Below are 46,090 nucleotides of genomic sequence, written 5' to 3' on the forward strand. Positions count from 1 at the left end.
AGACAGTGACGGACAGCCGGGTATGGGCGCCGGCGCAGCGGTCGCAGCGCTCGTCGCCGCGCTCGCGCTCGCTGGCCGACGGTGAAAGCACTGACGGCCGTCACTCGCCGACCGATCTCTACCTCGCGGCCCGGCGAATCCGTCGACGCGGTTACGGCCGACAGAAAGGTTGTTAACGGCGGCGCGCGGAACCGGAACGTATGGTCGAAAACGTCATCTGGCCCGCCTATCTCGACGCCGAGAAGACGCGGACGGAGGGCAGACGGGTACCGACGGACATCGCGGTGCCCGACCCCACGGTCGACGAGATAGCGGAAGCGGCGGGACAGGTCGGATACGACGCCGTCATAGAGCGAGACGTGGCCTACTCCCGAGAGGGCCACGAGGAGCGGGGGCGCGTCCTGATCAAGGACGCGGACGACTCCTCGAAAAACGACATCGTCCAGGCGGTCGCCGCGTACGTCGCCGCCCTCCGAGAGTGATGGAGCGACTCGGCGAGGTCGTCCGGACGGCACAGGGGCTGTTGATTCTCCGAGCGGCGGGCGAAGACGCACCCGACATCGGGCGGACCGCGGTCGACGAATCGCTGAACGACGTGGGGCGCGTCGTCGACGTTTTCGGCCCGGTTTCGCGGCCGTACGTCGCGGTCTCGCCCGACGGCGACGAACCGCTCGCGACGATGCTCGGGGAGAAACTGTACGCGCGATAGCGGGCCAGACACTCGGGAACGCAACTGCCATACCGCAGGCACTCTAACCGGCGAGCACATGGAACAGCGACATCGCGCGTACGCCGCGGTCGCGGCGACGGTCGGCATCTTCCTGCTGGTACAACTCGGGGCGCTCGCACTCGTGGAACCGTTCCAGTCCGCGGGCTACCAGGCGGTCGAGAACCCCGACGATCCGACGAACAGTTTCGCCTACTTCGGCGCGATCCTCATCGCGACGGGCGTGATGCTCGCCGCCATCAAGTTCGACGTTCGCTGGTTCATCCGCGGGATCCTGGTGTTCACGAGCGGTCTGTTGACGTGGTACGTCCTGAACGTCGTCGTCCCGCCGCTCGTCTCCGTCTCCGTCGGCGGCGTCGGGGTGAACGTCCTCGCACTCGCCGGCGCTGCGGCCGTCATCGTCGGCCTGCTCGTCCACCCGGAGTGGTACGTCATCGACGCCACCGGGATAGTAATGGGTGCGGGGGCGGCGGGCATCTTCGGGATCAGTTTCGGTCTCCTGCCCGCTATTATCCTGCTCGTGGTTCTCGCGGTGTACGACGCGATCAGCGTCTACGGGACCGAGCACATGCTCGACCTCGCGGAGGGCGTGATGGACCTGAACGTACCCATCATGTTCGTCGTGCCGACGACGCTTCCGTACTCGTTCCTCGCGGCGCAACGCGAGGCGACGGACGGAGCGGACGCGACCGGTTCCGAGGAAGTCTCTGAACCCGACGCGGCGACCGACGACGGGGGAGCGTCCGACGACCGAGCCACAGACCCTGACGGGAGCGCGGGCGACGCCGTCACCGACGAGGGGCCGCTTGAACGGGATGCGCTGTTTATCGGCCTCGGAGACGCCGTGATGCCGACCATCATCGTCGCCAGCGCCGCGTTCTTCATCGACGAGGGACTCATTCAGGTGCCCGGAATCGCTCTCAACCTGGCGTCGCTGTCGGCGATGGTCGGGACGATGGTCGGTCTGGTCGTGCTCATGACGATGGTGTTGAAAGGTCGCGCCCACGCCGGCCTTCCGCTGCTCAACGGGGGCGCTATCGGCGGCTATCTGGCCGGCGCGCTCGCGAGCGGGCTGACGCTCACACAGGCGCTGGGTCTCTGATAGGGATTGTTGTAACTGTGTACCGGTATTCGCCGACCCCGCGTCGGCGAAATACCGAATTGAATTACAACAGTCCCTATGAAGCTGACGTCTTTCGTGTCTCCGATCACTCTCCAGTCAGCGCCTCGCTCGCGGGCGCGAAGTTGATCTCGGAGCCGAGGTCTTCCTCAACCGCCCTGTCGTAGAGCAGTTTCGCCGCCGCGACGGTCTCGATACCGGTACCGCCGCTGTCGAATACGGTTATCTCGTCGGGCGTCTCCCGGCCGGGCGCCTCGCCGGCGACGATGTCGCCGAGTTCGGCGTGGACGTGGTCCTCGGTGACGACGCCCTCTTCCACAGCGTGGATGAACGACCCCGCGTCCTGCATGACCCGCGCTCGGAGGTCGGGCACGTATTTCGAGCGCTCGATGGCGGTCGTATCGAGTTCCCGCTTCTCGGGGTGGTACTGGCCCATCGCCGTGACGTGTGCGCCGTCCGCGAGCAGGTCCCCGTCGAACACCGGGTCGCTCGCCGACGTCGCGGTGATGACGATATCAGCGTTCTCGACCGCCGCGGAACTGCTGGCGACGGCCGCGACGGCGGCGTCGAGTCGCTCGTTCATCTCGGCGGCGAACGACTCCCGACTCTCTTTCGTCGGCGAGTACACGTCGACAGTCTCGACGTCACGGACTGTCACGGTCGCCCGTAACTGGCCGCGCGCCTGCGAACCGGCCCCGATCAGGGCGACCGAGGTCGCGTCGGGTCTGGCGAGCGCGTCGACCCCCACTGCGCCTGCCGCCCCGGTTTTGAAGGGGTTCATGCTCGCGCCGTCCAGAAGTGCGAGCGGTTCGCCGCTCTCGGCGTCGAAAAGCGGCGTCACGAACCAGGCGTCTTCGGCCCCGAAGCCAGCGGCGTACATGTATCCGCCCATCGCACCGGTGTCGGGAAGGACCGCCGAGTAGCCGGTCAACATCCCCGGCGGATCGGCGTTGGGTAGTTTCGTCCGCGGTTCGGCGGGGGCGCCCTCACCCCGTTGGCGGTACCCGTCCCGAACGGTCTCGACGTACTCTCGCGGCGACGCCAGGCCCGAAACATCATCGCTCGTCAGGAACCGTGCGGTCGTCATGCTGAAACGATCGGTGACCGGCGTAAAAAGGGTTGGTAGAAACGGATAGCGGCGGCGGAGTCGGAAAGAGAGTAGAGAATTGAACGGAGAAGAACCCGAAATCAGCGGTAGAGAGACGTATCAGAGATCAGTCGGCGTTGACGGGGGCGACCTGCGACCGGGAGGACTGCTGGGGCGTTTCCGTGCTGTCGACGGGCCCGTTCACGAACATCGCGTGACCGATGAGCGCGACGGAGACGCTGGCCGCAAGCGGAACCGCTGTAGTCAGACCGAGACCCGCAGTAGTGAGAAGAGCAGTGAGACCGAGCAGTGCGACGGGAATGAGGCCGAGGACGATGTCGTAGTAGTTAGTCATAATGTCTATCACATACTATGAGGCATATGCATATAAGTGTTCCCCATAGGCACCAGGTATTTCACCTATATTGTTCCAGTATCGACCGGATTGGATTTCCATAAGTTATCGATTGCATCCCACAGCTGAACCGGGACTCAGTCGGGCGGTTTTCGGACGGAGACGCCGACGTCCATCTGTGACAGATAAACAGCAAACCGTTCGCTCGTTCGACGATCTGGCATTATTTGGGGCTACAAATGGGTATTAGTGACCATATATCATACGATAACTCGCACGCACAGTCGATCCGACTTCGTCTCCGAAACGGATCGCCGAGCGCGTGCCGGACCTGCGACGGGCCGTTCTGTCATCCCACCCTTTCGACGGGTTCAAACCCGAGACTGTCGTACTATCCCTGAGAGTGAACGCCAACGACAAGTCGATCACGGGACTCGTGATGGTCGGCCACTCGCTGGTCCACACGTACGAACTTTCGATCCCCATTCTCGTCTCCGTCTGGTTGCTGGAGTTCTCGACGACGGAGGCGACGATGGGCCTCGTCGTCACAGCGGGCTACGCGCTGTTCGGGATCGGCGCGCTCCCCGGCGGAATGCTCGCCGACATCGTCGGGTCCCAGCGGGTGATCGCGGCCTGCCTGCTCGGGATGAGCGGGTCCTTTCTCGTCCTCTCGGTCGCGCCCTCTATCCCGTTTGTGACCCTCGCGCTGTTGCTGTGGGGCGTCGCGGCGAGCGTCTACCACCCGTCGGGGCTCTCGCTCATCAGCAAGGGCGTCGAGGAGCGAGGGAACGCCTTCGCCTACCACGGGATCGCGGGCAACGCGGGCATCGCGTTCGGGCCGCTGGCGACGACGCTGTTGCTCATCCCCTTCGAATGGCGCACTGTCGCCGCACTCCTCGCCGTTCCGGCGACTGTCGGCGGACTGTACGCGCTTCGGGCGAACGTCGACGAGACGGCGGAGGTCGCCGCGGACGGCGACCCGGAAGCGGTGACCGACGCCGGCCCGGATCGGTCGGCTGACGGCGACGGGCGGGCGAGCGCCGTCTCCTCGCTGGACGAGTTCCTCACGGACTCTCGCGCGCTCTTTTCCGGCGCGTTCGTCGGCATCTTCCTCGTCGTGATCATGTCCGGACTCTACTACCGCGGCGTTCTCACGTTTCTCCCCGAGGTGCTGGGCGAGTTCGAATCGTTCGCGCCGGTCACCGTCGGGCGGGAAGAGCTCGAACCGGCGCGGTACGCCTACGTCGCGCTGTTGATGGTCGGCATGGCGGGCCAGTTCGTCGGCGGGAAGCTAACTGACCGGATCCGGCCGGAAGTCGGTATCGCGGTCGCGTTCGCGGCGCTCGCAGTGCTCGCGACGGCATTCGTTCCGGCGGCCAACGCTGGACTGACGGCGTTTCTGGTCGTCGGCGCGGCGCTCGGATTCACGCTGTTTGTCGTCCAGCCGCTGTACCAGGCCACGGTCGCGGAGTACACGCCGGCCGGGACGCGAGGTCTCTCCTACGGGTTCACCTATCTCGGAACGTTCGGGGTCGGCGCGTTCGGCGGCACCATAGCGGGCGCGGTTCTCACCTACGGGACGCCGCTTGCCCTGTTTCTCGTTCTTGCGGGTATCGCCGTCGTCGCGTCTGTGACCGGGGCCGTGCTATCCCGTCGATAGAACGCGGGCAGCGATGACCCGCCACGTCACCAGTGAGACAATGCCGATTCCGATGATGACGAGCGGGAACGGCCACGTCGTGCCGCCCTCGAAGTACGGCGACCCGCGGAGCAAGAGGCCGATGTTGGCGGCAGCGAGCCAGGTCCCGGCGGCAAGTCGCGCCGCTGCAAGCGGCGTCGACAGCGCCGACCGGTCGTAGACGCGCAACAGCGGGGCGGCGACGAACCACCCGATGACAAACGGGACGATAGTCTCAACCACTACCAGTGGTTGCGAGACGGGATCGATGCCGTGGCTCAGTTCACCGGCGATCAGAAACGACGCGATCGTTACCAGGTCGCCGCCGAAAAGCGGTAGCGACGCCGGCGCGAGACCCGTCCGTTTGCGGGATTCGAGCGAGTCCATGTTCGGTCCTGCGATCCGAACGATTATCGTTCCGACGGTTTCACGCCCGCGACGACGTACGCGAACCCGCCCTCCGGGATCAGCGTCGAGAACCCCGCACGTCGTACGTCGGCCGCGAGCGAGGTCGGCGTACGAAACGTCGACTCGAAGCCGATCAGGTGTTCGGCCGCGGTCAGCACCCGCCCCCGAACCGTGTCGGGGTCGAAATCCGCGACGACGAACACGCCGCCGGGACGGAGGACCCGGGACGCCTCCCGGACGAGTTCGTCCTGCTCGGCGACGTGGTGCAACGCGTCGACGATCACGACGGCGTCGACTGATTCAGCCCGGAACGGAAGCCGCGCCGCGTCGGCCTGTACGGTGTCCAGTCCACGCTGACGGGCGCGGGTTAGCATTCCGCGGGCGGCGTCGACGACGGTCCACTCGACGTGCTGGAGACCGCTCGCTGCACGGCCGGTGCCGCCCGCGAGATCGACGCCGTGCCGGACGGGTCGTTCGGCGAGGCCGAGCGCCTCTCGGAGCGGCGTCTCGTCGACCGTCGGCATCGCGAGGTCGTACCAGCGCGCGAACCGATGGAACGGACGGATATCGCTCATGTAGCGGGCTACGACCTCCAGCAACTACTCGGTATTGTCGCGCCAGCCGTTCGAACCGGTTTTGTTGTACGAGCCGTTCGAACCGGTTTTGTCGTACGAGCCGTTCGAACCGGTTTTGTCGTACGAGCCGTTCGAACCGGTTTTGTCGTACGAGCCGTTCGAACCGGTCTCGTCTGGAAAACCGCCTGAACGCGTCGCCGGCTTTTATTGTAGTCCGGTTGTTTCCCTTCACGTATGTCTCGAACGGGCGAGGGATCGGACGGTTCGGACGCGGATCGGCCGGACTTCGACGACGCGCTCGACGAACTCGAAGAACTGGAGGAGATAGTGGACTCGCCGGAGGAGCGCGAACAGGTCCGGGAGACGATGCGGACGCTCCGGCGTGCGGGCGATCCCCGACTGTTCGGCCGCCTGCGGTCCGACTTCGACATCCGGGACGCCGGCGAGGCCCTCGTCGGGAGCCTGATCTTCGGCGTACCCATGCTCGTCGAGGACGGGACGCTCGACGTGGGACGCTTCATCGCGGCCCATCCGCCGTATTTCCTGCTGACGCTGACGCTGGGGCTCGTCATCGTCGTCGGCATCCTCCACGCCGTCGGCTTCGAGGAGGTCGAGAGCGACCTGCTGTTCGGCGTCGTTCCGGTTCGGCTCGTCGGCATCGTCGTCATCTCGGGGGGGACGGCCGCGCTCCTGATGACCGCGTGGGGGCGCGTCGACTGGGCGGGACCGTGGGTGGCGACGTGCCAGACGACCGTGACGGCGGTCGTCATGGCACTTGGAGCCGCACTCGGGGACATTCTCCCCCACGAGTGATCCGCGCCGAGGCGACCAACGACCGCCCGATAACGGTTTGTACCGGCCGAGAGATGGCTTTGCCATGAATCGGAACCTAGCAGTGGGTACCGCACTAACTGTCGGCGGGGTTGTCGGCTACGTCGCGGGTATCGCGACGCAGTACCCCGGACGAGCGTTCTCCGTCGCCGCGGTGATGGTCGGTTTGACGCTACTGGTCATCGGGCGGGCCGGAGGTGACGCCGTGTGACCGTCGACGCTATCGTGTACGACAACGCCGGAGCGAGACAGTACGACGACATCGCGGAAGCTCGCGACGCCGACGGGACGACGTGGATCCGCGTCGTCGACCCGGACGACGCCGAACTCGGTACGATACGGGACACCTTCGACATACACCATCTCGAAACCGAGGACATCCAGAACGGTGTCCGTCCCAAGGTCGACGTGTTCGACGACCACGCGTTCGTCCTGATCAAGGAGGCCGAACTCTCTGGCGGGGAGACGACCTTCGAGGAGGAACTCCGGGAGGACCCCGTCGGCATCTTCTTCGGCGACGGATGGGTCGTGACGATATCGCTGGACCGGGTCGAGGCCGTCGAGCGGGCGCGGAACGCGGTCGACCGGGGCGACACTCGCGTCGTCGCGCGTGGAGCCGATTTCACGGCCTACCGGATCATCGACGGTATCGTCGACGACTACTTCGGCCTGCTAGACGAGATAGAGGACGACATCGAACTCGTCGAGGACGAGGTCATCGATGCCCCCGACGTCGGGACCCTGGAGCGAATTCACAGCCTCCGACGGGAACTTCTCTCGCTCCGCCGCCTCGTCTGGCCCGTCCGAGACGCCGTCGGCGTCCTCGCTCGCGGCGACCCAGTCCAGGTGAGCGAGGAGACCGAGAAGTACTACCGCGACGCGTACGACCACCTCGTGCAACTGGTCGACCTCGTCGAGACGTACCGCGACCTGACCGGCGGCGCGCGTGACATCTACCTGAACTCCCTCTCGATGTCGACGAACGAGGTAATGAAGAAACTCACCGTCGTCGCCACGATCGTCCTCCCGCTGACGTTCATCGCCGGCGTCTACGGAATGAACTTCGACGGCGGGCCGTACAACATGCCGGAACTCGGCTGGGATTGGGGGTATCCGGCCGTAATGCTCGGAATGCTCGTGACCGCGCTCGTGATGGTCAGCTACTTCCGACGGGAAGGCTGGCTGTAGTCCGCACTCGATTGCAGGGGCGGTGACCGGGGTCCCACTCGTGGTCTACTCTTCCGGACTGAGCCGCGCCAGACGCATCGCGTTCCCGGTGACGGCGGTCGTCATGCCGACATCGCCGGCGAGCACCGCAAGCACCAGCGAGACGTAGCCGAGCGGGATGCCGACGGCGAGTATCGCCTTCACGGCGAGGCTGGCCCAGATGTTCTGCCGGATGACGCCGTTGGCGGTTCGAGAGAGGTCGATCAGATAGGGGAGTTTCGAGAGGTCGTCGGCCATCAGCGCGATGTCCGCCGTCTCGATGGCCGTGTCGGTGCCCGCCGCACCCATCGCGATGCCGACGTCGGCCGCTGCGAGCGCGGGGGCGTCGTTGATGCCGTCGCCGACCATCGCAACCGTGTCGTACTCCCCGCGGAGGCGCTCGACGGCCTCGACTTTCTCCTCGGGGAGCAGTTCCGCCTCGTAGCGGTCGATGCCGACCGCGTCGGCGATGGCGCGTGCGGTGCCCTCGTTGTCGCCGGTGAGCATCACCGGTTCGACGTCGACTTCGCGGAGGCGTTCGACCGCCCGCTTCGCGTCCTCGCGTACGCTGTCGGCCACGGCGATGACGCCTTCGAGCGCGTCCCCGGTGCCGACGAGGATCACCGTCTTCCCCTCGGCCTGAAGTTCTGGGATCGTCTCGTCCACGAGGTCGAGACAGCCCTGGCGCTCACACTGACTCCGGGGTTTGCCTACCACCTGTCCCCCGTCAGTTGCGAAATGGACGTGGTCCAGGTCGAACCCGAGGTCCTCGAAAAACGCGGGTTTGCCGGCGTAGTGTGTCGTCCCGTCGAGATCGGCGCGGACCCCTTTGCCGGTGATCGCCTCGAAATCAGTCACCTCGCGCTCGTCGACCGACGCTTCGTCCGCGTGGTCCACGATGGCGTCACTGATGGGGTGTTCGCTCCGGCGCTCGACGCCGCGAGCGCAGGCGAGAACGTCCTCGGCGTCGTTGTCGCCGAGGGGGACCACGTCCGTGACGGCGAGTTCGCCCGTCGTGAGCGTCCCCGTCTTGTCGAACGCGACGGCGTCGACCTCGCCCGTCGTCTCGAGGTGGTCGCCGCCCTTGATGAGGACGCCGTTGCGCGCGGCGCTGGTGATGCCGGAGACCACGGAGACGGGCGTCGAGATGACGAACGCGCAGGGGCAAGCGATGACGAGCAGGGCGATCCCGCGGACCACCCAGTCGACCCAGTACGCGCCCCAGAGCAGCGGCGGGATGGCCGCGGTCAGCACCGCTGCGGCGGTGACGACCGGTGTGTAGTAGCCGGCGAACCGGTCGACGAACTGCTCGCGCTCGGTCCGGTTCTCCTGTGCCCCCTCGACGAGGTCGATGATCCGGGCGAGCGTGCTGTCGCTCGACTCGGCGTCGACCCGCAGTTCGAGGTACCCCTGCTGGTTGATCGTTCCGGCGAACACCTCGTCGCCCGGCCGCTTGTCCACGGGAACGCTCTCGCCGGTGATCGGTGCCTCGTTGATCGCGCTCTCGCCCTCGGTGACGGTGCCGTCGAGCGGCACCTTCTCGCCGGGTTCGACGACAACCTCTTCGCCAACCGAGACGGCGTCGACCGGGACCTCGTCGAGTTCCCCGTTCCGGCGGACGACTGCCGTCTCCGGCGCGAGCGAGAACAGTTCCTCCAGCGACCGGCGCGCCCGCGTCACGGAGTAGCGTTCCAGCAGTTCAGCGAGGTTGAACAGCACGGCCAGCGTCGCCGCCTCGACGAACAGGTTCTCCCCGGCGACGAACAGTGTCAGTCCCGTCGCGCCGAGGATGGCCGCGGTCATCAGGAAGTCGATGTCGAGACTCAGGTTCCGGGCGGAGTAGTAACCGTTCCGGACGATGACCTGCCCGCCGGCCACGATAGCGCCGACGAAAAAGGCGTCCGCGAGGACCCACTCCTGGCCCAGCGCCGTAAACAGCGCGGCGTTCGTCCCCGGAACCGCCCACTGTACGGCGAGCGCGAGCAGGAGGAAGGCGCCGGCGAGCCCCGTCTTCATCGCCCGCGTGCTTCGCCACACCGAGCCGGGGTCGTCGTCGGTGCCCTCGGGGCCGCCGGAGGCCACCTCGTAGCCGGCGCTCTCGACGGCGGCGACGACCGCCGCTGGGTCAGCCGGTCCGCCGTAGTCGACACGCACCTTGCCCGCCGTGGGAACGGTGTCGATGTCAGTGACGCCCTCGACGCCGCTGACGCTTCCCTCTACCTTCGACGCGCAGGAGGGACAGTCCATCTCGGGCACCGAGAGCGTCAGGGTTCCCTCGTCACCTGACGCGTCGGACGCCTGCGAAGATCCGCTGTGACTCATCACGTCGAGCTACGAACCGAGTAGTTATTAACTCTACTGCTATAGATCCGGCTCTATTTCGCATATACTGATAAAGTAACGACAGTGGATTATTAACCAAGGCGGAAACTAGCGGTGGCGTCAGCGTCGCACCGCGGTGACGCTGATGCGACACCTGTTCGAAGACACGACGTTCAGTCAATCGGATACGAACACGTACAAAACATATATACGAGGAGATACCAACCCTACACGATGGCCGTGACCGACAGACGGGGCTGTGACGGATGCGGTCGAACCCTCCCGCTCGACGACCTGTACTCCGTCACTATGCCCGACGGTCACACTGCAGTCTGTTGTCCGGAGTGTCGGGAGTACGCCGAGGAGGCGGCCGAAAAGCAGTCCGAACTCGACCAGCGACGCCGGGCCTGCGACGGGTGTGGAACCGAGCACCGGCTCTCCGCGCTGTCCGATGTGACGCTGTCCGACGGCACGTCAGTACTCTGATGTGCGGACTGCGAGCGCCACGTTCCCGGACGGGGCGGCGACCGAACCAGTCGCACCGGGAGTTCCTCGACCGGCGGATCCGACGTGACGAACGGGAACTCGTCGGGGGCGAACGACGAAACGGCTGTCAGCCGGAACAGCTGTGACCAGTGCCGGGAGTCGTTCACCGTGGAGCTATACCGGGTCGAAACCGTCGACGGACGCACGCAACGGTTCTGCCCGGACTGCAAGGACGAGGGACTCGCCGACGGCGTGGTCAGGTCTGTCCGAATGCGGCGCTCGGAGGCGTACGCGGTGCTCGAAATCACCGGGAACGCCGACGAGGAGGCGATCCGACAGGCGTATCTGGAACGTGTCAAGGCGGCCCATCCGGACCGCGAGGACGGCAGTCGGGCGGAGTTCAAATCCGTCAAACGGGCTTACGACCGGCTCACCGACTGAGCCGGCGCTACGGGCCTTCTCGTTTGAGAAACCCCAACGTAGCCGGGTCGAAGTGATACCGCCCGCCGCACTCTCCGCAGTCGGTGTGGATCGTCCGTCCGTGGTCGTGGAGCCGCCACAGTTCCCGCTGCTGGTCGGTTATCGGCAGCGTCACCGGATCACCGCACTCCTCGACCGTGCAGTCAAACCGGACGTACCACTTCGGCGTGTCGAGAGAGCCGAGGGGAGTCAGCTCCCCGCGGAGGTTACTCACCAGTCGAAACACCGTCTCGTCCATCTCGTCGTCGTCGAGTTCGACTCCGTCCACGTCGGCGAGATATCCGCCGAGGTCGTCGTGCCGTTCGTACACCGGCAGAACCGGCACGCCCCGCGCGACGGCGTATCCGACCTCCTGGTTCACCCAGGGGTCAGTGGCGGCAGACTCCGTCATCACGGCGACGACGATGTCGCTGTCGTCGATCCGACTTTTGAGACTCTCTCTGCTCACCACGCCGCCGAGTTCGTTCGCGGCGACGTGGACGCCGAACGGGAAGTTCCGGACCGACCTGAACAGTCGTTCGACCGTCTCCGAATCCCCCGGCGCGTGCGAGACGAACACACTCTCGTCACCCATGTCACCTCCCTCTCCCGGTCGGGTCTTAATTGTTTTCAGGTATCATACCTCGACCGCACGATGCGATTAGCCACCGCCGTGAAGCGATCCGGCGAGCGCCGTTTACGATCCTGTCCGCAGTCTGGTGAGCGTCGTTTCCATGAGATAGCAAGTACGGGGGGACCCCCATACGTTTATGCCGACTCTGATGTTACAGTGTGATGGGGGGAACGATGCACGATCTAACAGGGTTCCAGCGAGACTTGCTCACGGTAATCGCCGGTCTCGACGACCCACACGGCCTCGCGATCAAGGAAGAACTAGAGAAGTACTACGAGACGGAGATCCACCACGGTCGATTGTATCCGAACCTCGACACCCTCGTCGACAAGGGGCTCGTCGAGAAAGGGGAACTCGACAGGCGCACCAACTACTACGCGCTGACCCAACGCGGGAAACGCGAGATAGAGGCGCGCCGCGAGTGGGAAGAGCAGTATCTCGAAACCGACTCCGAGTCCGCGACGATAACGTAGAGACCATCACAACCGAGGGGAGAGGGCGAACAGTAGATACGAGTTCGTCCCGAACCTACGGGTGACCATGAGCGACTGCCAAGGGATTTTCGAGAACGACATAGTCGCCAGCGCCGGGGTTCGCCGGACCGATTGCGAACGGTGATCGAGCGCCACCAGTCGGGAATGCGCAACGTTCCCGGTGTGGACGAACTCGTGTACGAGTGCCGGAAGACGCTTCGGGAGGACTCTCCTGTTCGCTGACAGCGAGGCCTACTACGTCGCCGTCGCCCGACGAATCTGGTGTCAGTTCGGGGACACACGACGTGACAGACGCGGAGTTCGAGGCGCTTCTGTCGGTCCACGACGCGACTGTCCGGGCCGCGGTCGATACCGCCGACGACGCCGACTTGAATAGCTCGGTCGAGGAGAAACTGGAAGACGACATCGGGATGGTCCTGCGAAAGGAGAACGCTGAGACGCTCACCGCGACGCTACGGTTCCTCGATAGTGTCGAGCACTCGCTGGGAGAACTCCGTCTGTGTCATGTCGTCGCCGAGCGCCGCGACCCACTCCGCCTCGGCGCGCCACCGGCCCCGCCGGTTGCCCTCGTCGTCGGTGACGGTCGCCCTGACGGTGACGGGGTCGGCGTCCTCGCCGCGCACGTCCCACAGCGTCTGGAGGACCTGCCCAACTTGCCGATGGGGTACGCCGTCTCCGGGGCTGACGGTCTCGTACTCGATCTCGACGCCATCTGACGTTTCTGCGAAATCAGCGAGGTACGCGCCCACGCCCATCAGTTTGTCTTCGAGTCGCTCCTCGAACGGACGCTCGGCGGAATCGGACATACGTCGAGTTGCGGCCGGGACGTGTTAGGAATAGGGGGTCGCTCAGAGCGGGTCGACCAGATCGGCGAGCGCCGCTGCGGGGTCGTCGGCCTTCGCGACGCCGCTCGCAAGCAAGACGCCGTCTGCTCCGAGTTCGCGCGCGGCGACGAGGTCCTCGCCGGTGCTGATGCCCGCCCCGCAGTAGACGTCGACGCTCTCGTCGACGGCAGCGGCCGCGTCGACGGCGTCCCGAACGATATCAGGGTCGGCCTTGCTGACGGGCGTTCCGGTGCCGATGAGTTCCGGGGGTTCGACCGCGACGGCGTCCGGACCGAGGGCGGCCGCGGCGGCCACCTGTTCCGCGTTGTTCGCACAGACCACGGTGTCGAAGTCCGCCCGCTCCGCCGCGTCGAGCGAGCCGTCGATGTCAGCGAGTTTCAGACGGTTCTCCGAGTGGTTGAGCAGCGTCCCGGTCGCGCCGGCGTCGGCCGCTGCCTCCGCGAGCGCGCTCCCGGTGTGACTGCCGTGTTCGACGGGACTGACGTGCTGTGCCCATGTCTCGACTCCCGTCTCGGCGACGGCGGAGAGGTGGGCTGCCTGCGGTGCGATAGCGACGTTAGCGTCCGTGTCGTCGTCGACGTCGGCCGCGGCGCTCGCGACGGCGACTGGGTCACACGGGTACGCCTTCAGATTGACGAGAACGAACATACCACGAGAGGTGGTCCGGGGCTCCAAATAGATTACGCGAGAGCGACGAGATATCCGGCAAGCACCGCGGTCAGTCGTCTCTCGTCACCAGCCGATCCATTCGAAACGGAGAATAACTGGGTTCGGCCCGCTCAGTCCTTGCGCTTGACGACGTCGCCGAGCGTGTACTCGCCGGACGAGGAACCGCCTTCCCACTCGGTGTCTTCGCCGCCGGCACCGCCGCTCAGATTGACGTCGAGGAACCGTTCGAGTTTGGTCTGGACGTCGTCGCTCGGGAGCGTATCTCCGCGTTCGAGTTTCCGGATGAGACTCGCCTTCTCGTTGAGTTCGTCCGCCAGGTCCGCCTGGGAGAGCCCCTCTTCCTCGCGGGCACGGCGGATGATCTCGTCGTAATCCTGCGCGAGTTCGTCCATGTCGTCGAACATGTCGGAGCGGTTTCTGGAACCGCCGGACGACGCGGTCGAACTTGTCGTGCTGGAGCCGCCGGACGCAGAGCTCGACGTGCTCGACCCGTTCGACGAACCCGTTGAGTATTTCGTCGACGTCTCGCCGGACGACGACTGTTGCTTGACTTCGGTCCCGAAGTCAGCGCAGTCTCCGCAGACGTCCAGTTCGGCGCCTTCGACTTTCACCTTCTTCGGCGACGATGTCTCGGCGCCGCACATCTCGCACTGAACCATGGTCACAGATTTAGCGCGGCAGGGTATAAATGATGCGCTGGGTCAGGAGAGTCGCCCCCAGGCCTCGAAAAAACGCTGCCCCGCGGTGAGGTGTCCAACGACCGCGAGAAAGGCGAGCAACCAGCCAGCGATAGAGAGCCCGTACGCCGTCGCGTCGACGAAGTAGGCGACGAAGCCGACGGCGGCGATGATCACGAGCCGGTCGGCGCGGCCGACCAGACCCGCGTACAACCGGTCGAGACCGACCGCTTGCGCCTGCGTTCCGAGGTACGATGTCATGAGGACGCCGGTGACGGCGGCGAGACCGAGCGCGTAACGCTCCACCCCCGCCGCGATGCCGGCGATTATCACGATGTCGGCGTACCGGTCGAGGACGTGGTCGAGGAGGTCGCCGGCCTTCGAATCGACGCCTTGCTCACGGGCCAGCGCGCCGTCGATCACGTCGAACCAGCCGTTCAGCACGACTAGCGTCGACCCCACGACGTACCAGACGGGGTCGGTGCCGGCGAGGAAGTAGGCGGCGCCGGCGGCACCCGCGACGAGACCGGCAACGGCGCTCACGCCGTTCGGAGTGAGCCCGAGGCGGTCGGCCGCGCTCACCCAAGGGCCGATCAGGCGACTCACGTAGGGACGGAGCTGGTCGAGCGTCATAGGTACTCGATGAAGGAGACGGTTCCCGCGCTCGGTTCGCGCTCTCCCGCGATGGCGGCCGAGATATCCCGGGCCACCGCGTCCGGGTCGCGGTCAGTCGTGTCTATTTCGTACACGTTCTCGGGGCCGTGGGCGTCGACGGCCTCCGCGAGAATAACGTCGAGCGCCTCGCTTTCGGCGTTCTCCTCGGCTTTCGCGTCTGTCTCGCCGCGCTCTCGGAGGCGGCGTTCGAGCGCTTCGGGATGACAGCGCAACACGACGACGCGGTCCACGTTGAGGTGGTGCGAGAGGTGGGAGTCGAGTACGACCTCGTCGCGGTCGCTTACCCGCTCCGCGACGGAGTCCAGATCCGCGACGACGCTGTCTCGTTCCTCGTCGACCTCGTCGTACAGCCCCTCCTCGCGGACGACCTCGTTCAGGTGAACCACGTCGAGGTCCGCATCGAGGCGGTCCGTAGCGGTGGTCTTGCCCGTTCCGGGCGTCCCGGTCACGGCGACTCTCATCCGAGAACCTCGTTCAGTTCGGCGACGGCCGTTCGAGTCTGCTCCCGGTCGCCGCAGGTGATGCGGACCCACTCGGGGAGGCCGTAACTGGACACGTCGCGGACGATGACGCCGCGGCGTTTGAGCTGTTCGTACACCTCCGTCCCGTCGCCCACGTTCGCGAGGACGAAGTTCCCAGCGCTCGGGAGGACCTGCGCCTCGATGTGATCCTGCATGTACTCGCGCGCCCACGTTGCGGTTTCGAGGGACTGCTCTACGTGGTCGCGGTCGTCCATCGCGGCGAGGCCGGCGCGGCAAGCGACCTCGCTCGCGGCGAACGGCGTATTGACGCGAGCGTACGCGTCGGCCCACGCCTCGGGAACGACGGCGTAGCCCAGGCGAACGCCGGCGAGGCCGTACGCCTTCGAGAACGTCCGAACGACGGCTACGTCGTCGCGCGTCTCCCGGGTCTCGGTCGCGTCCGAGAGGCCGGCGGGTTTGCTCGCGTCCCCGCCCACCAGCGAGACTGCGGAGGGAGCGTCGGCGTACTCGCCGTACGCTTCGTCGACGACGACGAGCGTCTCGTCGCCGGTCTCTCGGGCGACGCGCTCTATCTCGTCGAGGGTCATCACCCGTCCGGTCGGGTTGTGCGGCGAGTTGACGTAGACGATCCGCTCGCCGTCGTAGGCGTCGAGGACGGCGTCGGCGTCCATCGCGAACCCGTCGTCGGCGGAGAGGGCGTACTCGGTCACCTCGCCGTGGTGATACCGGGCACTCATCCCGTAGTAGGAGAACCCGGGGGCCGGCACCAGAACTTCGTCGCCTGGGTCGAGCATCGCGCGAGAGAGGTAGTCGAGCGCTCCGTCGCCGCCGTTTCCGAGCCATATCTGTTCGTCGGCGACGGACCAGGCGTCCGCGACGGCCGCCGTCAGGTCAGTGTGGGCCGCCGTCGGGTAGGTGCTGGCGCTGTCGGCCGCCTCGCGAATGGCCTCGCTGGCGGCCGGACTCGGGCCGAGCGGGTTCTCGTTCGATGCGAGCTTTGTGAGGGTGCCCGGGTCCGCACCGAGTTCGCGAGCGACTTCCTCGATTCCGCGCCCCGCCTCGTACGGGACGTGGTCCGACAGGTCGCGTGGTTGCATAAACGAGGCAAGTGCGTGACGGGTCTTAAGGTTGCTCAAGACGGTGCAGAGGCCGGCCGTTATCGAAGCTCGTCCGCTCGCCCCCGGGCCAGCGAAACGATTTCCGGGCGGCCGGTGAACGCGACGGAGACCTCGTCGCTCGCGTAGTCGACCGTCTCGACGCTAGTGCGGTCGTACAGCCAGGAGACCAGGCTCATCGCGTCGTCGCAGTTCGGGACGGTGAGTTCACATCGCACCGCGGGAAGTTCGGCCGCGACCGTCGAGGCTAGGTCGTCGATCCCCGACCCTTCGAGGGCGCTGATGGCGACAGGGTCGCTCCAGCGGTCGGCGAGCACGTCCCGCCGGTCATCGAGGGCGTCGTCGTCCGCGATATCGACCTTGTTCAGCGCCGGGACGACCGTCCCGTCGACGTTCCCGTCGAGGACGCGCCGGCAGGTGTCGACGCGGTCGCGGAACGCGTCTATCGGTGCGCTGGCGTCGACGACGAGGACGACCGCGTCGGCGTGGTACGTCTCCGATAACGTTCCGTGGAACGATTCGACGAGGTCGTGCGGGAGGTCGTCGATGAGGCCGACAGTGTCGGTGAGCAAGGCCCGGCGGCCGTCGAGAGTCCCCCGGCGGGTAGTCGTCTGTAGCGTTTCGAACAGTCGGTTCTCGACCGACGCCGTCGCGTCCAGATCGTCGTGCGCCGGGTCGACGGCGTCGACGGAGAGGTCGTCGGCCAGTCGGTGCAACAGTGTCGACTTGCCGGCGTTCGTGTAGCCGGCGATGGCGACCAGCGAGAACCCGCGGTCGTGGCGCTCGGACCGCCGTTTCGCGTGGTCGTCGGCGATGTCGTCCAGCGCTCGCTTCACCCGGTCGATCCTGGAACGGACGTCGTTGAGGCGGGTCCCCTTCTCCGCGGCGAGGGTCATCAGATGGGGATCGCCCTCCTCCTCGATGCGGGGGAGTTCGTACTCCAGCGACGCCAGTTCGACCTGCAACTTCGCGCGACGGGTCGCTGCCCGCTCGGCGAAGATGTCGAGAACGACCCGGTGTCGGTCCGCGACCCGGGTGCCGTCCGGACAGGCGTCGACCAGTGCCGTCGACTGTTTCGGAGACAGGTCGTTGTCGACGACGACCGCCTTGGCGCTCGTTTCCGCCACCAGACGGGCTAGTTCATCTACTTTCCCGCCGCCGAAACAGGTGCCGGCGTCCTCGGCCCGTCGTTGCGTTATCTCCCCGACAACGTCGTATCCTGCGGCTTCCGCGAGCCCCCGGATTTCCGTCGTCTCCGCCGGTCCGTCGTCTACGCGTTTCGCGAGTACGGCTTGTCGTGTCATTCTGTGGTTTGTGTGTCCGTGTCGCTTCGAAAGCGGTACAGCAACCCCGCGGCGCTGACAGTAAGAACGGCTTCCACGTCGGTGGCGAACGATTCCCACGTCGGTGCAGTCGCTGGGGATGACAGACGGAACCGTCACACGGACCCGCAACGGCCGCTCGCGGGCGTAAGCCGTGCGACGGTCAGAAACGGAGACTGATGAGCATCGGCGTAGTCGTACGAACGACGAACGGGGTCAAAGCTCTTGGGTGGGCATGGTACTGTATGGCGTGGTCGTGGTGATTCGTCGGTGACGTAGTTGCGACGCCTCGCCGGTGGCTCGTTCAGAGCGCCTCGTCGACGTGGTCGGCCGCTTTGAGCGCCAGTGCGGCGATGGTGAGCGTCGGGTTCATCGCGCCGCTGGTGACGAAGACGCTGCTGGACGGGACCCAGAGATTGCCGAGGTCGTGGGTCCGGAGTTCGGGGTTCACGACGCTCTCCGCGGGGTCCGTCCCCATCCGCGTCGTGCCCATGTGGTGAAACGCGGGACCGGTGTTTTCGGGGCCGACCGACCACTCGATGTCGACGCCGAGTTCGGTGAGCACGTCGCGCTGGATCTCGTTGGCGCGGCGGAGGGTGTTTCTCGTTCGGTCGTCAAGCGACCACTGGATCTCCGGTACCGGGTTGCCGTGGTCGTCGGTGACGGACGGGTCGAGCGTCACGCGGTTCCGTTCGCGCGGTCGTTGGCCGGCCAGCGCTCCCATGGCGACGTGACCCCCGTAGCCGTCCCGCAGGGTATCGAGCAGGTCGTCTCCCCACTCGTCGCCCGAGAGCGCCATTTCGACCGGCGAGGGGCCGGCGTAGTTGAGAAACTCCAGTTTGAACGGACCGACGTCCTCGTCGGCCTCGTCGTAGAACTGGTGGGACTCGCTGGTGATGAAGCCGACGTGGTTCTGTCGCGTCGGTTCGTCCAGCGTCCCGCCCATCCCGGCGAAGAGGTGGTCCATGAAACACCGGCCGACGAGGCCGCTGGAGTTGGCGAGGCCGTCTGGATATCGCTCAGAGGCCGAGAGCAGGAGCAGTCGGGGTATCTCGACGCCGCCCGCAGCGAGGACGAACGCCCTGGCCTCCTGGGTGTGTTCCCGGCCGTCGGGCGTGGCGTAGACGGCAGACTCGACGCTGTCGCCGGCGGCGTCGTGGACGAGACGCTGGACCGGGGCGCGGTCGACGACCCGGACGCCTTCGTTTTCGGCCTTCCGGACGTGGACGTCGGCACTGTATTTCGCGCCAGAGGGACAGACCGGCTTGCAGGTGCCGAACCCGACGCACTCTCCGCGGTCGTCGTACGGCTCCGAGTTCCGAGCGTTCGGCACGGAGTGCATCGCGATCCCCAGATCGTCGCAGGCCTCGGCGAACAGCGAATCGCTGTAGGAGGGACGGAACGCGGGCATCGGGAACGGCTCCTCGCGCGGTGGCGCGAAGGGGTTGTCGGCAGCGCCCGCGACGCCCAGTTCCGACTCCGCGGCGGCGTAGTACGGTCGCAGGTCGTCGTACGCGATCGGCCAGTCGTCGCCGACGCCCGTCCGCGACGCCAGTTCGAAATCGATCTCGTGGAGGCGCATGACCATCCCCTGCCAGTGCAGCGTCGATCCGCCGACACCTTTCACGCGTGCGCTGTTCAGCGGGTACTCAATTCCGCCGGACGACGAGTACGCGTCGCGGTCGCCGCCCATCTCCCAGACGTCGAGCGGTCCGTGTCCGGGCCGGATCGACCGCTCCATGCGCTCCTCGCGGTCGGCCGGGTCGAACCGTTCGCCTGCTTCGAGGACGACAACGTCGTACCCGCGTTTTCCTAACTGATGTGCGACAAGCGCACCGGCCGGCCCTGCTCCCACTACGCAGACGTCGGCGCGGTCCGAGGGCGTGCGGTCGCCGCTCATCGCGGCCCTCGTCGGTACGTGTCGGTGCCGCCGGGATGGCCCTGCGGGTTCTCGATCCCGACGAGTTCGCCCCCTGTCGGGGAGGTGTACAGCGCGTACAACAGTTCGTTCACGACGAAGTAACGGATCCGTTCGGCGTCGGTCCCGGTCGGGTCCGGGTCCGCCGCGTCGACGCCGAGTTCACGGAGGTGCGCCTCGCGCTCCGCGCCGTCCAGCGAGAGGAACTCGGCGTCGCGCCACGTTCGCGCGCGCTCGTCGAGCGTTACGAGCGCGGCCCGGACGGACTCCCTGTATCCGTCCCGGTCCGCGGCGCGTCCCGCGACGTACGTTTCGACGAACTCACTGACGCCGTCGAGTTCGGAGGGGTAGACGATCCGCGCGACTGCGACCAATAGGTCACGTTCTCGCTCCGGCGTCAGGTCGCGTCCGTCGTCGGGTAACTCCGAGAGCGACCGGTGAAGCCCCGCAACGCCGACCCCCGCGACGACACCCCCGGAGCCGAGCGCGGCGAGGGCGTCGCGTCGTGTAAGCTCCATTTTCAGGCGAGTTAGGCAAACCTAAAACTTATGCCTTGTCGTTTTGCTGTCGGGCGCGGCGACGACAGTGTGGGCGGAAGAATGGACAGTCCCGGCGGCTTACGGTTGCCGGACGCTGTGTTCTAGCGTTCCGACCCCCTCTATCTCGACCGCCACGCTGTCGCCGTCGGTGAGCGGGCCGACGCCTTCGGGCGTCCCGGTTGCGATCACGTCGCCGGGTTCAAGCGTCATGTACGTCGTGATCTCGGCGACGAGTTCGGGCACCGAGAATATCTGCCGGTCGAGCGCGGAGTCCTGGCGCGTCTCGCCGTTGACCCGGAGTTCGACGCTGGCGTCGTCGGGCACCTCGTCCGGCGTCGCCAGAACGGGGCCCACCGGCGCGGCCCCGTCGAACGCCTTCCCGCGCACCCAGTTTTGCTCCCGACGCTGGTCGTCGCGGTTCGAGACGTCGTTCAGACAGGTGTAGCCTGCGACCACGTCCATCGCGTCGTCTTCGGCGACGTTGCGACACTGTTCGCCGATCACGACGGCGAGTTCCGCCTCGTGTTCGATACTGTCTTTCCCGGCAGGGAGCGTGACGGTGTCCCCGTGACCGGCGAGTGCGTTCGGCGGCTTGAGAAAGAGAAGCGGGCGGTCTGGCAGGTCTTCGCCCCGTTCTTCGGCGTGTCGGGCGTAGTTGCGGCCCACGCACACTATCTTCGACGGTTCCGATGGGGGTAACACGTCTACCTCGTCGAAGTCGTACGTCTGTCCGCCGAAAACGACGCCGTTGGCTGTCCACTCGCCAGTTCGAACTGCCCCGGCAGGATCGCGGAATCGAACCCGTTTCATGTTTCGTCAGTCGTGCGACGAGGGGTAAGTGTTTGCGGAAGGCGTAGCTACGTTTCCATCGAGAGGGAGAAAAACTATCATCCGCGGCGTCGGAACCACTCTATCGTATGGACAGAGACCCTCCCCGACCACCGTTCGACAGCCTGGATCGACGGGCGTTCCTCGGTGCGACGGCGACGAGCGCCGCTCTCTCGCTGGTCCCCTCCACCGCGGCGAGTGAGACGGCCGCGGACGAATCGGCGGTAGCGGCAGACGAACCGACGATATCGAACAGTCTCGCGTACGCGTACGAGGTCGCGGGCGAGAACACGACGATTCCGACGCTGATCGAACTCGACGACGTGTCCGCGCTGGCAACCGTCACCGAAGTCGACGCGGCGTTTCGAACGCTCACGGACGGCCCGGTCGCGGCACACGCCGACCTCTCCCCGGGCGATATCGACGAAATCCGGACCGTCGACGGTGTGAAGTCGATGCGGTACGTCCGCGGGTCGAACCCGTTCTGGGTCCTCGGCGAGTATCCCGACGGGATCTTTCCCGCGGCGAGCGACAGCCGGGATTTCATCAGTTACGACCAGGCCGTCGACGGCCTGGACCTGCTCGAACACCGCAACTCCGACCGACTGCGAGTCCGAACGGTCGGTCGCTCCCCCGGCGTCGACGACGAACTCGACGCCCAGGTTCGAGCGCGTCCCGTCCGGATCGCCGAGTTGACGAACGGCGTCCGCGACGGTGACTCGTTCCCCGACAGGGAAACCATCGCGTTCGTCTGCTCGATCCACGGCGACGAACGCTCCGGCGCGGAGGCCGCGCTACGACTGATAGAGGACGTGCTGGCCGGCGACGACGACGACCTCGGCCGCCTGCTGGACGATGTCGCGCTCCTGTTTCTCTTCCCCAACCCCGACGGGTGGGTTACGCGGTCGCCCTGGTCGAATTTACAGAGCGGGGCCGATCCGTTCGACACGTTCATGCGACAGACCGGAACCGGCGTCGACCCAAACCGACAGTATCCCACAGTCGGCTACGTCGACCCGCAACACCACCCCGCCGAACCGAACGGGATCGATCTGCGCGACGACGGGGACGGTACCGGAGGGATAACCGACGCCGGATCGGCTTCGGCCGGAACCCATCCCGGCCGCGACCGGCTCGCCGTCGACCGGGACGTGACCGAGGAGTACCTGGAGACGGTCCCGGACTCGCTTTCCGTCGCGGAACGGCTCCGCGCGTACGACCTGTCGTACTTCGTGGACTTACACGGGATGTACGGGTCGGAAGCGTTCGTGAAGGGACTGGTGATGAATGGCGAGCAGTCCCCCGCGGAACTCGCCGACCTGCGGGCGCTGAACGAACGCGTCGACGACGTACTCTCGGAGTCCATCGGTCCGCTCATCGAGGAGCGACGCGACACGCTCGAAGACGTAGCCGCGGGAGCGCGCGGTCCCTCCACCGTTCCGGAACGGGCCTACGAGTACGGCACTATCGCCGACACCATCGACTACACGACCACCGGCGGACTGTCGACCTGGGCCGGACACCCCCTTGAGATGGGCGGTCTCGATGCGACGACGATATCGTTCGAGATGACGTTCGACAATCGCCTGAACAGAGTGATCACGTACCATCCCGAGATAGTCGACCTTCAGGTCGCGGCCTACCGGCGCGTCATCGAGTCCACCGCCCGCCACGCCGTCTCCTCCCCTGACCGAGCGGTCCGGGGCAACGACACGACGACGGGATACGTCACGTCCCCGTCGCTCGTCCGCCGTTCCGCCGATCTGCCCCACGAAACGGCCGGGGAGATGACGACCGAGAGGGACGGGGCAACGGCGAGCGGGTCGAAAGCGGCCGAAACCGAACTCGTCGAGCGACGGGAAACCGCGTCCCTCGACTCCGGCGACGCCGAGACGCTGGCGTTCGACCTGCCCTCGGCCGCCCGGTCTGTGTCCGTCGATATCTCGGCGACGGGCGGTAGCGCGCCGGCCGCCCGACTCGTCGGTCCGGAGGGCGATGTCGTCCGATTCGCCGACAGCACGGCGTCGCTCGCCGGCGAACGCTGGGTCGTTTCCGACCCCTCGGGCGGCGAGTGGGCGGTCAGGCTGGCGACCGGCGACGAGGACCCCGGCGGCGCGACGCGAGTTCGGGCCACCGGTGTCGTCACCGACGGCAGTCCGCCCGACCCCGAGCAGGCTCTCGGCTACCGACAGCGCCCGTACGAGGCGACGCCGTTCGAGTTCTTCGAGGTGTACGAGTCGGTGCTTGACGGCGGCGAGACGACGGCGCTCACCCCCGACAACGTTCGGGACGGCGCTCTGGTCGACGGCGGTGACCCCGCGGTCGACTCGCTGGTCGTGATCCACGACGACGCCGCGGACGAGAGCTACGTCGACGCACTGGGCTCCTACGTCGACGCCGGCGGAACGCTACTCGTCACCGACGCCGGAACGCGACTGCTCGGCGGCCTCGACATCGCGGCGGTCGACGGGATATCGTCGGACGACGTTACCACGCTGACGAACCCGCTCTCGCTCGTCGGCTGGAAGTACGACGACCACCCGCTCCTCGACGGCGTCCGGGATGTCCAGCAGGAACTCTGGACGTCGCCGTCGCTCGGGTACGCCGTTGAGGGTCAGGTTCCGTTACACGGCGTCAGCGCCGATGCCGTGGAGGAAGCGGGGGGAACAGTAGCGGCGGAACACGGCTCCACCGCGACCGTGGGATCGCTGGGTGACGGAGCTATCCACTTCGTCGGGTCGCTCCTGCCGCCCGCCACGCAGGAGAACCTCCATCCCTTCGGCGTCCACGACTACGCGGTGACTACGCTGGGGACGACGCTTCTCGCCAACGCGGTCGGACACGACCCGCCCTGGGCGGACGGATCGTGATCCGTGTGAATCACCACCAAAATCGCCCGCCGCTGGCGACTCCGGAACGGAACCGTTAAGTTACAGTGACCGAAAATCCCGGATGCGCTCCGTTGGTGTAGTCCGGCCAATCATTTCGGCCTTTCGAGCCGATGACCTGGGTTCAAATCCCAGACGGAGCACTTTTCAAGCGGAACGTAGCAACGCGGAGTGGAGCGAAGAAAAGCGCGTACGCTCTGGGATTTGAATCAGAGAAGTCGCAGCCCACGAGCGAACGAAGTGAGCGAGCAGGAACGTCTTCGCGTGGTTCAAATCCCAGACGGAGCATACCCTTCTGCGTTTAGATGCCTAGACGAACTTCGATAGCACCCGCTTTCTATCAGCACGTGATCTACCTTCTGAGAGTAATGGAATATTCTCGAAGACAGGCTTCGCGGACATCGTCTACAGCGGGCCATATGAACTTCTACCAATATCGAATCGTGACACGGTTTTGCTGCCGATAGGTGTCTGGAGTGACGAGTAATTTGTAGTATGTCCCCCAGAGTATGAAAAGCTATATTTTTCTTCCCACTGAAGAAGATTATAATGTCCGAATATCGGATTGATACTGAAGGCTTTGCCAGCTATATCGTGTCTAAGGGGTGAACTGGATATGAGTAACACTGGTGATCAAAAGTACTATATAAAATACACCAATGTCGAGGATGGAATTGCAAGATTCACTCTCTATAAAAATAATACGGCAATTCGTGGGTTCAACGAGCGTATTGAAAACGTTCCTGACGAGTACGACATAGGTGATTACTTCTCTACACAGATCAACTCTAAAGAGCCTGATGAGGCCTATTTCAGCCCCGAGAACCTCGACTTCGATCCAGGATTAACCGAACAAAAAAGAAACGAGAACGAAGAAGTGATCGATGAGTTCAAACGGTTACAATCATCTGCTGAAAAAGAATTAGAAGAATGAGTGGGAGTCCTGCACAGAACGTTTTCTGAAAAGGCAAATGAGAACGGCCTCGTCATTAAACTTGAGTCAGACGCAGGAAAATCGACACTTCTTATGGGCGATATGGAGGATAGTAGCGCCCACCACGGAGAAGATTGACTCGTTAAACAACATAACGATGGCAATATAGATCTAAATGCAGAGACACTGCATATCGGCCATCACGGTTCAGATAATGCTACAAAAAATGGGTACGGCGACACAAGCAAGGGAAGTTTCCTTAGCACCGTTAATCCAGATCAGGTAGTTGTATCCATCGAGTTAGAGAGTGAATATTCACATCCCAGAGATGAGGTATTGGAACGGGTCGAAGAGCACGGAATAGATGTCTTCTGGACGGGTGTCCATGGGACTATCTTCGGAGCAGTGAACAGATGCAGCGGTCGAACGCAGAGTCTGTGCCCGACGATGAACCACCTGACGAACTGATCTCGACACTGCGGTTCGCATCCGACCAGAGCCTGTTGACGCCTTTCCCGCGAGTAATCGCACCGCACACTAACTGCGGAGATACCCCGTTTATACGCAGGATAAAGCGGGACAGACGGTTTATGAGCCAGATAATGAAGTGCGGTCATGTCGTTTCGCGATACTGAGGAGAACACTGATGCACGACTTGACCGGGTTTCAAAGAGACCTCCTGTACACGATCACCGGATTGGACGAACCGCACGGCCTTGCCATCAAAGAAGAGATGGAGGAGTACTACGAGACGGATGTACATCACGGCCGACTGTATCCGAACCTCGATACGATGGCTGACAAGGGCCTGGTGAACAAGAGTATGAAGGACCGGCGGACGAACGAATACGAATTAACGGACCGCGGACGGCGCGAGATCAAAGACCGTGCGGAGTGGGAAGACCAGTACCTCGCCGGCCGAGAGATACCTCGGCCGTAGTTAGGGTACAAACCCGTGCGAAGGGTTGCATCGGGAGCAAACCAGATAGATAGTGTCGATCGGGGTTCGCGAACGCGAGACGTGCTCCACTCCCTGAAGGAGTGCTTTTTCGAACGGACGTGAGAAAACTGTGCGACGCGTGGTTTGGCAGACGACTCGCGCGACCGGGAAGCGAACGCAGTGATTGCACCGCCCGTCCGTTCCCGTCTAACTCCCCGCTTCAGGTGCCCGCTTCTTCGACCGTCGTGTCCTCGTTGGGTTCCAGCGATTCCATCATACGCCTCGCCACTTCGTCGAACACGTCTCCGCAGTCAGTCGCCTCCAGGTTGTCCGCGTACTGAACGGTGGCCCTGACGCTCATCCGATAGTACTGCTTGCCGTCGGAACCCTCGTGAGGCAACCCCGCGATGTAGTAGGGATACTTGTTGTAGTACCGTGCCTCGTCGTCGCCAGCGGCCTCGGGTGCGGCCCGGATCAGCGGCACCGATTCCCCGCCGAAGTCGATCTCGTCGACCTGCTCTAATCCCTGCCCGTTTCCGAGTTGGATGTCCGTCGGCGAGTCGGTTCCGACCAGATCTTGCGCCGGGAGGATGTCGAACGCCTCCTGGTCACCGACGTACCGCCGGATCGTCAGAGAATGGGTGTTGTTGACGGTCGCCGTGGCTGAAACGTTACCGGGGTATTCGAACGTGCCGACGAACGGCGACTCGGACTCGTCGTAGCGGCTGTATCCGCCCTCAGTCAACCCCGCGCAGTCGCCCGACTGGCTCCCATCTTCCTCGGAGTTGCCTTCGCCCGACCCCTCGGCCACCGCGATCGTGGCCGATGCCTCTTCGTTGGGGGTGATTTCGAACCGGTACTCGCCGCTCTCGGGGATCTCCACGACCCACGTGTCCGACGAGTCCGTGCCGTCGTTCAACAGGAAGTTCCCGCTCCTGCTCGCGAACACCAGCGTAGTGGTTCCGTCGGCGCTGTCGACGCTCACTCGAACCCTGGCACCGGCCTGCAGGTCGAAGGTGTACGTCTTCGACTCAGACAGTTGCTCATCGACCCTGGTCTCGAAGGGGTCCTCCGTCGTCGGTTCGTCACCGTCCTCAGACGTGGCACCGTCCGTTTCGTCCCCGTCCGGCGTTTCACTGCCGTCCCCGTCGCCGTTGCCGTCGTCATCGTCGTCACCGTCGCCGCCGTCTCCAGAGCATCCGGCGAGTCCGGTCACGACGGCAGTCGTCCCGAGTGCCCGAAGAACCCGGCGTCGGCTCGGTGTGTCGGTAGGGTCCCCGGTCATCGGTCAACTCTCCACGTCGGACGAAGTCGTATCACTCTTGTACGTGTCATGATCGTGTATTCTGGCTGATTGCTTCTGCCGCCGGTGACGTAAATATAGCCACTATGTATGTAGTGTCGAACAGAAACTCCAGTGTCGCGTCGGCATGCACTGGTCAGTAGTGGTAGCCCGGGAGAGAGGAATATCTCAGCCGTCGGTGTTTACGGCTTGCTCGCCGGTTCGGCACGCGCTACGGTCAGCGTCGAACGCTCGCTCCCTGACGAAGTTTTTCTGTCGGCGCAACTGACGAGCGACGCCCAGCGAAGGTCGACTATTACGCCGAGTCGACCTCTACTGCTATTTCGCGTTCCGCAGAGACGTGACCACGGACCGACAGAGTCACCGGTTCGCTCTCATACGTCGTGTACCTGGTATCGATTTCACGTGTCGCCGTTACGTCGTCGCCGGCCGGGACCTCGCGGTCGACGATATGCGATTCGTCGTCGTCCGCGATCTGTTTCGTCGGCCAGTAAACTGCCGAGAGGAACCGACCGTCGCTGTCGGAGACGTTCGTCGCCGTCAGCGACACCGAAAGCTGCTCTCCCTGCGAGAGTTCCTCCGGAACCTCCAGAGAATCGAGTTCGAACCGCGGTCCGTCCGCTCCGAGGCGCTCCCGCTCGGCGTCGGGTATCGGCCACTCTCCGTCGTCCGCGTTCGCGGGACCCTCGTATCGGATCCGCGGGTTCGACGCCGACAACGGCGACGGCACCGCGAACGCGAGATACGAGGTGCCATCGCCGCCGAAACTCCGCCCGACCGGACCGCCGTCGTGTCCCTCGACCGTTCGGTTGATAGCGCCAGTAGTGTCCGGAAGTCCCGGCTGCCACGACTCGGCCTCGGTTTCGAAGGTGAATTCGGCGTCACGGAGGTCGCCGTCCGCCTGAACTGACGCGACCACGTACTGTCGGTCGTCTCCGGCGAGCACGCCGCCGGATCCCATCGTCGATTCGTACGTGACGGCTTTCCGGACGACGATGTCATCGACGGTGACGGCATCAGTGCGTGGCTCGTCGGTCTCACCGTCCGTCGAGGTGTCGGTGTTGTCGTCCCCTTGTTGCGGCGTCTGCGAGAGGCAGCCGGTGATCCCGGCGACACTACAGCCGCAGAGAGCGAGTATCTCTCGTCGGTTCATATTATCACGGTACAGCCCCAAGGTAAAACCGGTTTAGGAGACTCAAAGCGGCGTTTGACTCTCTCCGAGGGATTTTCTGGTTCCGGAATCCCCTAAATTCCTCCTGTGCTGCCGTCTTTCTATCGAGATCACTGCATGCAGTTTCCGGGCACAGCCCTCCCGACCCCCGTACGCGTTCGGTGCCCGCTCGGAGATAGTCCCCAGACCTAACCGCACTCGGGCCGACCTAGCGGTATGCGTGTCGTCGTCGCCGGAACGTTCGGACCGATCCACGACGGGCACCGGGCCCTGTTCGAGAACGCGCTCCAACGCGGGGACGAGGGCGTCGTCGTCGGCGTCACGAGCGACGAGATGGCCCGCGAGTCCCGCGAGCGGCGGGTCCCCCCGTTCGGTGAGCGTCGAGAACAGGTGAAGACGGAACTGTCCGAGATCGACGAGTGGGGTAGAGACGTCGAACTCCGCGAACTCGACGACGAATACGGGTTCGCGGCGACCGACCCGTCGCTGGACGCGGTCGTCGTCTCGCCGGAGACGGACGAAACCGTCGCGGAGATAAACAGCCGGCGCGAGAACCGTGACCTAGATCCGCTGGAGACGATCGTCGTTCCCTACGAGACCGCAGAAGACGGCGAACGGATCTCCTCGACCCGGATCGTCAGAGGTGAGATAGACGAACACGGGACCGTACTGAAGTGACCGCCGACGTACGACCGCGCGCTTGACCGTATCAGAACGACGGCATCACCTCCTCGGCGTAGAAGTCCAGTACACCCTCGACGTCGGGCGCGACCTGATGCAGGGTGACGTGGCTGTAGCCCGCCTCCTCGAACTGCTGGACGTTTTCTATGTGGGTGTCCGGGTCCGGGTCCGTGACCGTACTTCCCTCTGCGATGTCTTCTTTCTCGACCATTTGAACCGCCTGTTCGAAATGCTTCGGCGTCGGTAGAATGCCGCTCAGTTCCCCCGCGAGCGCGGTGTTTGGCCACCGCTCGTAAGCGGCCTCGACCGCTTCGCCCTCGGAATCAGCGTACGAGAGCGTCATCTGCGCGTAGCGCGGCCCCTCGCCGCCGGCGTCGTCGTATGTCGCGGCCACGTCCTCCTGCGGACCCACGGAAACGAGGCCGTCGCCGATTTCGGCGGCGGTGTTCGCGGCTCGTTCGCCGTACGCCGACACCGGGATGTCGGGCGTCTCGTCCGGGAGGGTAAACACCTTCGCGTTCTCGACGTCGTAATGTTTCCCGTGGTGGCTCACGTTCTCTCCGGACCAGAGCTTCCGGATCACCGCGACGGCTTCCTCCATCATTTCGAGTCGGACCTCGTGTTCCGGCCAGTGGTCGCCAAGAACGTGTTCGTTCAGCGCCTCGCCGGTCCCGACCCCGAGGGAGAACTCCCCGGGAAGCATCGCCGCCGCTGTCGCCGCCGCTTGGGCGACGATAGCGGGGTGGATCCGCATGATCGGACAGGTGACTCCCGTCGCGACCGGTATCGACTCTATCTCCTGTGCGACGCCGCCGAGCGTCCCCCAGACGAACGGGCTCTCGCCCTGCTCGCTGATCCAGGGATGGTAGTGGTCGGAGATTGTTAGGTAATCGAAACCGACCTCCTCGGCGTAGGCGGCGTACTCGACGAGTTCGTTCGGGCGGTGCAGTTCGCTCGATAGCGCGAAACCGAACTCTGGCATGGTTGTATCCCTCGAACGGGATTCCACGCCGAGCGGGAAAAGCGGCAGTCCGACGCAGGGTTAGATAAAGATCGTGAGAGGCGAAAGTGCCACGGCGCTCGCGTCCCGTCGTTAAGACGTGACTGAGTCCGACCGCGACTCGCTGGTTGCGGAACTGCACGCCCACCTCGCCGCGACGGCGGAGTTGCCGATAGACCGCGACGCAAACCGTTGGATCGGCGAAGCGGAGGCGGTCGCTGCAGATCTCGCGGCGAACGACCTGTCGCCGGCTACCGTCGAGGAGCGCGTCGGTCACGTTCGGGACCTCCTCGAAGAAGTCGACCAGACGGACGATCCGGAGGCGGACGAGCGCGTCGCGTCCGCGCGGGAGACTGCGGCGCGGATATTGGAGGACAGGTAGCCGTCACTCGACGCACGATAGCCACTCCTCGACCGCGTCCGCGATCCGCGCTGTGGCGTCGTCCGGATCGATGTCGTGGTTACGCAGGTTCTCGTTGACCGCCTCCGAGTGGGCAACAGAGGAGTATCACGCCACACAGTACGGCCTCAAGCCGAAGTCGCCTGCGGCAGCGATCGGCTGATAGCGAAGACGACGGACACGCCCTGATGACTGGGACGGGAGTACCCACAATTCGAGGGCAAACGTTCTTGCATCCTGTGACAGTAGTTATCATGCGTCTTCGAGGGGTAGAATGGAATGTGAGCATTGTGAACAGGTGAGCGACTGGATCGGCGATCAGAGCGAGTGGACGGCTATCAACGACGGCGCACCGGTGACACACGGACTGTACGAGTGCGAGCGCTGCGGACACAAACAGCGGGTTCACTAGCGCTAACCGTCACCGTGTACAGCGACTGATACCACGGGTATCCGGCACGAATCGTCGGGATTTAAGCGGCGGGGCACCACGGGTTTCACTGTATGAAACTGCACGAGTACCAGGCGAAGCAGGTCTTCGCCGACGCCGGAATCCCGACGCCAGCGGCCGAACTCGCGGAGAGCGTCGACGAGGTTCTGGCTGCCGCCGAGGATATCGGGTATCCGGTAGCCGTCAAGGCGCAGGTACAGGTTGGCGGACGGGGTAAAGCCGGCGGGATCAAACTCGTCGAGAACGATGACGAGGCGCGCGAGGCCGCCGAGGACATCCTCGGAATGGACCTCAAAGGCATTCACGTGGACCGCGTGCTCGTCGAGGAAGCCGTCGACTTCACGAACGAACTGTACGTCGGCGTCACCATGGACCGCGGCGAGGGCAAGCCCGTCGCGATGGTGTCGACCCGAGGCGGCGTCAACATCGAGGAGGTCGCCGAGGAAGACCCCGACGCTATCGTCCGCGAACACGTCGACCCCGCGTTCGGGATGCACCCGTACCAGGCCCGCAAGGCCGTCTACGAGGCCGGCGTCGACCGCGCCGTCGCGAACGACGTCGCGAGCGTCCTCCGGACGCTCTACCAGCTATGGGAGAGCAGGGACGGTAGCGACGCTGAGATCAACCCGCTGATGGTGACGGCCGACGACGAGGTCATCGCGGCCGACGCCGTCATGAACATCGACGAGGACGCGCTCTTCCGTCAGCCCGAACTCGCCGAGATGGAAGACGAGTCCGCGGGCGGCGACGCGCTCGAACAGAAAGCGGACGAGTACGGCTTCGACTACGTCCGTCTCGACGGGAACGTCGGCATCATCGGAAACGGTGCCGGTCTCGTCATGACGACGCTCGACCTCGTGGACCACTACGGCGGTTCGCCCGCTAACTTCCTCGACGTCGGCGGCGGCGCGAAGGCGGAACGCATCGCGAACGCCCTCGATATGGTGTTCTCCGACGACAACGTCGACAGCGTCGTGTTCAACATCTTCGGCGGTATCACCCGCGGCGACGAGGTCGCCCGGGGTATCAACGAGGCGCTGGAGCAGTTCGACGAGATCCCCAAACCCGTCGTCGTCCGACTCGCGGGCACGAACTGGGAGGAGGGCCTCGAGATCCTCAACGAGGACCTCGTGACGGTCGAACAGACGCTCGAAGACGCGGTACAGCGTGCGGTCGAGTACGCACAGGAGGTGGAAGCATGAGCGTTCTTGTAGATGATGACACCCGCGTTATCGTGCAGGGTATCACCGGCGGCGAGGGCAAGTTCCACGCCGAACAGATGATCGAGTACGGGACCAACGTCGTGGCCGGTGCCGTCCCCGGGAAGGGAGGCCAGGAAGTCGACGGCGTCCCCGTCTACGACACCGTCGAAGGGGCCGCGCGCGAGGAGGACGCTGACGCGTCGGTCATCTTCGTCCCGCCGGCGTTCGCCGGCGACGCTGTGTTCGAGGCGCTCGACGCGCCGATCGACCTCGCGGTCGCGATCACGGAGGGCATTCCGACGCAGGACATGGCCAAGGTGAACAAGCGCCTCGGCGAAGTCGACACCCGTCTCATCGGGCCGAACTGCCCCGGCATCATCACGCCGGGCGAGGCGAAACTCGGCATCCTGCCCGGCAACATCTTCTCTTCGGGCAACGTCGGTCTCGTCTCCCGCTCCGGGACGCTGACCTACCAGGTCGTCGACAACCTGACCGACCGCGGTCTGGGCCAGACGACCGCCATCGGCATCGGCGGCGACCCCATCATCGGCACGGACTTCGTCGACGCCCTCGAACTGTTCGAGGCCGACGAGGACACCGAAGCAGTCGCCATGTGCGGGGAGATAGGCGGCGAGGACGAGGAGCAGGCCGCGAAGTACATCGCCGAACACATGGACACGCCCGTCGCCGGATTCATCGCCGGCCGCACGGCCCCGCCGGGCAAGCGCATGGGCCACGCCGGCGCTATCGTCTCTGGTAGCGGCACCGGTACCGCCGAGTCCAAGATCAACGCCCTCAACGACGCCGGCGTTCCCGTCGGCGACACGCCCGAGGAAGTCGCCGACCACATCGAAGACCTGCTGTAAGCGGCGGTTCGCCGATACCGTCTTTTGTCGACAGTTTCAATCCGTCCGCCGCCGAGCGACGACCATGGCTCGCGAATACGATAAACTGGTCCGGGACCGGATCCCGGAGATAGTCGAGGCGGACGGCGAGACGCCGGTCATCCACGCGGCGGAGGACACAGAGTACGAACGCCGACTCCGGGAAAAACTCGACGAGGAAATCGCTGAGTTCCACGAAGACGACCGGGTCGAAGAACTTGCTGACGTATTAGAAGTCGTGTACGCCCTCTGCGACCTGAAAGGCGTCTCGGCGGAGCGACTGGAAGCTATCCGGGCCGAGAAAGCCGAGGAACGCGGACGGTTCGAGGAACGTATCGTGTTAGATCGCGTTGAGTGACCCGACTTTCGCGTCAATCCTATCGGGTCCACCGGTTCGGGGGTCGGCTCTCTCGATCATTCGGATATCGGGGGGACGTCAGGCTTCGACCGCGACAACCCGGTTGCCGCTCGCTGCTGCAGCGACGGCCGCCCCGAGCGCGAACCAGAGCGTCGACGCGACGCCGATACCCGCCAGCACGTAATACCCGTACGCGACGACGATATCCGGCGGTGTGTTGGTGGCGACCGCGTGATGGATCCACCAGTAGACCGTGTGCCGCGGAGCGGCGCTCTCGTATATCGTGTACGTCAGCGTCGACCCGAGGAGCAGGCCACCGAGACTGCCGCTTAGCAGACCGTGAACGACGCGACTGAGGCGGGCACCGCCGACCATCGTTCCGGCAACGTAGCCGCCGGCAGGACCGGCGAGTATGAGGAGCGCGATCCCGACATGAGAAACCGGGAACGGGAGACGGATGGAAACGGCGGCGAGGACCAGCGAAACCGGCGGGACGAGTCCGAGACAGACGGTTTCGTAATCAAACATAGCGGTCGTACGGCCGCGGAGGAAGTGCACCTTTCGATCACAGAAGCCGAGCCAGTAACGCCCGCAGGCCGCCGGAGGACGTGGCGGCGTCGGTGCCGACATCATCAGGTATCGCATGAGAGAGAGTCGTCAGCCACCCCGTCCAGTTCGAGAACCTGACTGAAGTCACCGTTCGTCGGTTCGTCTCTCCGGTTCGAGTCCTCGGGTTCGAGGTCGAAGGTCCGACCCGGTTGGTTTCCCGGGCCACAAGACGGAGCATGTCCGGTGTCTTTTAGCCCCACCTCGGCGATGGCGGCCGATAGCTCCTCGTCGGTGGCCTCCGCTTGGTGGGTAGGCGGGTCGTCAGGTTCGTCGTCGTCCGGCTTTCAACCGGGATCGAGGTGGATTCCAGCCATGTTGCGGTTATAGTTATATCTCCCCAATCTAGTATTAAATTCTCCACTTCTACAGCCGATAGGTTTCGAATATGGGGGCGTTGACGGGGAGCGGTGAATTACCGGAAGCCGAAAAACGAGAGAATGCGAGCGAGAATACCGCCTTCAGACGTAGTCGACTCACCGTCGCTTTTCTCCGCCGAACTCTCCTCGGCAGCGTTGGCCGGAGCGTCTGAACTGGCCTCTATCGTGTCCTCTTCGATGGAACCCTCCGAACCGTTGCCGTCAGCGTCCGCGCTTTTGCTCTTATCGACATCAGTACCGGCATCCGTTTCGTCTACGATGACTTCGGTCTCCGCGAACAGGTCTCCGGTGTCGGCAAACGGGTCGTCCTCACTGTCGTCAGTCACCTCTTCGGTTTCGGAGGTTGGGTCCGCGGTTCCCGTCTCGACCCACCGGAACTCGTCGCCGTCGGCCCGCTCGGGGATCAGCAAACTTTCGATCTCTGATCCCGCCGTGACCGCTTCTCCGCCGTCGTCGTACTCCCCGTGGTCGTGGCCGTCCGCGTCGTCGAGTATCGAGTCGGCTGACGCATCCTCGTACGCTGCGAGGTCATCCTCCTCAGTTTCCGCCTTGAGTTCGCTGAACAGCGTCTCTGCCGTCGTGTCACGAACTCTGTCCTCTAACGTAGGCCCCTGTGATCCGTTCCGCCGTCCCGTGTTTTCGTCGGCGGGGTCGTCACTATCCCTCGCGATCCCTCGTTCCTTCCCCGCCGGCGTCCCCCCGTGTGCTTCCGTCATGATCGTTTAATGTTCATAACGACATATTTTCCTTTAAATCTTTGCTAATGAAAAAGCGTTGTCACAAGGAGAAGAAACGCCCGACTGCACCGGATTAGAGAGAGTACGGACGGTCTGGCGGGATATTCGAGCTAAACACTCTGCAACCGGATCTGGCGTCCGGACTGGATTCCGTCTTTCGTCGTCCCATGCGGCGTACGTCCGACGAGTTCCGCTAGCCGAAGTCAGCTAACTACACTGCCTGCAGACGCTGGCTGACGGGTCGGTGACGGACCCGCAGTGGTTACAGCGACCGTTGGGGCCGTCAGTTGACGAGATGCCGGGTATCACCGCTCGGAGGTTCGGTCGCGGGTCAACGCCGTGAACAGTCTCGATGCGGTCGAGCAACGCGTCGTCGCGGAGTTTCGATAACCCGCGCCACAGGCCCAGAAACAGTAGTGTCGGCAGAATACTCAGGAACGCGGTCAGTAGGAGGCGAAACGCGATCTCGGCGTTCATCACCGACCGGCGAGCGGATCGGCACAGTCCCAACAGAACGTGTACATCGACTCGTTGACCGTGCCGCACGACCTGCAGGACACGGTCTCGGCATCAGTCGAGGACTGGCGACCGGTCGTCGCGGCCGAATCACCGACGTGACCCGGCGGGGCCGTGTCCGTGGAACGGCCAGCGAGGCGTCGTTCCGAGGTGTCGTCTGACCGCAGATACTCGAGCAGAAGCAGCGGAATCACGACCAGCAACGGGACGAGCATGACCACCCCCACGTAGAGGATCACGGTTACGAACGATTCCATGTGAGGAGATAGCAAAGCGTCCTACTTAACCTCCACGGCCGTTCAGGCCGCTTTCCCGAGACCTATCAGGGTCACGATGCTAGCGAACACGCCGAGGGCGAACAGGACGTAGTTCGCGACGGGGTTTTTCGCCGGCGTCACGTCGAACGAGTACCGCCGCCGCGAGAGCGGCCAGAACGGGCGGATCCCCATCGGCGTGAGCACGTCACCGAGCATGTGCGTCAGGACGGTGAGAGTCCCGATCGCGAACCCGAACGCTCGGAGGTCCAGGCCGGCCGTCGCACCGAACAGTGGGTCGAGCGCCGACCCGACGAAACCGAATACCACCCCGATCAACAGGGCGAAAACGAACGAATGCGTCGGTCCGCGGTGCTGTATCAGGGGGAGTCGGTGGTCGCAGTCGGGGAGCATCGCCGTACCGACCATGATCGCTCCGCCGAGATACGCGGCGAGAGCGTTGCCGCGAACGACGAGCGCGGCACCGACCGGCGCGTACACCAGCAACGCGATCCCGTAGTGGCCGAGTTGATACACGCTCGATCGTTTTTCGCGAACGATACCAAACCTGTCGATGCGCCGGGAGCGAAACCATGATAATCGCTACCGGTGAGGACTCCGGTATGGCGGACGACATTGAGGCAATGACGCGGTTCCCAGTCCCGGACGTCGACGACCTGCCGGACGACCTTCGAGAGCGGATCGAGGAGGAGACGGAGCGAAGCGGGTTCACGCCGAACGTGTTTCTCGCGTACGCGTATCGGCCCTCGCACTTCCGGGCGTTCTTCCAGTATTACGACGCCCTGATCGACAACAGCGAGTTAACTCGCGAGGAGATAGAGATGATAATCGTCGCCGTCAGCGGCGTCAACGACTGTTACTACTGCAACGTCGCCCACGGTGCGCTGGTCCGGATCTACGCCGAAGCCCCGCTTCTGGCCGACCAACTCGTATCGAACTACCGCAACGCCGACATCGGCGACCGCCACCGAACGATGCTCGATCTGGCGGTGAAACTCACCGAGAACCAGGCCGCCGTCGACGAATCCGATTTCGAACGCATGCGCGAGGCCGGATTCAGCGACCGCGCTATCTGGGACGTCGGAAGCGTCGCGGCGTTTTTCAACCTCTCGAACAGGATGGCACAACTCGCCGACATGCGGCCGAACGAGGAGTTCCACACGATGGGGCGTTGACAATTTCACCTCGCTAGGAGCGAACTGTTCCCGTGAATTCCCGTTACAGTGCTGTCGATCTGGGTTCACCGAAAACATGGATCCAATTCACACATTTATTAAATTAACCGCCGGATGTCGAAAAGTGTTTAGGGAGGTCCGCCCAACTCCAACGTATGCGAGAACTCGACGAAACGGATCTCGGTATCTTGCGACTTCTCGTCGCGGACGCTCGCCGTCCGTACAGCGATATCGCAAAACAGGTCGACGTCTCACCGCCCACTGTCTCCGACCGCGTCGAACGGCTCGAAGAACTCGGCGTCATCGAACGATTCACGCTCGATATCGACCAGTCAAAACTGAACGACGGCGTCTCGGTTCTCATCGATATCGACCTCAAGCCGGGTGCCGTGAGAGGGATCAAGCACAGTCTTGCGGAAGCCGAACAGGTCGAACACGTCTTTTCCACCGCTGACGCGTCCGTCGTCGTCCAAGCGACTGTCCGGCAAGACGAAGTCCAAGCGATGCTCGCGGACGCGATAGAAATGGAGAAAGTTATCGACTACGACGTCCGTCTGCTCGCTGACTCTCAATGGAGTCCACAGATCGACGGCGCGGAGTTCGCACCGGACTGTGACGAATGCGGAAACACGGTCGACAACGAGGGCGAATCGGTCCGGATCGACGGTCAACTACATCACTTCTGCTGTTCTTCCTGCCGAAGCAACTTTCAGAACCGGTACGAGCGGCTGAAGGAGTCCGCCTGAAACGTTTCTACCAGCGCCTGCACACCGTTTCGCCGCTTCCGCTGGGACTCACTCGGTTGCAGGTTGAATTGAAGCTGATTTGTCTCATTGCGTGCTGAATACAGTCGGCATTGAATCCGCTCCGGTCGGCGTTCGCGCCGGATAAAACGGTCGTTTCCAGCGTCAGCGTCCCCAGAGTCCTCTTTCGTTCCGGTGCGTTCGACCCTGATACCGTAACTATTCTAAGGCGACGACGCGCTATTTCTGGTATGGTGACAGAACTGACCATCGAAGGCATGACTTGCCAGGGTTGCGAAGAAGTCGTCGAAAAGGCGCTCGAAATGGCCGACGGCGTCGAGGAAGCTACGGCCGACCGATACGAAGACATCGCCAGTATCGAGGGCGACGCTGATCCCGAGATGCTCGTCACCAAAGTAGAGATGGCCGGATACGAAGCCTCAGTGTAACCCCCGATCTTCTTCGACAACGACGCTACCCCACAGTTACGACGCCCGACGGCAGCGTTCGCAACGAACCGACTGCTCGGTCGGGCCCGTCCGACGGCCCAGTTCGGACTGACGGACGTCCGTCAGCGACGGCCTGTCTCGGAGATAGTCTCGGGAACTAACTGAATCAGGTCATCCGGAAGTATAACGATACCACGGCTTTTAACCGGTTCAGGTCGCCGTTTTCACGGGTTTCAGCGGTAGTAGTAGCTTGGGCTTTCCCTGTCGCACCGCTAACCTTGCCGATGACAGACCACACGTCACTCTGTGGGTTCCCCCAACTGGTGAGTAGTTCCACGGTAGTCGGCCTGCAACGGCAGCGACACGGACGGCGGTTCAGGCGAGGCAGAGGGGACCGAATACGACGACGGGGACGGCAATTCATCTGTCACCTCACGAGTGGGTACCGTCATTTTTGCCGCCTGAGCCCCAACGATATACTATGGGATCTGAGAGACTGCTCGACCGGCGAACGTTCCTCCGTGTTTCGAGCGCAACCGCGACTGCGGCGCTCTTAGCGGGGTGCGGAGGTCCCAGTGGGGACGACGGGGACGGTAACGGAGAAGAAACCGACGGGGGTAACACGGACGAAGGAATGGAAGACACCGAAGACGGGAACGAGAGCGACGGCGATGGCGACGGCAGCGTCGATGCCGAAGTCGACGAGTACCTCTCGGACACCGACAACTACGACGGCGTCGTCGACGAGACGGGCAGCGGTGAGCTGACGGTTCTGGTCGGCGCGGAGGGCAACGGCGGCAACTTCGCGTTCGAACCGGCGGCTGTGCAGGTCAGTCCCGGCACGGAAGTCGTCTGGGAGTGGACCGGCGAAGGGAGCGTCCACAACGTTGTTCACGAAGACGGGGAGTTCGAGAGCGAACTCACCGACGAAGAGGGGGCAACCTTCTCGCACACGTTCGAGGAATCAGGTACCTATCTCTACTACTGTGAACCGCACCGGAGTCAGGGGATGAAAGGCGCAGTCGTCGTCGAATCGTGAGTCGACAGTCGTCCGGTCGTCACGCGGCCCGACGGTTACGAGTCGTCACCGCTGACGACGTTCACCCAAACCGCGGACGTTTTACTCGCTTCCGTCCTACCGGGTCGCGTGCAGAACGTTACTGACCGAACCCGTAACCCGTTCGGCATGTCGCCACCCTGTGACGCGCCCTGTTCGGCCGGCGGTCCCGAGGCCGTCTACGGGTACGGCGACGCCAACGCCGATTTTCACGTCATCGGCGACCACCCCGGCGTTCACGGCGGTCGGTCGACCGGAGTGCCTTTCACTGAAACCGACGGCGCTCGTCGCCTCCAGTCCGTGCTCCACGAGGCCGGGTTTCTCGATGCGGCGTACAGCGACGAACCGTCCGTCGAGAACCTCTTTTACAGTTACCTCCACGCGTGCTGCGTTCCCGAGGGCGACACACCCGACGAGGAGTCGTATGGCCGCCTGGAACGGTTTTTCGACGCGGAGTTTCGAGCGATCAACGCCCACGTCCTCCTCCCCGTCGGGGAGCGTGCGACCCGCCACGTGCTAGAGCAGTACACCGCGCAGGCTCACAAGATAGACGTCGACCCCCCGACGCTCCACGCGACTGAGGTCCACGGCCGCGGCTATCTCGTCGTTCCGGTGCGGGACCCTGCGGCCTGGACCGACACCGACCGCGACCGCCTCGCCGCTCGCCTTGCAGACGTTCTCAGTTCGGACTACCGGCAGGAAAGCGACCTCGGTCGGTTCCTCCCGGGCGATGAATCGTACCGGGTCCGGTGAGACTCCCCCGCGTCGCAGTGTAACTACGTCCCACGCCCACCGCGGCCCCCGCAGGCCAGCATATCTCGGCCTCGGGACTGGCGACGCGAACCGCGCGTTCCGGCGGGATCCACAAAAGACGTATAGTCTCCCGCGAAGTGTTGGGTATGAAACGGGTTCGCGGTCGCCCACTCGGTGCCTGGGTCGTTCTCGCGACCGGGATCCTCTTCGGCGTCCGAACGGTCTATCTCATGCGCCAGGGCCGCGCGGACTGGCTCGCGCTCAACTACAAGGTGTACTACTACGCCGCGGAGGCCAGCATGGCCGGCGAACCCTTCTACGACGTGACGCCGCCGGGGTGGCCCGCGTACAAATACCTCTACCCGCCGGTGTCTATCCTGGCGTTTTACCCGTTCGCGCTGTCGGGTAGCTGGGTCCCTGGATTCGCCGTCCACACCGCCATCGCCGTGGCGACGGGCGTCGGCGGAGCGGTCCTGTTATGCCGGTACGTCGAGCGCGCCGGACAGTCGCTGTCCCGCCTCGACTACGGCCTCGTCGCCGGCTTTCTCGTTCTCTCGATTCACTCCGTGCCATCCGTGTTCTACGGGAACGTCAACGTCCAGTTAGCGGCGCTAACTGTCGTGGGGTTCGTCGCGCTCGACGCCGACCGAGAACTCGTCTCCGGCATCGCCTTCGCACTCGCCGCGTTCATCAAGGTGTTTCCCGCGCTGTTCGGGGTCTGGTTCCTCCGGCGGCGGTCCTGGCGCGCCGTCGGTGCGGCGCTTTCGACCGGCGTCGGACTGCTTGCCCTCGGTATCCCCCTCTTCGGCGTCGAGACGACGCAGACCTACTTCGACGAAGCGCTGCTTCCGCGAAATCGAGCCGACACCTTCGCCGGCGGTCTCGACCCGAACGCGGCGTACATCACGCTCCGCCGGCCGCTCTCCGTCGCCTTCCCCGACGCCGACCCGACTGTTCTTGTCGTCGTCCCGTTTCTTCTGCTCGCGCCCGTCGTCCTCTATCTCTACACGGGCCTGAACGACCGAACCGACCGCCTCGTCGCCGTTCACGGGACGGTTACGGCGACGCTGCTCGCGCTCCCGTCGTATTTTATCTACTACGTCTATCTGATTTTCCCGCTTGTCGCACTCCTCTATCTCATGGACGCGGGGCCGGCCCGGAAGCTGTTCGTCGCCGGAGCCGTCCTCGCCAACTTCTCCTTTACTCTCAATAACGCGGAGAACGTGGTGCGACTGCTTCCCGAGATGGTTCGGCCGACGCTGTTCGCTGTCGTTCGGCCGGTGCTTACCCTCTCGACGCCGATAGAGTATGGAATGGTGCTAATGCTCGGAGCGTGCGTCGTCCACAGGGCGAGGCGAAACAGGTCGGTCAGAACAGACGCTTCAGCCGCGGCGTGACGAAGGCGTTGAACGGCAGCGCGACGACCGCACAGAGCGGGAGGACGCCGAACGCGACGACCGTCAGAACCGGGGAGTCGACGCCGGCGACGTTCGCTACGAGGCCGACGGCCGGTGCCAGGACGGCGACGACATAGAGGTACGTCGGCTGCCAGGCGAACGCTTTCCGCGTCGTGCGGACGACGACGAAGATGACGAGCGGCATGAGCACGGCCCCGGCGGCGATCAGGATTCCTGCCCCCGGTCGCCCCTCAACGAGCGCGCTCGACCGCACGAACCCTGACATCGACGTAAATCCGTACTCTCCTGTGAGCAGTGCACTGCGGAGTGCGGAAACGTCCGCTCCGCTCGCGCCCACCTGCGCGGCGAACTCCTGTAGTGCGTCGACGTGTTCGCGAGCGTACAGGCCGATGCCGGCGACGTACACGAACGCCGTCAGAAACACGAGCGGCCACCCGTAGTTGAAAGAGCGGAGGCGCTCGACCAGGCCGGGCCCGTCTGCCGAGGTCGCGCCGCCGGTTCCGCCCGCTGTACCTGTCGCCGACCCTGTTTTCGTCTCCGACGCCGCCGAGCGGCCGGTGCGAGTCGATGCGCCCGTCGTTCCCGTCGCCGACCCCGTGTTCGTCCGGGTGTTCGTGCGCGTGCGCGTACTCGTCGACGCGTCGTTCGACGTTCCGGTGGAGGCGCCTGTCGTTCCGGTCGTCGACGAACCGCTCGCCGCTCCGGAGTTCGTTCCGGACGCAGTATCGGTCCCCCCGGCCCTCGCGGTCGTCGTGCGGCCGGTTCCAGCGCTGCCGGTCGACTTGCCTGCTCCAGCCGACGCCGTGCTCGACGGTCCGGACGCCGCGACCTCAGTTCCGCCGCTGCCCGAGTCCGTCGGGTTCCACTGATCCGGGTCCGGTAACCCCTCCAGACGCTTCGCCACGTAATTTTTGTGCCCCAACCGGTCGTACGCCTTTCGTTCGACCGGGTCGTTGAGGGTATCGTACCCCTTCTTGAGGGCGGTAAATTGGGCGGGGGCGCGGGGGTCGTCGTTCAGGTCCGGATGCACCTCCTGAACCCTGCTGCGGAACGCCTCTTTGATGTCCTCCTGGGAGGCGTCTTCGGGGACACCGAGGAGATCATAGAAATCGTACGTCATAGAGAGTGTTCAGTGTCGGAAACGTACCCCCATCTTATATTTCCCCTGCAAATATTCTCTCCGAAAGTCGGTCAAAAATCAGTTAGCGACGCCTGTCCGGACGGTTCGTCGCCGGCGTCGCTCCCGCTGGCCTCGGACGTATCGTCCCCAGCGCCACCGTCTGTCGTCGCCGCGTGCTCGCTCGCGCCGTCCCACCCGTCCAGGCTGGTCTGGTCGCCCGCGGCGAAACTCAGGTTCGAGACGCGGACCCCGACTTTCCGGACCGGTGCGTCGGAGAACTCACCGAGGAGATCGAGTGCCACCCTCTCGACGAGTTCCGGTTCGTCGACGGGACCGGGCAGCGACCGCGCCCTGGTGTTTACGTCGTACGGCGGCGTGACCGCTTTGATCCCGATAGTGCGGTACATCGCGCCGTTGCGCCGGGCGCGGTCCGCCACGGCGCTGGCGAGGGTCCGAACCTGTTGGCGCTTCCGGTCGGCGTCGGTGACCGCCTCCGCGAACGCAGACTCCCGCGAGAGACTCTTCGGCTCGCCCGTCGGCGTCACCTCCCGGTCGTCCTCGCCGCGGGCGCGGTCGTACAGCTCGCGCCCGCGACTGTCGAATGCCGCTTCGAGCGTCCGCGGGTCCGTCTCGGCAATATCGCCCGCAGTGTGTACGTCCATGTCTCGCAGTTCTCTGGCGGTTACCGGACCGACGCCGTGGATCTCCTCGACGTCGAGCGGTGCCAGAAACTCCCGCAGTTCGTCCGGACGAACGACGACCAGTCCGTCCGGCTTGTCGCGGTCACTCGCCACCTTCGCCGTGCTCATGTTCGGCGCGACGCCAACGCTCGCGACGACGCCGACCTCCCGCTCGATGCGGTTTTTGACGTGGCGTGCGAAGCCGTCGGCTACGTCCCAGGCCGTGCGGTCGGTAACGTCCAGGTACGCTTCGTCGATACTGACCTCGCGGACGACATCTGCGCACTCGTGGAGGATCTCCTTTACGTCCGCGCTCACCGACTCGTAAAAGTCCATATCGACGGTGCGGTAGTAGCCCGCATCGTCGAGGTCGGAGTCCTCGGAGGCGGCGGATCTGCGCGGTAGCCGCTCCAGCGCGGTCGTGATCGCCTGGGCACTCTCGACGCCGTACTCTCGGGCCTCGTAGCTCGCCGTGGCGACGGCCCCCACGTCGTCGCCGGGCTCGTACCCCATCCCGACGACGACGGGTTCGCCGCGGAGTTCGGGCTCGCGCAGTCGCTCGCAGGACGCGTAAAAACAGTCCATGTCGACGTGGAGGACGATCCGGTCGCCGTCCTCCGCATCGGGGACGCCCGGCAGCCGCGGCCTGTCGCCCTCCGCCATGTCAGTGCGTTGGGGGACGAGCGCAATTAAGACCGTCGCCGCTCCTTTCACCATTCGCGAGGTACGATACCTATGGACACACCGGATCTCGATCGATTCGGCTCCCGTCGGTCGACGGTCTACGCGCCCAACGGCGTCGTCGCGACCAGCCAACCGCTCGCCGCCCAAGCGGGTGTCGCGACGCTCCGGGACGGCGGCAACGCCTTCGATGCCGCGGTGGCGACCGCGGCCGCGCTCAACGTCGTCGAACCCACGAGCACCGGTCTCGGCGGCGACGTGTTCGCGCTGTACCGCACGGCGGACAACGACGTCGGGGCGATGCGCAGCTGCGGCGGCGCGCCCGGCGATGCCACTATCGAAGCCGTTCGGTCGGCGGTCGCCGAAACCGAATCCGTCGAACCGGCCGATGCGGCGATGCCGGAACGCGGTCCGCACACGGTGACGGTCCCCGGCACCGCCCGCGGGTGGGAGGCGACGCTGGACGAACTCGGCACTATCTCCCTCACCGAGGCGCTCCGTCCGGCGATCCGGTACGCCCTCGACGGCTATCCGGTGACGGAAGTGATCGCCCATCACTGGGCGGCCGCCGAGGACATTTTTGATCACGCGAACGCGCGCGAGGCCTATCTCTTCGACGGCGACGCGCCGACCGTGGGAGACACCGTCCGACTACCGCAACTCGGGCGTTCGATGGAGCGCATCGCCGACCGCGGTGCCGACGCGGTGTACGAGGGAGACATCGCCGACGCTATCGTCGAGGAAGTCCGGACACGCGGCGGCCTCCTCACGCGGGAGGACCTCGCCGCGTTCGAACCGGAGTTCGTCGACCCCATCAGCACGACGTACTGCGGGACTGAGGTGTACGAACTCCCCCCGAACAACCAGGGCCTCATCGCCCTCGAAGCGCTCAACATCGCCGAGGAACTCGGTGCAGGCGACCATCCCATCGACTCCCCGGACCGCGTTCACTACTTCACCGAGGCGCTGAAACTCGCCTTCCACGACGGACACCGCTACATTACCGACCCGGAGTACGAGGACGTTCCGCCCTTACACAGCAAGGCGTACGCCGCGGAACGCGCGACCGCGGTCGGCGAGACGGCGCTTTCGGACATCGACGTCGGCGTACCGAACGCCAACGCCGAGGACGCCGACACCGTACTGCTCACCGTGGCCGACGACGACGGGAACCTCGTCGCCTTCATCAACTCCCGGTTCGCCGGGTTCGGCAGCGGACTCGTCGCGGGAGACACCGGTATCGCGCTGCAGAACCGCGGCGCGTCGTTCTCGCTCGATCCCGATCATCCCAATCACCTCGAACCCGGGAAGCGACCGTTCCACACGCTCGTTCCCGCCGTCGCAAGGTTCGACGAAGACGATTGGGCTGCCTTCGGCGTCATGGGCGGGTTCATGCAACCGCAGGGGCACGTGCAAATCATCTCAAATCTCGTCGACTACGACCTCCCGCCTCAGGCGGCGCTCGACCGACCCCGGTTTCGGTACCGCGAGGTCGGCAGTCTCGCCGTCGAGGAACGGATGACCGACACCGTCCCGACCAAACTCGCGCGGAAAGGCCACGACGTTTCGATCCTCGAACCGTCGCTGTTCGGCGGCGCGCAGATCGTCAGGAACGACCGGGGGACGCTCTCGGGAGCGACCGAACCACGGAAAGACGGCGTCGCTCTCGGGTACTAAAATGATGATGCGGTGCCGCCCGCGTGCGGTGTGGCCGTCGCTCGCGGTCGATATGAAAAAAGCCCATCCGGCAGGGCCGGATGGGCTGGTAGTATGAATGGGTGGCGGCGAACCGGATTTCCCAGAGACTCGCGTACTCCAGTACTCGCCGGAACGCTA

Annotated in this window: 54 protein-coding genes and 1 tRNA gene (1 of these 55 cut by a window edge); 29 read left to right on the top strand and 26 right to left on the bottom strand. The window is 64.6% G+C overall.

Going from position 1 to position 46,090, the window contains the following annotated elements:
* From SM753_RS16515 to SM753_RS16530, 4 genes are all read left to right on the top strand, one after another.
* On the top strand, nucleotides 1–85 hold the 3' portion of the coding sequence (locus SM753_RS16515) for a PGF-CTERM-anchored ABC transporter substrate-binding protein (protein WP_323192459.1). It extends 1,094 nt beyond the left edge of the window; the window shows 85 of its 1,179 coding nt (coding positions 1,095–1,179); the start codon falls outside the window, past its left edge; its stop codon occupies nucleotides 83–85.
* 115 nt (nucleotides 86–200) lie between these two features.
* Nucleotides 201–482 (top strand): signal recognition particle subunit SRP19, encoded by a 282-nt coding sequence (gene srp19, locus SM753_RS16520; RefSeq protein WP_138797351.1) that lies wholly within the window; start codon nucleotides 201–203, stop codon nucleotides 480–482.
* Nucleotides 482–709: a Gar1/Naf1 family protein gene (locus SM753_RS16525; protein ID WP_323192460.1), complete on the top strand. Its 228-nt coding sequence runs from the start codon at nucleotides 482–484 to the stop codon at nucleotides 707–709. Before srp19 ends, SM753_RS16525 begins: the two co-directional genes overlap by 1 nt.
* A gap of 58 nt (nucleotides 710–767) precedes the next feature.
* Nucleotides 768–1,829 carry a presenilin family intramembrane aspartyl protease PSH gene (locus SM753_RS16530; RefSeq protein WP_323192461.1) on the top strand — a complete coding sequence of 354 codons (1,062 nt, stop codon included), beginning with the start codon at nucleotides 768–770 and terminating at the stop codon, nucleotides 1,827–1,829.
* Between the two features lie 106 nt (nucleotides 1,830–1,935).
* Here SM753_RS16530 and SM753_RS16535 read toward each other — a convergent pair whose 3' ends face one another.
* Nucleotides 1,936–2,934, bottom strand: a complete 999-nt coding sequence (locus SM753_RS16535) for an ornithine cyclodeaminase family protein (RefSeq protein ID WP_323192462.1) — start codon at nucleotides 2,932–2,934, stop codon at nucleotides 1,936–1,938.
* A 127-nt stretch (nucleotides 2,935–3,061) separates the two neighbouring features.
* Nucleotides 3,062–3,289: a hypothetical protein gene (locus tag SM753_RS16540; protein ID WP_135535323.1), complete on the bottom strand. Its 228-nt coding sequence runs from the start codon at nucleotides 3,287–3,289 to the stop codon at nucleotides 3,062–3,064.
* A 403-nt stretch (nucleotides 3,290–3,692) separates the two neighbouring features.
* Here SM753_RS16540 and SM753_RS16545 point away from each other — a divergent pair, with 403 nt between their 5' ends.
* A complete protein-coding gene (locus SM753_RS16545) occupies nucleotides 3,693–4,949 on the top strand; it encodes an MFS transporter (protein ID WP_323192463.1) in 1,257 nt (418 codons plus the stop codon).
* On the opposite strand, the gene SM753_RS16550 is transcribed toward SM753_RS16545, so the two are convergent.
* Entirely contained in the window at nucleotides 4,935–5,354 is a 420-nt protein-coding gene (locus tag SM753_RS16550; RefSeq protein ID WP_323192464.1) for a DUF3054 domain-containing protein, read from the bottom strand. The two genes, SM753_RS16545 and SM753_RS16550, sit on opposite strands and share 15 nt — an antisense overlap.
* 23 nt (nucleotides 5,355–5,377) lie before the next feature.
* On the bottom strand, nucleotides 5,378–5,950 hold the full coding sequence (locus SM753_RS16555; RefSeq protein WP_135535319.1) for a class I SAM-dependent methyltransferase: 573 nt from the start codon (nucleotides 5,948–5,950) through the stop codon (nucleotides 5,378–5,380).
* Nucleotides 5,951–6,184: 234 nt separating this feature from the next.
* Between SM753_RS16555 and SM753_RS16560 the strand changes: the two genes are divergently transcribed.
* From SM753_RS16560 to corA, 3 genes are all read left to right on the top strand, one after another.
* Entirely contained in the window at nucleotides 6,185–6,763 is a 579-nt protein-coding gene (locus SM753_RS16560) for a hypothetical protein (protein WP_323192465.1), read from the top strand.
* Between the two features lie 64 nt (nucleotides 6,764–6,827).
* Nucleotides 6,828–6,992, top strand: coding sequence for a hypothetical protein (locus SM753_RS16565; protein WP_323192466.1), 165 nt, complete (start codon nucleotides 6,828–6,830; stop codon nucleotides 6,990–6,992).
* Nucleotides 6,989–7,969: a magnesium/cobalt transporter CorA gene (corA, locus tag SM753_RS16570; RefSeq protein ID WP_323192467.1), complete on the top strand. Its 981-nt coding sequence runs from the start codon at nucleotides 6,989–6,991 to the stop codon at nucleotides 7,967–7,969. The genes SM753_RS16565 and corA overlap by 4 nt, the downstream gene beginning before the upstream one ends.
* Nucleotides 7,970–8,014: 45 nt before the next feature.
* Here corA and SM753_RS16575 read toward each other — a convergent pair whose 3' ends face one another.
* The gene (locus SM753_RS16575; protein WP_138797356.1) at nucleotides 8,015–10,309 is read right to left on the bottom strand and encodes a cation-translocating P-type ATPase; all 2,295 of its coding nucleotides are present in this window, start codon (nucleotides 10,307–10,309) and stop codon (nucleotides 8,015–8,017) included.
* A gap of 234 nt (nucleotides 10,310–10,543) precedes the next feature.
* On the opposite strand from SM753_RS16575, the gene SM753_RS16580 reads away from it, so the two are divergent.
* Together SM753_RS16580 and SM753_RS16585 are read left to right on the top strand one after the other, a co-directional pair.
* A complete protein-coding gene (locus tag SM753_RS16580) occupies nucleotides 10,544–10,795 on the top strand; it encodes a hypothetical protein (RefSeq protein WP_323192468.1) in 252 nt (83 codons plus the stop codon).
* Between the two features lie 84 nt (nucleotides 10,796–10,879).
* Nucleotides 10,880–11,236, top strand: a complete 357-nt coding sequence (locus SM753_RS16585) for a J domain-containing protein (RefSeq protein WP_323192469.1) — start codon at nucleotides 10,880–10,882, stop codon at nucleotides 11,234–11,236.
* Nucleotides 11,237–11,243: 7 nt separating this feature from the next.
* On the opposite strand, the gene SM753_RS16590 is transcribed toward SM753_RS16585, so the two are convergent.
* A complete protein-coding gene (locus SM753_RS16590) occupies nucleotides 11,244–11,849 on the bottom strand; it encodes a toll/interleukin-1 receptor domain-containing protein (protein ID WP_323192470.1) in 606 nt (201 codons plus the stop codon).
* A gap of 212 nt (nucleotides 11,850–12,061) precedes the next feature.
* On the opposite strand from SM753_RS16590, the gene SM753_RS16595 reads away from it, so the two are divergent.
* Both SM753_RS16595 and SM753_RS16600 read left to right on the top strand, forming a co-directional pair.
* A complete protein-coding gene (locus SM753_RS16595) occupies nucleotides 12,062–12,361 on the top strand; it encodes a PadR family transcriptional regulator (protein WP_135535312.1) in 300 nt (99 codons plus the stop codon).
* Between the two features lie 305 nt (nucleotides 12,362–12,666).
* Nucleotides 12,667–13,098: a hypothetical protein gene (locus tag SM753_RS16600; protein WP_323192471.1), complete on the top strand. Its 432-nt coding sequence runs from the start codon at nucleotides 12,667–12,669 to the stop codon at nucleotides 13,096–13,098.
* Between the two features lie 132 nt (nucleotides 13,099–13,230).
* On the opposite strand, the gene tpiA is transcribed toward SM753_RS16600, so the two are convergent.
* From tpiA to SM753_RS16645, 9 genes are all read right to left on the bottom strand, one after another.
* Nucleotides 13,231–13,875, bottom strand: coding sequence for a triose-phosphate isomerase (gene tpiA / locus SM753_RS16605; protein WP_135535310.1), 645 nt, complete (start codon nucleotides 13,873–13,875; stop codon nucleotides 13,231–13,233).
* A 131-nt stretch (nucleotides 13,876–14,006) separates the two neighbouring features.
* Entirely contained in the window at nucleotides 14,007–14,555 is a 549-nt protein-coding gene (locus SM753_RS16610) for a multiprotein bridging factor aMBF1 (RefSeq protein WP_323192472.1), read from the bottom strand.
* 42 nt (nucleotides 14,556–14,597) lie between these two features.
* Entirely contained in the window at nucleotides 14,598–15,206 is a 609-nt protein-coding gene (locus SM753_RS16615) for a CDP-alcohol phosphatidyltransferase family protein (protein ID WP_135535308.1), read from the bottom strand.
* Nucleotides 15,203–15,709, bottom strand: a complete 507-nt coding sequence (locus SM753_RS16620; RefSeq protein ID WP_323192473.1) for an adenylate kinase family protein — start codon at nucleotides 15,707–15,709, stop codon at nucleotides 15,203–15,205. Before SM753_RS16620 ends, SM753_RS16615 begins: the two co-directional genes overlap by 4 nt.
* Entirely contained in the window at nucleotides 15,706–16,827 is a 1,122-nt protein-coding gene (gene hisC, locus SM753_RS16625) for a histidinol-phosphate transaminase (protein ID WP_323192474.1), read from the bottom strand. The genes SM753_RS16620 and hisC overlap by 4 nt, the downstream gene beginning before the upstream one ends.
* Before the next feature lie 59 nt (nucleotides 16,828–16,886).
* Nucleotides 16,887–18,149, bottom strand: a complete 1,263-nt coding sequence (hflX, locus tag SM753_RS16630; RefSeq protein ID WP_323192475.1) for a GTPase HflX — start codon at nucleotides 18,147–18,149, stop codon at nucleotides 16,887–16,889.
* Nucleotides 18,150–18,471: 322 nt separating this feature from the next.
* Nucleotides 18,472–20,067 (bottom strand): GMC family oxidoreductase, encoded by a 1,596-nt coding sequence (locus tag SM753_RS16635; protein WP_138797365.1) that lies wholly within the window; start codon nucleotides 20,065–20,067, stop codon nucleotides 18,472–18,474.
* Nucleotides 20,064–20,603 (bottom strand): gluconate 2-dehydrogenase subunit 3 family protein, encoded by a 540-nt coding sequence (locus tag SM753_RS16640; RefSeq protein WP_138797366.1) that lies wholly within the window; start codon nucleotides 20,601–20,603, stop codon nucleotides 20,064–20,066. The genes SM753_RS16635 and SM753_RS16640 overlap by 4 nt, the downstream gene beginning before the upstream one ends.
* 99 nt (nucleotides 20,604–20,702) lie before the next feature.
* Nucleotides 20,703–21,434, bottom strand: a complete 732-nt coding sequence (locus SM753_RS16645) for a fumarylacetoacetate hydrolase family protein (protein WP_323192476.1) — start codon at nucleotides 21,432–21,434, stop codon at nucleotides 20,703–20,705.
* Between the two features lie 107 nt (nucleotides 21,435–21,541).
* Here SM753_RS16645 and SM753_RS16650 point away from each other — a divergent pair, with 107 nt between their 5' ends.
* The 4 genes from SM753_RS16650 to SM753_RS16665 all read left to right on the top strand — a co-directional run bounded on the left by SM753_RS16650 (nucleotide 21,542) and on the right by SM753_RS16665 (nucleotide 26,214).
* Nucleotides 21,542–24,322 (top strand): M14 family zinc carboxypeptidase, encoded by a 2,781-nt coding sequence (locus SM753_RS16650; RefSeq protein WP_323192477.1) that lies wholly within the window; start codon nucleotides 21,542–21,544, stop codon nucleotides 24,320–24,322.
* An 86-nt stretch (nucleotides 24,323–24,408) separates the two neighbouring features.
* Nucleotides 24,409–24,483 (top strand) — tRNA-Glu (locus SM753_RS16655).
* A gap of 473 nt (nucleotides 24,484–24,956) precedes the next feature.
* Nucleotides 24,957–25,274, top strand: coding sequence for a hypothetical protein (locus SM753_RS16660; protein WP_323192478.1), 318 nt, complete (start codon nucleotides 24,957–24,959; stop codon nucleotides 25,272–25,274).
* 646 nt (nucleotides 25,275–25,920) lie between these two features.
* Nucleotides 25,921–26,214 carry a PadR family transcriptional regulator gene (locus SM753_RS16665; RefSeq protein ID WP_138797371.1) on the top strand — a complete coding sequence of 98 codons (294 nt, stop codon included), beginning with the start codon at nucleotides 25,921–25,923 and terminating at the stop codon, nucleotides 26,212–26,214.
* Between the two features lie 220 nt (nucleotides 26,215–26,434).
* Here the strand turns inward: SM753_RS16665 and SM753_RS16670 are convergent, their stop codons facing one another.
* On the bottom strand, nucleotides 26,435–27,499 hold the full coding sequence (locus SM753_RS16670) for a hypothetical protein (RefSeq protein ID WP_323192479.1): 1,065 nt from the start codon (nucleotides 27,497–27,499) through the stop codon (nucleotides 26,435–26,437).
* Between the two features lie 313 nt (nucleotides 27,500–27,812).
* Entirely contained in the window at nucleotides 27,813–28,670 is an 858-nt protein-coding gene (locus tag SM753_RS16675; protein WP_323192480.1) for a hypothetical protein, read from the bottom strand.
* Nucleotides 28,671–28,904: 234 nt separating this feature from the next.
* Here SM753_RS16675 and SM753_RS16680 point away from each other — a divergent pair, with 234 nt between their 5' ends.
* Nucleotides 28,905–29,366, top strand: a complete 462-nt coding sequence (locus SM753_RS16680) for a pantetheine-phosphate adenylyltransferase (RefSeq protein ID WP_323192481.1) — start codon at nucleotides 28,905–28,907, stop codon at nucleotides 29,364–29,366.
* 31 nt (nucleotides 29,367–29,397) lie between these two features.
* Here SM753_RS16680 and SM753_RS16685 read toward each other — a convergent pair whose 3' ends face one another.
* Entirely contained in the window at nucleotides 29,398–30,351 is a 954-nt protein-coding gene (locus tag SM753_RS16685; protein WP_135535295.1) for a TIGR03557 family F420-dependent LLM class oxidoreductase, read from the bottom strand.
* A 118-nt stretch (nucleotides 30,352–30,469) separates the two neighbouring features.
* On the opposite strand from SM753_RS16685, the gene SM753_RS16690 reads away from it, so the two are divergent.
* The 5 genes from SM753_RS16690 (at nucleotide 30,470) to SM753_RS16710 (ending at nucleotide 33,664) form a co-directional block, all read left to right on the top strand.
* Complete coding sequence (locus SM753_RS16690; RefSeq protein ID WP_323192482.1) at nucleotides 30,470–30,751, top strand: hypothetical protein; 282 nt, start codon at nucleotides 30,470–30,472, stop codon at nucleotides 30,749–30,751.
* A gap of 292 nt (nucleotides 30,752–31,043) precedes the next feature.
* Entirely contained in the window at nucleotides 31,044–31,181 is a 138-nt protein-coding gene (locus SM753_RS16695; protein ID WP_168192952.1) for a hypothetical protein, read from the top strand.
* Nucleotides 31,182–31,273: 92 nt separating this feature from the next.
* Entirely contained in the window at nucleotides 31,274–32,422 is a 1,149-nt protein-coding gene (gene sucC, locus SM753_RS16700; RefSeq protein ID WP_323192483.1) for an ADP-forming succinate--CoA ligase subunit beta, read from the top strand.
* On the top strand, nucleotides 32,419–33,288 hold the full coding sequence (gene sucD, locus SM753_RS16705; protein WP_135535292.1) for a succinate--CoA ligase subunit alpha: 870 nt from the start codon (nucleotides 32,419–32,421) through the stop codon (nucleotides 33,286–33,288). Before sucC ends, sucD begins: the two co-directional genes overlap by 4 nt.
* Nucleotides 33,289–33,352: 64 nt before the next feature.
* Complete coding sequence (locus SM753_RS16710) at nucleotides 33,353–33,664, top strand: nucleoside triphosphate pyrophosphohydrolase (protein ID WP_323192484.1); 312 nt, start codon at nucleotides 33,353–33,355, stop codon at nucleotides 33,662–33,664.
* Between the two features lie 78 nt (nucleotides 33,665–33,742).
* Here the strand turns inward: SM753_RS16710 and SM753_RS16715 are convergent, their stop codons facing one another.
* The 6 genes from SM753_RS16715 to SM753_RS16740 all read right to left on the bottom strand — a co-directional run bounded on the left by SM753_RS16715 (nucleotide 33,743) and on the right by SM753_RS16740 (nucleotide 36,694).
* Entirely contained in the window at nucleotides 33,743–34,192 is a 450-nt protein-coding gene (locus tag SM753_RS16715) for a hypothetical protein (RefSeq protein ID WP_323192485.1), read from the bottom strand.
* A gap of 37 nt (nucleotides 34,193–34,229) precedes the next feature.
* Nucleotides 34,230–34,361, bottom strand: a complete 132-nt coding sequence (locus SM753_RS16720; protein ID WP_323192486.1) for a hypothetical protein — start codon at nucleotides 34,359–34,361, stop codon at nucleotides 34,230–34,232.
* Between the two features lie 324 nt (nucleotides 34,362–34,685).
* Complete coding sequence (locus tag SM753_RS16725) at nucleotides 34,686–35,366, bottom strand: hypothetical protein (RefSeq protein ID WP_323192487.1); 681 nt, start codon at nucleotides 35,364–35,366, stop codon at nucleotides 34,686–34,688.
* 228 nt (nucleotides 35,367–35,594) lie between these two features.
* On the bottom strand, nucleotides 35,595–35,864 hold the full coding sequence (locus SM753_RS16730; protein WP_323192488.1) for a hypothetical protein: 270 nt from the start codon (nucleotides 35,862–35,864) through the stop codon (nucleotides 35,595–35,597).
* Entirely contained in the window at nucleotides 35,864–36,160 is a 297-nt protein-coding gene (locus tag SM753_RS16735) for a hypothetical protein (RefSeq protein ID WP_135535288.1), read from the bottom strand. Before SM753_RS16735 ends, SM753_RS16730 begins: the two co-directional genes overlap by 1 nt.
* Nucleotides 36,161–36,202: 42 nt before the next feature.
* Nucleotides 36,203–36,694: a metal-dependent hydrolase gene (locus SM753_RS16740; protein WP_138797379.1), complete on the bottom strand. Its 492-nt coding sequence runs from the start codon at nucleotides 36,692–36,694 to the stop codon at nucleotides 36,203–36,205.
* 86 nt (nucleotides 36,695–36,780) lie between these two features.
* Here SM753_RS16740 and SM753_RS16745 point away from each other — a divergent pair, with 86 nt between their 5' ends.
* The 6 genes from SM753_RS16745 (at nucleotide 36,781) to SM753_RS16770 (ending at nucleotide 41,752) form a co-directional block, all read left to right on the top strand.
* Nucleotides 36,781–37,353 (top strand): peroxidase-related enzyme, encoded by a 573-nt coding sequence (locus SM753_RS16745; RefSeq protein ID WP_323192489.1) that lies wholly within the window; start codon nucleotides 36,781–36,783, stop codon nucleotides 37,351–37,353.
* Between the two features lie 155 nt (nucleotides 37,354–37,508).
* Nucleotides 37,509–38,099, top strand: a complete 591-nt coding sequence (locus tag SM753_RS16750; RefSeq protein WP_323192490.1) for an AsnC family transcriptional regulator — start codon at nucleotides 37,509–37,511, stop codon at nucleotides 38,097–38,099.
* Between the two features lie 248 nt (nucleotides 38,100–38,347).
* Nucleotides 38,348–38,545 (top strand): heavy-metal-associated domain-containing protein, encoded by a 198-nt coding sequence (locus SM753_RS16755; protein WP_135535284.1) that lies wholly within the window; start codon nucleotides 38,348–38,350, stop codon nucleotides 38,543–38,545.
* Nucleotides 38,546–39,026: 481 nt separating this feature from the next.
* Entirely contained in the window at nucleotides 39,027–39,584 is a 558-nt protein-coding gene (locus tag SM753_RS16760) for a halocyanin domain-containing protein (RefSeq protein WP_323192491.1), read from the top strand.
* Nucleotides 39,585–39,692: 108 nt separating this feature from the next.
* Complete coding sequence (locus SM753_RS16765; protein WP_323192492.1) at nucleotides 39,693–40,355, top strand: uracil-DNA glycosylase family protein; 663 nt, start codon at nucleotides 39,693–39,695, stop codon at nucleotides 40,353–40,355.
* 146 nt (nucleotides 40,356–40,501) lie between these two features.
* Complete coding sequence (locus SM753_RS16770; protein ID WP_323192493.1) at nucleotides 40,502–41,752, top strand: glycosyltransferase family 87 protein; 1,251 nt, start codon at nucleotides 40,502–40,504, stop codon at nucleotides 41,750–41,752.
* Here SM753_RS16770 and SM753_RS16775 read toward each other — a convergent pair.
* Both SM753_RS16775 and dinB read right to left on the bottom strand, forming a co-directional pair.
* A complete protein-coding gene (locus tag SM753_RS16775) occupies nucleotides 41,724–42,893 on the bottom strand; it encodes a DnaJ domain-containing protein (protein WP_323192494.1) in 1,170 nt (389 codons plus the stop codon). The two genes, SM753_RS16770 and SM753_RS16775, sit on opposite strands and share 29 nt — an antisense overlap.
* A gap of 71 nt (nucleotides 42,894–42,964) precedes the next feature.
* Nucleotides 42,965–44,236, bottom strand: a complete 1,272-nt coding sequence (gene dinB / locus SM753_RS16780) for a DNA polymerase IV (protein WP_323192495.1) — start codon at nucleotides 44,234–44,236, stop codon at nucleotides 42,965–42,967.
* A 72-nt stretch (nucleotides 44,237–44,308) separates the two neighbouring features.
* Between dinB and SM753_RS16785 the strand changes: the two genes are divergently transcribed.
* Nucleotides 44,309–45,931 carry a gamma-glutamyltransferase family protein gene (locus SM753_RS16785; RefSeq protein ID WP_323192496.1) on the top strand — a complete coding sequence of 541 codons (1,623 nt, stop codon included), beginning with the start codon at nucleotides 44,309–44,311 and terminating at the stop codon, nucleotides 45,929–45,931.
* Nucleotides 45,932–46,090: the final 159 nt, after the last annotated feature.

It is taken from the genome of Halostella sp. PRR32 (assembly GCF_034808085.1).
GTDB lineage: Archaea > Halobacteriota > Halobacteria > Halobacteriales > Natronoarchaeaceae > Halostella > Halostella pelagica.

Coding starts and splice junctions, on each gene's coding strand:
- hisC (WP_323192474.1), bottom strand. CDS start 16,827: ATGCAACCACGCGACCTGTCGGACCACGTCCCGTACGAGGCGGGGCGC.
- SM753_RS16725 (WP_323192487.1), bottom strand. CDS start 35,366: ATGACGGAAGCACACGGGGGGACGCCGGCGGGGAAGGAACGAGGGATC.
- dinB (WP_323192495.1), bottom strand. CDS start 44,236: ATGGCGGAGGGCGACAGGCCGCGGCTGCCGGGCGTCCCCGATGCGGAG.
- SM753_RS16660 (WP_323192478.1), top strand. CDS start 24,957: ATGAGTAACACTGGTGATCAAAAGTACTATATAAAATACACCAATGTC.
- SM753_RS16680 (WP_323192481.1), top strand. CDS start 28,905: ATGCGTGTCGTCGTCGCCGGAACGTTCGGACCGATCCACGACGGGCAC.
- hflX (WP_323192475.1), bottom strand. CDS start 18,149: ATGACACGACAAGCCGTACTCGCGAAACGCGTAGACGACGGACCGGCG.
- SM753_RS16575 (WP_138797356.1), bottom strand. CDS start 10,309: ATGAGTCACAGCGGATCTTCGCAGGCGTCCGACGCGTCAGGTGACGAG.
- SM753_RS16710 (WP_323192484.1), top strand. CDS start 33,353: ATGGCTCGCGAATACGATAAACTGGTCCGGGACCGGATCCCGGAGATA.
- SM753_RS16555 (WP_135535319.1), bottom strand. CDS start 5,950: ATGAGCGATATCCGTCCGTTCCATCGGTTCGCGCGCTGGTACGACCTC.
- SM753_RS16650 (WP_323192477.1), top strand. CDS start 21,542: ATGGACAGAGACCCTCCCCGACCACCGTTCGACAGCCTGGATCGACGG.
- SM753_RS16565 (WP_323192466.1), top strand. CDS start 6,828: ATGAATCGGAACCTAGCAGTGGGTACCGCACTAACTGTCGGCGGGGTT.
- SM753_RS16620 (WP_323192473.1), bottom strand. CDS start 15,709: ATGAGAGTCGCCGTGACCGGGACGCCCGGAACGGGCAAGACCACCGCT.
- tpiA (WP_135535310.1), bottom strand. CDS start 13,875: ATGTTCGTTCTCGTCAATCTGAAGGCGTACCCGTGTGACCCAGTCGCC.
- SM753_RS16730 (WP_323192488.1), bottom strand. CDS start 35,864: ATGAACGCCGAGATCGCGTTTCGCCTCCTACTGACCGCGTTCCTGAGT.
- SM753_RS16535 (WP_323192462.1), bottom strand. CDS start 2,934: ATGACGACCGCACGGTTCCTGACGAGCGATGATGTTTCGGGCCTGGCG.
- SM753_RS16745 (WP_323192489.1), top strand. CDS start 36,781: ATGGCGGACGACATTGAGGCAATGACGCGGTTCCCAGTCCCGGACGTC.
- SM753_RS16550 (WP_323192464.1), bottom strand. CDS start 5,354: ATGGACTCGCTCGAATCCCGCAAACGGACGGGTCTCGCGCCGGCGTCG.
- SM753_RS16525 (WP_323192460.1), top strand. CDS start 482: ATGGAGCGACTCGGCGAGGTCGTCCGGACGGCACAGGGGCTGTTGATT.
- SM753_RS16750 (WP_323192490.1), top strand. CDS start 37,509: ATGCGAGAACTCGACGAAACGGATCTCGGTATCTTGCGACTTCTCGTC.
- SM753_RS16715 (WP_323192485.1), bottom strand. CDS start 34,192: ATGTTTGATTACGAAACCGTCTGTCTCGGACTCGTCCCGCCGGTTTCG.
- SM753_RS16580 (WP_323192468.1), top strand. CDS start 10,544: ATGGCCGTGACCGACAGACGGGGCTGTGACGGATGCGGTCGAACCCTC.
- SM753_RS16615 (WP_135535308.1), bottom strand. CDS start 15,206: ATGACGCTCGACCAGCTCCGTCCCTACGTGAGTCGCCTGATCGGCCCT.
- SM753_RS16670 (WP_323192479.1), bottom strand. CDS start 27,499: ATGACCGGGGACCCTACCGACACACCGAGCCGACGCCGGGTTCTTCGG.
- SM753_RS16665 (WP_138797371.1), top strand. CDS start 25,921: ATGCACGACTTGACCGGGTTTCAAAGAGACCTCCTGTACACGATCACC.
- SM753_RS16775 (WP_323192494.1), bottom strand. CDS start 42,893: ATGACGTACGATTTCTATGATCTCCTCGGTGTCCCCGAAGACGCCTCC.
- SM753_RS16755 (WP_135535284.1), top strand. CDS start 38,348: ATGGTGACAGAACTGACCATCGAAGGCATGACTTGCCAGGGTTGCGAA.
- SM753_RS16635 (WP_138797365.1), bottom strand. CDS start 20,067: ATGAGCGGCGACCGCACGCCCTCGGACCGCGCCGACGTCTGCGTAGTG.
- SM753_RS16530 (WP_323192461.1), top strand. CDS start 768: ATGGAACAGCGACATCGCGCGTACGCCGCGGTCGCGGCGACGGTCGGC.
- SM753_RS16540 (WP_135535323.1), bottom strand. CDS start 3,289: ATGACTAACTACTACGACATCGTCCTCGGCCTCATTCCCGTCGCACTG.
- SM753_RS16770 (WP_323192493.1), top strand. CDS start 40,502: ATGAAACGGGTTCGCGGTCGCCCACTCGGTGCCTGGGTCGTTCTCGCG.
- SM753_RS16735 (WP_135535288.1), bottom strand. CDS start 36,160: ATGGAATCGTTCGTAACCGTGATCCTCTACGTGGGGGTGGTCATGCTC.
- SM753_RS16695 (WP_168192952.1), top strand. CDS start 31,044: ATGGAATGTGAGCATTGTGAACAGGTGAGCGACTGGATCGGCGATCAG.
- SM753_RS16675 (WP_323192480.1), bottom strand. CDS start 28,670: ATGAACCGACGAGAGATACTCGCTCTCTGCGGCTGTAGTGTCGCCGGG.
- SM753_RS16785 (WP_323192496.1), top strand. CDS start 44,309: ATGGACACACCGGATCTCGATCGATTCGGCTCCCGTCGGTCGACGGTC.
- SM753_RS16760 (WP_323192491.1), top strand. CDS start 39,027: ATGGGATCTGAGAGACTGCTCGACCGGCGAACGTTCCTCCGTGTTTCG.
- SM753_RS16640 (WP_138797366.1), bottom strand. CDS start 20,603: ATGGAGCTTACACGACGCGACGCCCTCGCCGCGCTCGGCTCCGGGGGT.
- SM753_RS16645 (WP_323192476.1), bottom strand. CDS start 21,434: ATGAAACGGGTTCGATTCCGCGATCCTGCCGGGGCAGTTCGAACTGGC.
- SM753_RS16560 (WP_323192465.1), top strand. CDS start 6,185: ATGTCTCGAACGGGCGAGGGATCGGACGGTTCGGACGCGGATCGGCCG.
- SM753_RS16685 (WP_135535295.1), bottom strand. CDS start 30,351: ATGCCAGAGTTCGGTTTCGCGCTATCGAGCGAACTGCACCGCCCGAAC.
- srp19 (WP_138797351.1), top strand. CDS start 201: ATGGTCGAAAACGTCATCTGGCCCGCCTATCTCGACGCCGAGAAGACG.
- SM753_RS16595 (WP_135535312.1), top strand. CDS start 12,062: ATGCACGATCTAACAGGGTTCCAGCGAGACTTGCTCACGGTAATCGCC.
- sucC (WP_323192483.1), top strand. CDS start 31,274: ATGAAACTGCACGAGTACCAGGCGAAGCAGGTCTTCGCCGACGCCGGA.
- sucD (WP_135535292.1), top strand. CDS start 32,419: ATGAGCGTTCTTGTAGATGATGACACCCGCGTTATCGTGCAGGGTATC.
- SM753_RS16590 (WP_323192470.1), bottom strand. CDS start 11,849: ATGGGTGACGAGAGTGTGTTCGTCTCGCACGCGCCGGGGGATTCGGAG.
- SM753_RS16610 (WP_323192472.1), bottom strand. CDS start 14,555: ATGGTTCAGTGCGAGATGTGCGGCGCCGAGACATCGTCGCCGAAGAAG.